The 57,153-nt window shown below is 71.8% G+C and carries 50 protein-coding genes and 1 tRNA gene (2 of these 51 running past the window's edge); 35 read left to right on the forward strand and 16 right to left on the reverse strand.

Annotated features, from left to right (window positions below):
• Together ACFYPS_RS20005 and ligD are read left to right on the forward strand one after the other, a co-directional pair.
• Positions 1-1,009: the 3' portion of an MFS transporter gene (locus ACFYPS_RS20005; RefSeq protein WP_354963820.1), read on the forward strand. 443 nt of this gene lie to the left of the window's left edge; 1,009 of the gene's 1,452 nt are visible here — the last part of the coding sequence; its start codon lies off the left edge, out of view; the stop codon is at positions 1,007-1,009.
• 31 nt (positions 1,010-1,040) lie between these two features.
• On the forward strand, positions 1,041-2,000 hold the full coding sequence (gene ligD / locus ACFYPS_RS20010) for a non-homologous end-joining DNA ligase (RefSeq protein ID WP_354963821.1): 960 nt from the start codon (positions 1,041-1,043) through the stop codon (positions 1,998-2,000).
• Positions 2,001-2,076: 76 nt separating this feature from the next.
• Here the strand turns inward: ligD and ACFYPS_RS20015 are convergent, their stop codons facing one another.
• The 5 genes from ACFYPS_RS20015 to ACFYPS_RS20035 all read right to left on the reverse strand — a co-directional run bounded on the left by ACFYPS_RS20015 (position 2,077) and on the right by ACFYPS_RS20035 (position 6,284).
• A complete protein-coding gene (locus ACFYPS_RS20015; protein ID WP_387326023.1) occupies positions 2,077-3,432 on the reverse strand; it encodes a carbohydrate-binding protein in 1,356 nt (451 codons plus the stop codon).
• Between the two features lie 271 nt (positions 3,433-3,703).
• Positions 3,704-3,778 (reverse strand) — tRNA-Arg (locus tag ACFYPS_RS20020).
• Positions 3,779-3,927: 149 nt separating this feature from the next.
• Positions 3,928-4,620: a winged helix-turn-helix domain-containing protein gene (locus ACFYPS_RS20025; RefSeq protein WP_354964011.1), complete on the reverse strand. Its 693-nt coding sequence runs from the start codon at positions 4,618-4,620 to the stop codon at positions 3,928-3,930.
• Between the two features lie 186 nt (positions 4,621-4,806).
• Positions 4,807-5,475 (reverse strand): DUF305 domain-containing protein, encoded by a 669-nt coding sequence (locus ACFYPS_RS20030; protein ID WP_354963823.1) that lies wholly within the window; start codon positions 5,473-5,475, stop codon positions 4,807-4,809.
• An 8-nt stretch (positions 5,476-5,483) separates the two neighbouring features.
• Positions 5,484-6,284: a DUF3105 domain-containing protein gene (locus ACFYPS_RS20035; RefSeq protein WP_354963824.1), complete on the reverse strand. Its 801-nt coding sequence runs from the start codon at positions 6,282-6,284 to the stop codon at positions 5,484-5,486.
• 98 nt (positions 6,285-6,382) lie between these two features.
• On the opposite strand from ACFYPS_RS20035, the gene argS reads away from it, so the two are divergent.
• The 9 genes from argS (at position 6,383) to ACFYPS_RS20080 (ending at position 24,011) form a co-directional block, all read left to right on the forward strand.
• The gene (gene argS, locus ACFYPS_RS20040) at positions 6,383-8,050 is read left to right on the forward strand and encodes an arginine--tRNA ligase (protein ID WP_354963825.1); all 1,668 of its coding nucleotides are present in this window, start codon (positions 6,383-6,385) and stop codon (positions 8,048-8,050) included.
• A 6-nt stretch (positions 8,051-8,056) separates the two neighbouring features.
• Positions 8,057-9,442 (forward strand): diaminopimelate decarboxylase, encoded by a 1,386-nt coding sequence (gene lysA, locus ACFYPS_RS20045; protein WP_354963826.1) that lies wholly within the window; start codon positions 8,057-8,059, stop codon positions 9,440-9,442.
• 8 nt (positions 9,443-9,450) lie between these two features.
• A complete protein-coding gene (locus tag ACFYPS_RS20050; protein ID WP_354964012.1) occupies positions 9,451-10,761 on the forward strand; it encodes a homoserine dehydrogenase in 1,311 nt (436 codons plus the stop codon).
• A 139-nt stretch (positions 10,762-10,900) separates the two neighbouring features.
• Positions 10,901-11,950 carry a threonine synthase gene (gene thrC / locus ACFYPS_RS20055; RefSeq protein ID WP_354963827.1) on the forward strand — a complete coding sequence of 350 codons (1,050 nt, stop codon included), beginning with the start codon at positions 10,901-10,903 and terminating at the stop codon, positions 11,948-11,950.
• A 150-nt stretch (positions 11,951-12,100) separates the two neighbouring features.
• Positions 12,101-15,391, forward strand: coding sequence for an efflux RND transporter permease subunit (locus tag ACFYPS_RS20060; protein WP_354963828.1), 3,291 nt, complete (start codon positions 12,101-12,103; stop codon positions 15,389-15,391).
• Positions 15,392-15,544: 153 nt separating this feature from the next.
• Complete coding sequence (locus tag ACFYPS_RS20065) at positions 15,545-16,789, forward strand: MFS transporter (protein ID WP_354963829.1); 1,245 nt, start codon at positions 15,545-15,547, stop codon at positions 16,787-16,789.
• A 64-nt stretch (positions 16,790-16,853) separates the two neighbouring features.
• Entirely contained in the window at positions 16,854-17,798 is a 945-nt protein-coding gene (gene thrB, locus ACFYPS_RS20070; protein WP_354963830.1) for a homoserine kinase, read from the forward strand.
• Between the two features lie 296 nt (positions 17,799-18,094).
• Entirely contained in the window at positions 18,095-20,248 is a 2,154-nt protein-coding gene (gene rho, locus ACFYPS_RS20075) for a transcription termination factor Rho (RefSeq protein WP_387326029.1), read from the forward strand.
• Positions 20,249-20,525: 277 nt separating this feature from the next.
• Positions 20,526-24,011, forward strand: coding sequence for a phosphodiester glycosidase family protein (locus ACFYPS_RS20080; protein ID WP_387326032.1), 3,486 nt, complete (start codon positions 20,526-20,528; stop codon positions 24,009-24,011).
• A 43-nt stretch (positions 24,012-24,054) separates the two neighbouring features.
• Here ACFYPS_RS20080 and ACFYPS_RS20085 read toward each other — a convergent pair whose 3' ends face one another.
• Positions 24,055-24,951: an AAA family ATPase gene (locus ACFYPS_RS20085; RefSeq protein ID WP_354963833.1), complete on the reverse strand. Its 897-nt coding sequence runs from the start codon at positions 24,949-24,951 to the stop codon at positions 24,055-24,057.
• A gap of 275 nt (positions 24,952-25,226) precedes the next feature.
• On the opposite strand from ACFYPS_RS20085, the gene rpmE reads away from it, so the two are divergent.
• Positions 25,227-25,451 (forward strand): 50S ribosomal protein L31, encoded by a 225-nt coding sequence (gene rpmE / locus ACFYPS_RS20090; protein ID WP_007464546.1) that lies wholly within the window; start codon positions 25,227-25,229, stop codon positions 25,449-25,451.
• Between the two features lie 132 nt (positions 25,452-25,583).
• Positions 25,584-26,672 carry a peptide chain release factor 1 gene (gene prfA, locus ACFYPS_RS20095; RefSeq protein WP_354963834.1) on the forward strand — a complete coding sequence of 363 codons (1,089 nt, stop codon included), beginning with the start codon at positions 25,584-25,586 and terminating at the stop codon, positions 26,670-26,672.
• Between the two features lie 49 nt (positions 26,673-26,721).
• On the opposite strand, the gene ACFYPS_RS20100 is transcribed toward prfA, so the two are convergent.
• Positions 26,722-28,269, reverse strand: a complete 1,548-nt coding sequence (locus tag ACFYPS_RS20100; protein WP_354963835.1) for a GGDEF domain-containing protein — start codon at positions 28,267-28,269, stop codon at positions 26,722-26,724.
• Positions 28,270-28,341: 72 nt separating this feature from the next.
• Here ACFYPS_RS20100 and prmC point away from each other — a divergent pair, with 72 nt between their 5' ends.
• The 4 genes from prmC to ACFYPS_RS20120 all read left to right on the forward strand — a co-directional run bounded on the left by prmC (position 28,342) and on the right by ACFYPS_RS20120 (position 32,769).
• A complete protein-coding gene (gene prmC, locus ACFYPS_RS20105) occupies positions 28,342-29,289 on the forward strand; it encodes a peptide chain release factor N(5)-glutamine methyltransferase (protein ID WP_354963836.1) in 948 nt (315 codons plus the stop codon).
• Positions 29,289-29,936, forward strand: a complete 648-nt coding sequence (locus tag ACFYPS_RS20110; protein ID WP_089021912.1) for an L-threonylcarbamoyladenylate synthase — start codon at positions 29,289-29,291, stop codon at positions 29,934-29,936. Before prmC ends, ACFYPS_RS20110 begins: the two co-directional genes overlap by 1 nt.
• On the forward strand, positions 29,937-30,548 hold the full coding sequence (locus tag ACFYPS_RS20115) for a phosphotyrosine protein phosphatase (protein WP_354963837.1): 612 nt from the start codon (positions 29,937-29,939) through the stop codon (positions 30,546-30,548).
• A 106-nt stretch (positions 30,549-30,654) separates the two neighbouring features.
• Positions 30,655-32,769 (forward strand): transglycosylase domain-containing protein, encoded by a 2,115-nt coding sequence (locus ACFYPS_RS20120; protein WP_354963838.1) that lies wholly within the window; start codon positions 30,655-30,657, stop codon positions 32,767-32,769.
• A gap of 24 nt (positions 32,770-32,793) precedes the next feature.
• On the opposite strand, the gene ACFYPS_RS20125 is transcribed toward ACFYPS_RS20120, so the two are convergent.
• On the reverse strand, positions 32,794-34,281 hold the full coding sequence (locus ACFYPS_RS20125) for an SDR family oxidoreductase (RefSeq protein WP_354963839.1): 1,488 nt from the start codon (positions 34,279-34,281) through the stop codon (positions 32,794-32,796).
• A gap of 35 nt (positions 34,282-34,316) precedes the next feature.
• Between ACFYPS_RS20125 and glyA the strand changes: the two genes are divergently transcribed.
• The 13 genes from glyA to ACFYPS_RS20190 all read left to right on the forward strand — a co-directional run bounded on the left by glyA (position 34,317) and on the right by ACFYPS_RS20190 (position 45,281).
• On the forward strand, positions 34,317-35,606 hold the full coding sequence (gene glyA / locus ACFYPS_RS20130) for a serine hydroxymethyltransferase (protein ID WP_354963840.1): 1,290 nt from the start codon (positions 34,317-34,319) through the stop codon (positions 35,604-35,606).
• A complete protein-coding gene (locus ACFYPS_RS20135) occupies positions 35,599-36,024 on the forward strand; it encodes a hypothetical protein (RefSeq protein WP_354963841.1) in 426 nt (141 codons plus the stop codon). Before glyA ends, ACFYPS_RS20135 begins: the two co-directional genes overlap by 8 nt.
• Positions 36,025-36,213: 189 nt before the next feature.
• A complete protein-coding gene (locus tag ACFYPS_RS20140) occupies positions 36,214-36,450 on the forward strand; it encodes an AtpZ/AtpI family protein (RefSeq protein WP_091405894.1) in 237 nt (78 codons plus the stop codon).
• Between the two features lie 11 nt (positions 36,451-36,461).
• Positions 36,462-37,259, forward strand: a complete 798-nt coding sequence (gene atpB, locus ACFYPS_RS20145) for a F0F1 ATP synthase subunit A (RefSeq protein WP_354963842.1) — start codon at positions 36,462-36,464, stop codon at positions 37,257-37,259.
• Between the two features lie 63 nt (positions 37,260-37,322).
• The gene (locus tag ACFYPS_RS20150; RefSeq protein WP_354963843.1) at positions 37,323-37,553 is read left to right on the forward strand and encodes an ATP synthase F0 subunit C; all 231 of its coding nucleotides are present in this window, start codon (positions 37,323-37,325) and stop codon (positions 37,551-37,553) included.
• A gap of 26 nt (positions 37,554-37,579) precedes the next feature.
• Complete coding sequence (locus tag ACFYPS_RS20155) at positions 37,580-38,119, forward strand: F0F1 ATP synthase subunit B (protein WP_354963844.1); 540 nt, start codon at positions 37,580-37,582, stop codon at positions 38,117-38,119.
• Complete coding sequence (locus tag ACFYPS_RS20160; RefSeq protein WP_354963845.1) at positions 38,119-38,940, forward strand: F0F1 ATP synthase subunit delta; 822 nt, start codon at positions 38,119-38,121, stop codon at positions 38,938-38,940. Before ACFYPS_RS20155 ends, ACFYPS_RS20160 begins: the two co-directional genes overlap by 1 nt.
• Positions 38,941-39,057: 117 nt before the next feature.
• Positions 39,058-40,710 carry a F0F1 ATP synthase subunit alpha gene (gene atpA, locus ACFYPS_RS20165; protein WP_354963846.1) on the forward strand — a complete coding sequence of 551 codons (1,653 nt, stop codon included), beginning with the start codon at positions 39,058-39,060 and terminating at the stop codon, positions 40,708-40,710.
• A 4-nt stretch (positions 40,711-40,714) separates the two neighbouring features.
• A complete protein-coding gene (locus ACFYPS_RS20170) occupies positions 40,715-41,644 on the forward strand; it encodes a F0F1 ATP synthase subunit gamma (RefSeq protein ID WP_354963847.1) in 930 nt (309 codons plus the stop codon).
• Positions 41,644-43,080, forward strand: coding sequence for a F0F1 ATP synthase subunit beta (gene atpD, locus ACFYPS_RS20175; protein ID WP_354963848.1), 1,437 nt, complete (start codon positions 41,644-41,646; stop codon positions 43,078-43,080). The genes ACFYPS_RS20170 and atpD overlap by 1 nt, the downstream gene beginning before the upstream one ends.
• A gap of 219 nt (positions 43,081-43,299) precedes the next feature.
• Entirely contained in the window at positions 43,300-44,442 is a 1,143-nt protein-coding gene (locus ACFYPS_RS20180; protein WP_354963849.1) for an LCP family protein, read from the forward strand.
• A gap of 89 nt (positions 44,443-44,531) precedes the next feature.
• Positions 44,532-44,813, forward strand: a complete 282-nt coding sequence (locus tag ACFYPS_RS20185) for a F0F1 ATP synthase subunit epsilon (RefSeq protein ID WP_354963850.1) — start codon at positions 44,532-44,534, stop codon at positions 44,811-44,813.
• 12 nt (positions 44,814-44,825) lie between these two features.
• The gene (locus ACFYPS_RS20190) at positions 44,826-45,281 is read left to right on the forward strand and encodes a DUF2550 domain-containing protein (RefSeq protein ID WP_363757145.1); all 456 of its coding nucleotides are present in this window, start codon (positions 44,826-44,828) and stop codon (positions 45,279-45,281) included.
• A gap of 128 nt (positions 45,282-45,409) precedes the next feature.
• Here ACFYPS_RS20190 and ACFYPS_RS20195 read toward each other — a convergent pair whose 3' ends face one another.
• Both ACFYPS_RS20195 and ACFYPS_RS20200 read right to left on the reverse strand, forming a co-directional pair.
• The gene (locus tag ACFYPS_RS20195; protein ID WP_354963852.1) at positions 45,410-45,784 is read right to left on the reverse strand and encodes a VOC family protein; all 375 of its coding nucleotides are present in this window, start codon (positions 45,782-45,784) and stop codon (positions 45,410-45,412) included.
• Positions 45,785-45,810: 26 nt separating this feature from the next.
• Positions 45,811-46,383, reverse strand: a complete 573-nt coding sequence (locus tag ACFYPS_RS20200; RefSeq protein ID WP_210909719.1) for a cob(I)yrinic acid a,c-diamide adenosyltransferase — start codon at positions 46,381-46,383, stop codon at positions 45,811-45,813.
• Here ACFYPS_RS20200 and murA point away from each other — a divergent pair.
• Both murA and ACFYPS_RS20210 read left to right on the forward strand, forming a co-directional pair.
• Positions 46,382-47,824 (forward strand): UDP-N-acetylglucosamine 1-carboxyvinyltransferase, encoded by a 1,443-nt coding sequence (gene murA / locus ACFYPS_RS20205; RefSeq protein WP_354963853.1) that lies wholly within the window; start codon positions 46,382-46,384, stop codon positions 47,822-47,824. The two genes, ACFYPS_RS20200 and murA, sit on opposite strands and share 2 nt — an antisense overlap.
• A gap of 110 nt (positions 47,825-47,934) precedes the next feature.
• Complete coding sequence (locus ACFYPS_RS20210; RefSeq protein ID WP_354963854.1) at positions 47,935-48,783, forward strand: 3-hydroxyacyl-CoA dehydrogenase family protein; 849 nt, start codon at positions 47,935-47,937, stop codon at positions 48,781-48,783.
• Positions 48,784-48,960: 177 nt separating this feature from the next.
• Here the strand turns inward: ACFYPS_RS20210 and ACFYPS_RS20215 are convergent, their stop codons facing one another.
• The 3 genes from ACFYPS_RS20215 to ACFYPS_RS20225 all read right to left on the reverse strand — a co-directional run bounded on the left by ACFYPS_RS20215 (position 48,961) and on the right by ACFYPS_RS20225 (position 51,443).
• Positions 48,961-49,665, reverse strand: a complete 705-nt coding sequence (locus ACFYPS_RS20215; protein WP_354963855.1) for an alpha/beta hydrolase-fold protein — start codon at positions 49,663-49,665, stop codon at positions 48,961-48,963.
• An 84-nt stretch (positions 49,666-49,749) separates the two neighbouring features.
• Positions 49,750-50,595 (reverse strand): ABC transporter permease, encoded by an 846-nt coding sequence (locus ACFYPS_RS20220; protein ID WP_354963856.1) that lies wholly within the window; start codon positions 50,593-50,595, stop codon positions 49,750-49,752.
• Positions 50,592-51,443 (reverse strand): ABC transporter ATP-binding protein, encoded by an 852-nt coding sequence (locus tag ACFYPS_RS20225; RefSeq protein ID WP_354963857.1) that lies wholly within the window; start codon positions 51,441-51,443, stop codon positions 50,592-50,594. The genes ACFYPS_RS20220 and ACFYPS_RS20225 overlap by 4 nt, the downstream gene beginning before the upstream one ends.
• A gap of 151 nt (positions 51,444-51,594) precedes the next feature.
• Between ACFYPS_RS20225 and ACFYPS_RS20230 the strand changes: the two genes are divergently transcribed.
• Positions 51,595-53,601, forward strand: a complete 2,007-nt coding sequence (locus tag ACFYPS_RS20230) for a protein meaA (RefSeq protein WP_354963858.1) — start codon at positions 51,595-51,597, stop codon at positions 53,599-53,601.
• A 19-nt stretch (positions 53,602-53,620) separates the two neighbouring features.
• Here the strand turns inward: ACFYPS_RS20230 and ACFYPS_RS20235 are convergent, their stop codons facing one another.
• Positions 53,621-53,917 (reverse strand): DUF1540 domain-containing protein, encoded by a 297-nt coding sequence (locus ACFYPS_RS20235; protein ID WP_354963859.1) that lies wholly within the window; start codon positions 53,915-53,917, stop codon positions 53,621-53,623.
• A gap of 1,154 nt (positions 53,918-55,071) precedes the next feature.
• On the opposite strand from ACFYPS_RS20235, the gene ACFYPS_RS20240 reads away from it, so the two are divergent.
• Positions 55,072-55,629 (forward strand): hypothetical protein, encoded by a 558-nt coding sequence (locus tag ACFYPS_RS20240; RefSeq protein WP_387326051.1) that lies wholly within the window; start codon positions 55,072-55,074, stop codon positions 55,627-55,629.
• Positions 55,630-55,740: 111 nt separating this feature from the next.
• Here the strand turns inward: ACFYPS_RS20240 and ACFYPS_RS20245 are convergent, their stop codons facing one another.
• Positions 55,741-56,358, reverse strand: a complete 618-nt coding sequence (locus ACFYPS_RS20245; RefSeq protein WP_354964013.1) for a DUF4126 domain-containing protein — start codon at positions 56,356-56,358, stop codon at positions 55,741-55,743.
• 71 nt (positions 56,359-56,429) lie between these two features.
• On the opposite strand from ACFYPS_RS20245, the gene nucS reads away from it, so the two are divergent.
• The gene (gene nucS / locus ACFYPS_RS20250; protein ID WP_354963861.1) at positions 56,430-57,089 is read left to right on the forward strand and encodes an endonuclease NucS; all 660 of its coding nucleotides are present in this window, start codon (positions 56,430-56,432) and stop codon (positions 57,087-57,089) included.
• 5 nt (positions 57,090-57,094) lie between these two features.
• On the opposite strand, the gene ACFYPS_RS20255 is transcribed toward nucS, so the two are convergent.
• Positions 57,095-57,153, reverse strand: the final stretch of a protein-coding gene (locus ACFYPS_RS20255) for a class I SAM-dependent methyltransferase (protein ID WP_354963862.1). 601 nt of this gene lie beyond the right edge of the window; the window shows 59 of its 660 coding nt (coding positions 602-660); the start codon falls outside the window, past its right edge; the stop codon is at positions 57,095-57,097.

Consider the following 57,153-nt stretch of genomic DNA (forward strand, 5'->3'; position numbering starts at 1 on the left):
GTCGGTCGGCACGGTGGCCGGTGGGGTGCTCACCGAGCTGGCCGGCTGGCGGTCGATCTTCCTGGTCAACCTGCCGATCGGGGCGGCCATCGTGCTGGCCGCCGTCCGCCGGCTCCCCGCCGAGCGGGGCATCGGCCTGCGGTCGGGCCTGGACCTGCCCGGCGCGCTGCTCGCCACCGCCGGACTGATGGCCGCCGTGCTGGGCATCGTGGGGACCGGTGAGCACGGCTGGACCAGCCCGCGGACCCTCGGCGCGGCGGCGCTCGCGGCGTTGCTGCTCAGCGGGTTCGCGGTCCGCCAGCGGGTGGCGCCCGTCCCGCTTCTGCCGGCCCGCGTGCTGCGCGTCCCCGGCCTGGTCGCGGCGAACGCCGTGCAGTTCCTCATGATCTCCGGGTACTTCGGCTTCCAGTTCCTGCTCGCCGTGGAGCTGCAACTGGTTCTCGGGCTGGACGCGGCGGCGACCGGCTGGGCCTTCCTGCCCACCCCGGTGGTGATCGCGGTGGTGTCGCTGGGCCTGGCCGGTCGGCTGATCGCCCGGTGGGGCGCCCGGGCCGTGCTGCTGGCCGGGCTCGGCCTGGCCACCGTCGGTTTCCTGCTGCTCGGTCGGCTGCCCGCCGACGGCGGCTACCTCGCCGACGTGCTTCCCGCGATGCTGATCTTCGGGGTGGCCGGTGGCCTGACCCTGCCGGCGGTCACCACGCTCGCCATGGCCGGCGCAACCGACGCGGACGCCGGGCTGGCGTCCGGGCTGGCCAACACCACCCAGCAGGTCGGCGGGGCGGTCGGGCTGGCCGCGCTGGCGACCCTGGCCGCCACGCGCACCGAGGGTCTGCGGGCCGCCGGCTGGGCCGAGGTGGCAGCACTGGCCGGCGGCTACCGGATCGCGTTCACCGTCGCCGCCGCCCTGGTGGTCGCCGCGCTGCTGGTCGCGCTGACCACGCTGCCGGGTGCCCGGCGCGCCGCGCCGCGCGCCGGAATCGAGCGGCAGCGAAGCGCCGCGTCCAGTTGACCGACGGCGTCGGGGCCGGGAGGGTGAGCGGGTGAGCGAGGCTGACGAAACCCGGGACGGGGTGGCCCTGACCAACCTCGACCAGCCGCTGTCCGACCGCGACGACGCGACCAAGCGCGACCTGGTCGACTACCTCGACGCGGTCTGGGACCGGATCCTCCCGCAGTTGCGGGACCGGCCGTTGTCGGTGATCCGGGTCCGCCCCGGCCAGCCGCCGTTCATGCAGAAGAATCTGCCCCGCTACACCCCGGACTGGGTCCGCCGGGTGCCGGTCTGGGCCGAGGCGTCACACCGGGAGGTCTCGTACGCCCTCTGCGACGACCGGCGCACCCTGCTCTGGTTCGCCAACCAGCGGGCGGTGGAGTACCACCCGACGCTGGCCACCGCGGCGGACCTGCACCGCCCGACCCACCTGGTGCTCGACCTGGACCCGCCGGAGGGGGACGGGTTCGCCGCGGCGGTCGGCGCCGCGCTGCTGGTTCGCCAGGCGCTCGCCGACGCCGGCCTGTCCGGGGCCGTCAAGACCAGTGGTGCCAAGGGTGTGCACGTCTTCGTCCCGATCTCCGACGGCCCCACGGCCGAGGAGCTGGCCGCCGCCACCCGGGCGGTGGCCGCCCGGGCCGAGCGGCTGGACCCGGCGCTGGCCACCACGGCGTTCATCCGGGAGGACCGGGGCGGCCGGGTCTTCGTGGACGCCACGCGGGCCGGTGGGGCGACCGTGGTGGCCGCGTACAGCCCGCGGCTGCGCCCCGGGATGCCGGTCTCCTTTCCGGTCGACTGGGCCGACCTGACCGAGGTGACCCCGGCCGATTTCACCATCCGGACCGTGCCGGCTCTGGTGGCCGGGGCCGACCCGTGGGCCGCGTCGATGCCGGCGCCGCAGCCGCTGCCCGCCGACCTCGTGGCCGAGGGGCGGACCATCCCGGTGGCCCGGGTGCAGGCCATGCACGAGGGGAAGCGCCGAGCCCGCGCCCGCCGCGAAGCCGGCTGACGGTACGCCCCGACGAGCCGTGGTCTCCGCGGGCGAGGGCGCTCCCGCGGAGGCCATCAGCTGGGGTGATGCGCTTTCAGCGTCCCTGCAGACGCTTCACGTTGTCGCCGAACGTCCAGCCCTTCGACCCGTCCCAGTTCGCCGACCAGGTCATCAGACCCTTGATGCCGGGTACGGAGTTCCACGCCTGCGTGACCAGCGACGTCGACATGTAGCCGCCGCCCGCACCGGTCTGCGCGGGCAGGCCCGGAACCTGCTTGTCGTACGGCACGCGGATGGTGGTGCCCTGGATGGTCAGGCCGTTGTTCAGGCACTGCGTCTGCACCGTGAAGCCCTGCACGGTGCCGGCGGGGTACGAGTCGCCCGCGCAGCCGTACATGCTGCCGTTGTAGTACTGCATGTTCAGCCACCAGAGCCGGCCGTTGTCCACGTACTTCTTGATGATCGGCAGGTACGAACCCCAGATCGAGCCATAGACCACGCTGCCGCCGGTGACGTAGGCCGTCTCCGGCGCCATGGTCAGGCCGAAGTTCGACGGCATCCGGGCCAGCACTCCGTCGATGATCCGGATCAGGTTGGCCTGCGACGTGGACAAGGTGTTGATGTTGCCGCTACCGGTCAGGCCGGTCTCGATGTCGATGTCGATGCCGTCGAAGTGGTAGGCCGTCAGGATCGGCACGATCGTCGCGATGAAGCGGTCGGCGACCGCGCTGGAGCTCAGGTCGATGCCCGCCGCAGCCCCGCCGATCGACATCAGGATGGTGGCGCCAGCGGCCTTGGCCTGGCACATCTCGGCCGGGGTGGCCACCTTCACGCCAGCGTCCATGCCGTTCTCCCAGAGCACCGTGCCGTCCGCGCGGATCACCGGGAAAGCCGCGTTGATCACGTTGGAGCCGTGCTGGCTGAGCCGGCTGTCGGTGATCGGGATCCACCCGAGGCCGGGGTGCACGCCGTTGGAGGCGCCATCCCAGTTCTCCCAGTAGCCCTGCAGCACCTTGCCGGCGGGCCGCGACTTCACCCCACAGGTCCCACCGGTCGGTGGCGGGGTGGTCGGCGGCGGCGTGGTCGGTGGCGGCGTGGTCGGTGGCGGCGTGGTCGGTGGCGGCGTGGTGGGTGGAGGTGTGGTCGGTGGCGGGGTGCCTCCCGAGCACGCGCCCAGGTCACGCCACAGCGACGGGGTCGCGGCCGGGTTCCAGCCGGCGCCGGGGTGTGCGGTGTGGGTGACCAGAGCCTGGTGGAGCCGACCGCCGTAGGTGACCTGCCCGCCCGCCGGGTAGGTGTTGCCCTCGGCCCAGGCCGGCGCGGTGCAGGCGACCAGCACGGCGGCGTCCGCCGACGACACGGCGGCCATGCTGGTGGGGACGAAGGCGACGGCGGCCGCGACGGTCATCGCCGCTCCGGCTGCCACTGCGAAAATTCGACGGCTTCTCATGGCTCACTCCCCAGGCTTCGACGACCCGCGACCTCCACATATTGACGTTCGTGAAGCTTAATATCAAGGGTTGTTAACAGATACCAGGGCGTCCCCCAGCGCCGAGCGCGCCCCGCCCGGGAGGATCGCGCTCGATCCAGGAAGCAGTGGGATCATCGACGCGGCGAGGCCACCCCTTCCCGCATCGAGCGCGATCTTGGGCTCGGCGTGCGGTCTGGCGGGCCTGGGAAGCGGCGAAGCCCGGGCCGACGGCCCGGGCTTCGGTGTTCTTTGGTGCCCCCGGCAGGATTCGAACCTGCGCCCCCGCCTCCGGAGGGCGGTGCTCTATCCCCTGAGCTACGGGGGCTCAGCGACTGGAGAAGACTAGCAAACCTCCATCACGAACGCCGAATCGGTATCCGGTGCCCCGATCGTGTCGCCGATTGCCCGATGCCCCTGGTGGTCAGGCCGCCCGGCCGCCCGAAACGGGGCCGCCCGGCCGCCCGAAACGGACGGTCAGGCCGCGACCGCCCGGCCACAGCTGGGCAGCGGGTGCAGCACGATCCGCCGGGGAGGCCGGCGCGGCCACTCGTTGCGCGGCCACGAGCCGTCCACGATCAGGTGAACGGTGCGCTGCTCCTCGCCGCTGAGTCGCAACACGAAGTCGCGAGGGAGTGGCGGGTCGACCGTCGGTGTGGTGATCATGAAGCGCACCCGGCCGCGGGACGAGACGGCGGAGATCACGTCGGCCGCCGGCATGGTGCCGCGCAGCCGCACCCGGCCGATCCAGTAGACCTCGGCGAGGTGCTCCTGGGCGGACCGGGTGATCGTCGGGTACTCGCTGCGTACCCAGCGTTCGACCGCGCTGACGCAGAGCCCGCAGGCGCGCTCGCGCGGCTCCCGCGGACCCAACCCCCAGGCCCGCAGGTACGCCCCGACCGCGCCCGCGTCCAGCGGCAGGTCGAACCGGCGCTGGATGAGCGCGGTGAGGCTCTGCCGCGTCCACAGCTCCTCGTCCAGGCCGAACTCGTCGGGGTGGACGCCCCGCAGCACGTCGATCAGTTCGAGTTCCTGTTCGCGGCTGAGCATTCCCGGCTCGCCCTGCCGCTGTCCGCGACGGACGGCTGCCACCGCCCCGTCACCGCCGATGGTGTGGCGCCGGCACCAGCTGGTGACCGAACGCCGTGCGTCTCTGAGTGCAACCCCCACGTCTTGGGCAACGAGCCCGAATCGCAACTGGTCACGATATGTGTGGAGAAAACTCTCTAAGCAACGTAATCGGTTGGACCGACCAAAGCGCCCAAAAGGGACGACAGGGGGCAAGGGGCATCAGTAGGGCCCGCGCCCCGCCGGTTTCACGGCGATGACGCGGGCCCGGTGTGCCCGTACGGTGGATCAGCCCTTGGCCTGCGCCTGGAGCTGCCGGAGGTTGTTCAGCTCGTTCTGTTGGGTGGCCTTCATGGTGCGCGCCACCCGAAGCACCTCGGCGTTGTCGGTCTCGCCGAGCACCGCGTCGATCATGTGGATGCCGCCGAGGTGATGGTTGATCATCAGGGTCAGGAACTGGCGGTCGACCTCGACGCCCTGGGCGTCGCGCAGCCCGGCCATCTCCTGCGGGGTCGCCATCCCCGGCATCAGCCCGTTCTTCACGGTCGCCCCGTCGGACATCCACGACATCGGAGGCTGCGACCCGGTCGGGCTCAGCTCCCACTCCCGCAGCCAGGTCTGCATGGCGCCGATCTCGCCCTGCTGCCCGGTGGCGATGTCCACGGCCATCTGCCGTACCCCGGGCAGCGTCGCCGACCGGTAGGCGGTCAGGCTCATCTCCACCGCCTGGGTGTGGTGCGTCGTCATGTCCCGAGCGAAGCCCGCCTCGACCGAGGTGTCACCGGGCCGGGTGAGGCCCGGGGTGAGCAGGCCGCCGGCGTACCCGAGGAGCAGGCCCACCACCAGCATGGCGGCCAGGGCCAGTACGCCGTAGCGCCGCGCCGCGGGGCGGTCGCCCCGATCCGGGGCGACCGGAGCCTCGTCGTGCTCGCTGTCGGTCGTGGCGGGAGCAGTCATCGCCGTCCTTACTGGGTGGGCATCTGGGCGTCGAGGTCACGCGGCGTGGTGCCGGTGGCGGTGACACCCTGGTTGCAGAGTGCGGTCGGGCCCTCGACGGAGGCGTTCACGCGCAGGTCCTTGATGAACTCGTCGATCCGCTTGTCGTCGGCGTTGTCGACCTTGAGCTGGAAGCCCCAGGCCTGGAGCGAGATCGGCTTGTCCAGGCCCTCGTACGGGCTCATCATCGTCTTCTCGACGCCACGCACCTTGCCGGCGAGCTTGTCGACCTGGTCCTTCGGCAGGTCCGGGCGGTAGGTGATCCACACCGCGCCGTGCTCCAGGCTGTGCACCGCGTGCTCGTTGGCGATCGGGGCGTCGTACACCTCGCCCATGCAGTTCTGCCAGGCGGCGTTGTGCACCCCACCCACCGGCGGCGAGACCTTCCAGGTCAGCGGGCCGGACTTGTGCGACTCGTACTTCAGGCTTTCCGGGTCCGACTTGCGGATGTTGACGATGCCGTCGATGGCGTTCGCCCGCTTGTCCCACGGCTTGGCGCCCTGGAACGACGCCCAGGCGCCGTAGCCGATGATGCCGGCCGCGAGCACGCCCACGGCGACGAAGAGAGCGATCGGGCCCCAGGCCCGGCCCTGGCTCACCTTGACCGGGGCGATCGGCTTGCGGGGACCCTTGCCACCTGCCCGCGGAGTGCCCGCCGGCTTGCCGGAGCCGGCCTTGGCGCCGGACGCCGGCCGGCCCGCGGCCGGCTTCTTGCCGGTGCTGACCACGGTCGGGCGGCGCTCAGGGCCACCCGGGGTGCTGATGCTCATCGTGCCTCGTCAGGTCGGTTGGTCAGGGGAGGTGGCGGGCCGGATGACGCGCAGGGTCGCCGCCGAGTGCCCGAGTCTACCCCCGATAACATGGTTCGGTGACTCCTGCAGAACTAGCCTCGGTCGTCCTCACCGCTGCCCACGCCGTCTTCGCCGAGCGTGGCCTCGACCACGCCGCGCTGCCGGAGCGTACGGCGGTGGAGCGACCCCGCAACCCCGAGCACGGCGACTACGCCTCCACGCTCGCCCTGCAGCTGAGCAAGAAGGTGGGTGTGCCGCCGCGCGAGCTGGCCGCCGCCCTGGCCGATGAGCTGGGCCGGGCGCCCGGGGTCAAGTCGGTGGAGATCGCCGGGCCAGGCTTCCTGAACATCCGGCTGGACGCGGCCGCCGCCGGCCAGCTCGCCCGGGTGATCGTCGAGGCCGGCGCGGAGTATGGCCGCAGCGACCGGCTCGCCGGCGAGAAGATCAACCTGGAGTTCGTCTCGGCCAACCCGACCGGCCCGGTGCACATCGGTGGGGTCCGCTGGGCGGCCGTCGGTGACGCGCTCAGCCGGCTGCTGCGGGCCACCGGCGCCGAGGTGGGCACGGAGTACTACTTCAACGACGCCGGCTCGCAGATCGACCGGTTCGCCCGTTCGCTGCTCGCCGCCGCGAAGGGCCAGCCCGCGCCGGAGGACGGGTACGGCGGGGCGTACATCTCCGAGATCACCGCTGAGGTGCAGGCCCGCCGGCCCGACGTGCTGACCATGGACGACACCGCCGCCCAGGAGGTGTTCCGGGTCGAGGGCGTCGCGCTGATGTTCGACGAGATCCGCTCCTCGCTGCGCGACTTCGGGGTGGAGTTCGACACCTACTTCAACGAGAAGGACCTGCACGACCGGGGTGAGCTGGACCTCGCCCTGGCCCGGCTGCGCGAGCAGGGTCAGGTCTACGAGTCCGCCGGCGCCACCTGGCTGCGCACCACCGACTTCGGTGACGACAAGGACCGGGTGCTGCGCAAGTCCGACGGCGAGTGGACGTACTTCGCCGCGGACTGCGCCTACTACCTGGACAAGCGGGAGCGCGGCTTCGAGCGGGTCGTGATCATGCTGGGCGCCGACCACCACGGCTACATCGGCCGGATGAAGGCGATGGCCGCGTGCTTCGGGGACGACCCGGAGCGCAACCTGGAGATCCTCATCGGCCAGCTGGTCAGCCTGCTGCGCGACGGCGCCCCGATGCGGATGAGCAAGCGGGCCGGCACGGTGATCACCCTGGAGGACCTGGTCGACGCGATCGGGGTGGACGCCTCCCGGTACGCGCTGGCTCGCTACTCCAGCGACTCGCCGATCGACATCGACATCGAGCTGTGGACCCGGGCGACCCGCGACAACCCGGTCTACTACGTGCAGTACGTGGCGGCCCGGACGGCGGGTGTGGCCCGCAACGCCGCCGAGGTGGGGCTGCTCCAAGGCGACGCCGACGCGTTCCGCCCCGAGCTGCTCGGGCACGAGAAGGAGAACGAGCTGCTCAAGGCGCTCGCCGAGTTCCCGGCGGTGGTGGCCACCGCCGCCGAGCTGCGGGAGCCGCACCGGGTGGCCCGCTACCTGGAGGAGAGCGTCGCCGCCTCCTTCCACCGGTTCTACGACAACTGCCGGGTGCTGCCGTTGGGCGACGAGGAGGTCACCGACCTGCACCGGGCACGGCTCTGGCTCAACAACGCCACCCGCACGGTGATCGCCAACGGCCTGCACCTGCTCGGCGTCTCCGCTCCCGAGAGGATGTAGTACCTGATGCGTGCTCACGAGGCTGGTGCGCTGCACGGCGACATCGGCAGCCGAGGGCCGGCCTGGCTGCGTACCCCGGACGACGTCAACGCCCTGATGCCGGGGCTGTGGCCGCGCACCGTGACGCGCGGCGCCGACGGCGCGCTCGCCGTCGCGGGCCTGAGCGTCCGCGACCTCGCGGCCGAGTTCGGCACCCCGATGTACGTGCTGGACGAGGACGACGTGCGGTCGCGCTGCCGGGACTTCCGGTCCGCCTTCCCGACCGAGGACGTCTACTACGCCGGCAAGGCGTTCCTGTGCCGGGCTGTGGTCCGGATGATCGCCGAGGAGGGGTTGCACCTCGACGTCTGCACCGGCGGTGAGCTGGCCACCGCCCTCGCGGCCGGGATGCCGCCGGAGCGGATCGGCTTCCACGGCAACAACAAGTCGGTGACCGAGCTGGCCCGGGCGCTGGACGCCGGTGTCGGGCGGATCATCCTCGACTCGTTCATCGAGATCGACCGGCTCACCGCTCTGGCCCGCGAGCGGGGCGTCCGCCCCCGGGTCCTGGTCCGGGTCACCGTCGGGGTCGAGGCGCACACCCACGAGTTCATCGCCACCGCCCACGAGGACCAGAAGTTCGGCTTCTCCCTGGCCGGTGGCGCGGCCGCGGCGGCCGCGTTCAAGGTCCTCGACGAGGGCGTGCTGGAGCTGCGCGGCCTGCACTCGCACATCGGCTCGCAGATCTTCGACGCCAGCGGTTTCGAGGTCTCCGCCCGTCGGGTGCTCGCCCTGCAGGCCCAGATCCGCGACGCGCGCGGGGTGGAGCTGCCCGAGCTGGACCTGGGCGGCGGTTTCGGCATCGCGTACACCACCCAGGACGACCCGGCCACTCCACAGGACCTGGCCAAGCGGCTCCGCAAGATCGTCGACTCGGAGTGCGCCGCCGAGCGGCTCGCCGTGCCGCGGCTCTCCATCGAGCCGGGGCGGGCCATCGTCGGGCCGTCCGTGTTCACCCTCTACGAGGTCGGCACGGTCAAGGATCTCGACGGCATCCGGACGTACGTCAGCGTGGACGGCGGGATGAGCGACAACATCCGGACCGCGCTCTACGACGCCTCGTACTCGGCGACGTTGGCCTCTCGGGCGTCGACGGCGCAGCCGATGCTCGCCCGCGTGGTGGGAAAGCACTGTGAGTCCGGGGACATCGTGGTGAAGGATGAATTCCTGCCCGCCGACGTGCAGCCCGGCGATCTTGTCGCGGTGCCCGGCACGGGCGCCTACTGCCGCAGCATGGCCAGCAACTACAACCACGTACCGCGGCCACCGGTGGTCGCGGTACGCGACGGCCAGGCGCGTCTGATCGTCCGGCGGGAAACCGAAGAGGACCTGCTCGCATTGGATGTTGGATGACGTCACCTGTGCGCTTGGCGCTGCTCGGCTGTGGCACGGTCGGCCAGGAGGTGGTCCGGCTGCTGCACGAGCAGGGCATCGACCTGGCCGCCCGGATCGGCGCACCGCTGGAGATCGCCGGCATCGCCGTCCGTCGGCTCGGCCGGGACCGCGGTGACCTGCCGATCGACCCGACCCTGTTCACCACCGACGCGCTCGGCCTGATCAAGCGCGACGACGTGGACGTCGTGATCGAGGTGGTCGGCGGTATCGAGCCGGCCCGGAGCTGGCTGGTCGAGGCGCTGCGCGCCGGCAAGAGCGTGGTCACCGCCAACAAGGCGCTGCTCGCCGAGGACGGCGTGGCGCTGCACGACGCGGCGGCCGAGGGCGGTGGCGACCTCTACTACGAGGCGTCCGTGGCCGGGGCCATCCCGCTGCTGCGCCCGCTGCGCGAGTCGCTGCACGGCGACCGGATCAACCGGGTCACCGGCATCGTCAACGGCACCACCAACTTCATCCTCTCCGCCATGGACGCCACCGGCGCCGGCTTCGCCGAGGCCCTCGAAGAAGCCACCGAGCTGGGGTACGCGGAGGCCGACCCCACCGCCGACGTGGAGGGCTTCGACGCGGCGGCCAAGGCGGCGATCCTCGCCTCACTGGCGTTCCACACCCGGGTCGGCGCCGCCGACGTGCACCGGGAGGGGATCACCGAGGTGACCGCCGCGGACGTGGCCAGCGCGCAGGCGATGGGCTGCACGATCAAGCTGCTCTGCATCGCGGCCCGGGGTGTCGACCCGGCCGGCCGGGACACGGTCAGCGTCCGGGTGCACCCGGCGATGATCCCGCGCAGCCACCCGCTGGCAAGCGTCGGCGACGCGTTCAACGCGGTCTTCGTGGAGGCGGACGCGGCCGGGGAGCTGATGTTCTACGGCCGGGGCGCGGGTGGCGCGCCGACCGCCAGCGCGGTGCTCGGCGACGTGGTGGCGGTGGCCCGCAACCGGCTCGCCGGGGTGCGCGCGGCCAGCGAGAGCGCGTACGCCGACCTGGCGGTCCGGCCGATGGGCGAGGCGCTGACCCGCTACCACGTCAGCCTGGACGTGGCCGACCGTCCGGGTGTGCTGGCCGCGGTGGCCGGCGTGTTCGCCCGGCACGACGTGTCGATCGCGACCGTGCGGCAGGGTTCGGCCGGCGGCTCGCCCGGCCGGGACGGCGACGCCGAGCTGGTGATCGTCACCCACGTGGCGCCGGACGCCGCGCTCGCCGCGACCGTGGGCGAGCTGCGCGGCCTGGACATCGTCCGGTCGGTGACCAGCGTGCTGCGGGTCGAGGGCGGGGTGTGAGTCGTTGACCCGGTGGTGGGACGGGCACGCTCGTCCCGCCAGGTGGGTAACCCGGGGTCTGCCGCCGGTCGCTCCGGCAGGCTGGTCCAGGGTGGCCTGAACCTCAGGTCGACGCGACGGTAGAGGCGAGGAGAACGACATGTGGCGGGGTCTGATCGAGGCGTACCGGGACCGGCTGCCGGTCACCGCGGCCACGCCCGTCGTCACGCTGCACGAGGGGAACACCCCGCTGCTGCCCGCGCCGGTGCTCTCCGCCCGGATCGGGTGCGACGTGCACCTCAAGGTGGAGGGCGCCAACCCGACCGGCTCGTTCAAGGACCGCGGAATGACCGTCGCGGTCTCCAAGGCGGTCGAGGCCGGCAACAAGGCCATCATCTGCGCCTCCACCGGCAACACCAGTGCCTCCGCCGCGGCGTACGCGGCACGGGCCGGGCTGACCTGCGCGGTGCTGGTCCCGCAGGGCAAGATCGCGTTGGGCAAGCTGGCCCAGGCGCTGGTGCACGGCGCGAAGCTGCTCCAGGTGAGCGGCAACTTCGACGACTGCCTGGCGACGGCCGCCAAGCTCGCACAGGACTACCCGGTCGCGCTGGTCAACTCGGTCAACATCGACCGGCTGCACGGGCAGAAGACCGCCGCCTTCGAGATCGTCGAGGCGCTCGGTGACGCGCCCGACATCCACTGCCTGCCGGTCGGCAACGCCGGCAACATCTCGGCCTACTGGATGGGGTACTCGGAGGAGCACGCCGCCGGCGCCACCACCCGGGCGCCGAAGATGTACGGCTTCCAGGCCGCCGGGGCGGCGCCGATCGTCACCGGACAGGTGGTGGCGGAGCCGTCGACCATCGCCACCGCGATCCGGATCGGCAACCCGGCGAGCTGGACCAAGGCCCTGGACGCCCGGGACGCCTCGGGTGGCCTGATCGCGGCGGTGACCGACCGGGAGATCCTGTCCGCGTACCGGCTGCTCGCCCGCGAGGTGGGGGTCTTCGTCGAGCTGGGCAGCGCGGCCAGCGTGGCCGGTCTGCTCCAGCAGGCCGCGGTGGGCGCGATCCCGGCCGGTTCGACGGTGGTCTGCACGGTGACCGGTCACGGCCTGAAGGACCCGGAATGGGCGATCTCCACCGCGCCCGCCCCGATGACCATCGCGAACGATCCGCTGGCCGCGGCCCGCGCCCTCGATCTGGCCTGAGCGGCCACCGCTCCCGACCGTCGGGGCCCGGCCGACCGTGGAACGCGGCGGCGTTGGGGCGGCAGGGGTCCGGCGGGGGGCGGGGTGATCGAGTCAGGCACACTTTCGGGTATCCCCGCCCGCCTTCTCGTTCAGGAGTGAGCCAGGCCGATGTCGCTGCTCGCCAGATTCAGCCTCGCCAACCGAGGGCTGGTCGCCCTCATCGCGGTGGTGACCACGGCGTTCGGAGCGTTCGCCGTGCCGTCGCTGAAGCAGCAACTGCTGCCGTCGCTCGAATTCCCGGCCGCGTTCATCGTGGCCGCCTATCCCGGCGCCGGACCCGAGATCGTCGAGTCGCAGGTGACCGAGCCGATCGAGAACGCGCTCCAGGGCATTCCCGGGCTGGACCAGGTCACGTCGACCTCCCGCGAGGGGGCGGCGACCGTCCAGGTGCTGTACGAGTTCGGCACCGACCTGGACGACGTGGTCAACAAGATGCAGACCGCGCTGAGCCGGATCGACGCCCAGCTGCCGGAGAGCGTCGACCCGCAGGTCATCGCGGGCAGCACCGACGACCTGCCGGCGGTGGTGCTGGCGGCGACCGGCGCGGCGGACGAGCGGGCGCTCGCCGAGAAGCTGCGCGCGACGGTGGTGCCGGAGCTGGAGGGCATCGAGGGGGTCCGTACGGTCGAGGTGACCGGCACCCGCGACGACGTCGTGGTGGTCACCCCGGACCCGGCCAAGCTGGCCGCGGCGAAGCTCCAGCCGACCGCGATCGGCGCCGCGCTGAAGACCAACGGCGTGTCGGTGCCGGCCGGCGCGGTGACCGACGGTGGCCTGGCCCTCCCGGTGCAGGTCGGCACGCCGGTCGCCACCCTGGCCGATCTGCGCGGCATCGTGGTCGCCCCCGGGGCCGCCCCGGTGCGTCTCGGTGACGTGGCGACCGTCGAGCAGCAGCTCGCCCCGGCCACCGCGATCACCCGGACCAACGGCAAGGACAGCCTCGGCATCGCGGTCACGGCGTCGCCGGACGGCAACGCCGTGGAGATCTCGCACGAGATCCGGGACCGGCTGGCCGACCTGAAGGACGCGTCCGGCGCCGAGCTGACCGTGGTCTTCGACCAGGCGCCGTTCGTCGAGAAGTCGATCGAGTCGCTGACCACCGAGGGCCTGCTGGGCCTGCTGATGGCGGTCATCGTCATCCTGGTCTTCCTGCTGTCGGTGCGGTCGACCGTGGTCACCGCGGTCTCCATCCCGCTCTCCGTGCTGGTCGCCCTGATCGCGCTGTGGATCGGCGACTACTCGCTCAACCTGCTCACCCTCGGCGCGCTGACCATCGCGGTAGGCCGGGTGGTGGACGACTCGATCGTGGTTCTGGAGAACATCAAACGACACCTGGAGTACGGCGAGGAGAAGCGGCACGCCATCATCACCGGCGTCCGCGAGGTGGCTGGCGCGGTGACCGCGTCCACCCTCACCACGGTCGCGGTGTTCGCGCCCATCGCGCTGGTCGGCGGGTTCGTCGGGCAGCTCTTCGCGCCGTTCGCGATCACCGTGACGGTGGCGCTGCTCGCGTCGCTGCTGGTGTCACTGAGCGTGATCCCGGTGCTGGCGTACTGGTTCCTCAAGCCGCGCGGCGGCACCCCGGACGACGACGCGGTGCGCCGCGGCGCGGAGGAGAAGGAGCTGCGCAGCCCGTTGCAGCGGGCGTACCTCCCGGTGATCGGGTTCGCCACCCGAAAGCGGTCCACCCGCTGGATCACCGTCGGGCTGGGCCTGCTGGTGCTCTTCGGCACCTTCGGCCTGGCCCAGAAGCTGGAGACCAACTTCCTGGACGACTCCGGTCAGGACACGCTCAGCTTCCGGCAGGAACTGCCGGCGGGTAGCGGCCTGGCCGCCACCGACGCGGCGGCCAAGCAGGTCGAGACGGTGCTCGGGCGTACCGACGGGGTCGAGACGTACCAGGTGACCGCCGGCGGCGGGGACAACCCGTGGGCCGGCGGCGGTGGCAACAACGTCGCGAGCTGGTCCGTGGCGCTCGACGGGGACACCGACGCGAAGCAGATGCGTGAGGTGCTGCGCAAGGAGTTCGACACGCTCGGCACCGGGTTGGGCGAGATCAGCTTCGGCGGCGGGCAGGACGCCTCGACCAGCCAGCTGGAGGTGATCGTCCAGGCCAGTGACCCGGAGGTGTTGACCAGGGCCGCCGAGGCGGCCCGGACGGCGATGGCCGGGGTCCCGGACGTCGAGGACGTCACCACCAGCCTGGCCGACCGGGTGCCGCGCGTCGACGTGACCGTCGACCGGGTCGCTGCCGGCCGGGTCGGCCTCACCGAGGCCGCGGTGGGTCAGCTCGTCTCGCAGACGTTCCGCGGGGCGCCGTTGGGCCAGGTCACGCTCGACGGTCAGCAGCAGAACGTGGTGCTGCGGCTGGGCGCGCAGCCGCCGGTGTCGGTGCAGGAGCTGCGGGCGCTGCCGGTGGGTCCGGTCAAGCTGGGCGACATCGCGGCCGTGACCCAGGGCGAGGGGCCGCAGCAGGTCAGCCGGATCGATGGTGAGCGCAGCGTTTCGGTCACCGGCACGGCGACCGGCTCGAACCTGGGCGCGACCAGCCAGGAGCTGCAGAAGCGGCTGGACGCCATCGACGTGCCGGGGGCGAGCCTGACCATCGGCGGGGTCAGCGCGGACCAGGCGGACGCCTTCGGCGACCTGGGCCTGGCGGTGCTGGCCGCGATCGCGATCGTGTTCCTGATCATGGTGGCCACGTTCCGCAGCCTCACCCAGGCGCTCATCCTGTTGATCTCCATCCCGTTCGCGGCGACCGGCGCGATCGGCCTGCTGCTGGTCACCGGGACGCCGCTGGGCGTGCCGGCGTTGATCGGCGTGCTGATGCTGGTCGGCATCGTGGTCACCAACGCGATCGTGCTGCTGGACCTGATCAACCAGTACCGGGCCCAGGGCATGGGGGTCCGGGACGCGGTGGTCGAGGGCGGACGGCGCCGGCTGCGCCCGATCCTGATGACGGCGGTCGCGACCATCTTCGCGCTGCTGCCGATGGCGCTCGGGTTGACCGGCGAGGGCGGCTTCATCTCCCAGCCGCTGGCTGTCGTGGTGATCGGCGGCCTGCTCAGCTCCACGCTGCTGACGCTGATCCTGGTGCCGACGCTGTACACGATGGTGGAACACACCAAGGAATCGTTGCGGGAGCGGCGCCGCCGGCGGCGCTCCGGCGACCCGGCGGTGACCGGGCCGACCGACCCGGAGACCGCCGAGCCGGCCAGCCCGAACAAGGTGGCCGTGCCCTCCGGTGCGCCGGCGGCGACGCACGCCGAGGGCTCGCAGGCGGCGGCGGGGCGACCCGCGCCGTCGGGCGCGCTGGTGGACGGCACGGACCAGTTCGAGGTGCTACGGCTGCCCCGCAGCCGCACCTCGCCGCTGCCCCCCACGGAGCCGACCGAGTAGTCGGACCGGCACCTCGGAACGCCCCCGGCGGGTTCACCTGCCGGGGGCGTTCCGGCTCTCTGCGCGCCGACCGGTTCCGAGCGGAACCGAGGGGCCGGTCGGTGCTGCTCGCGGAGGGTATCGAGTGCGATCGACCGGGTAGCGTCGCGCTACGTGGCGTCCACCCTCTCCGTCCTGACCGGCAACCGGAGCTTTCGCAATCTCTTCCTCGCCGAGCTGGTCGTCTTCGGCGCCGACTGGTTCGTCATGGTGCCGCTGCTGGTGCTGCTGCCCCAGTTGACCGGCAGCGGGGTCTGGGGCGCGCTGGTGCTGGCGGTGGACACCGGCATCGTGGCACTGCTGCTGCCGTACACGGGCACGGTGGCCGACCGGTTCGACCGACGCAAGGTCATGATCGCCGCGAACGTGGCGGCGCTGGCGGGCGTGCTGCTGCTGCTCGGCGTCCGGAGCGCCGGGACCGCGTGGCTGGCGCTGGTGGCGATCGGCGTGGTCGCGGTCGCCAAGGCGTTCTACTCGCCGGCCGCCCAGGCCGCGCTGCCCAACGTTCTGGAGCCGCACGAGCTGGCCGCCGGCAACGCCGTTGCCGGTTCGGCCTGGGGCACCATGACGGTGGTCGGCGCCTCGCTCGGTGGCGTGCTCAGCTCGGCCGTCGGCCCGTACGCCTGCTTCTGGGTGGCGGCGGTGGGCCTGGCGCTGGCCGCGGGCCTCGCCGGGCGGATCCGGCGGCCGTTGCAGGCGCCACGGGACGTCGACCAGCCGGCCCAGCGGACCTGGCCGGCGGTCCGCGAGGCGCTCGTCTACATCGGGCACCGGCCGCGGGTCCTGGCGCTGGTCACGGTGAAGTCGGCGGTCGGCCTGGGCAACGGTGTGCTGACGGTGTTTCCGCTGCTCGCCAGCGTGTACGGGGTCGGCTCGCTGGGCGCCGGCCTGCTCTTCGCGGTACGCGGGGCGGGGGCCCTGGTGGGGCCCATCCTGATGCGCCGGGTGCTGACCAACCGGTCCTGGCTGCTGCCGGGGCTGGCGCTGTCCATGTCGCTCTACGGCCTGTCCTACCTGGGCGCGTCGGTGGTCCGCTGGTTTCCGCTGGTGCTGCTGCTGGTCTTCGTGGCGCACTTCGCGGGCGGCAGCAACTGGGTGATGTCGAACTTCGCCCTCCAAGGCGAGGTGCCGGACCGGTTGCGCGGTCGGGTCTTCGCCACCGACATGATGCTCGCGACGCTGGCCATCTCGGTGAGCCAGCTGGCGGTGGCCCTGGTGGTGGACGTGGTGGACGAGCGCGTGGTGCTGGCCGGCTGCGGGCTGGTCACCCTCGTGTACGCGGTCGGCTGGCGGATCGCCACCCGCCGGCTCTCGCTCACCGACCCGGTCGCCGAACCGGTTCCGAACCCGGCCGGCTGAGCTCGCCGGTCCCACGCTGCGGGCGTCGGACCGGATCGTCGGTGCCGACCCCTAGCATGAGCGCGTGCCGATGAACTTCAGCCCCGGGCCGGTCCGGGTTCGGGTCCCCGCGACCAGCGCCAACCTGGGCCCGGGCTTCGACGCGCTGGGCCTCGCCCTCGGGCTCTACGACGACCTGGCGGCCGAGGTCGCGCCGGGTGGGGTCCGGGTGACGGTGACCGGGCAGGGTGCGGGTGAGCTGCCCGACGACGACCGGCATCTGGTGGTGCGGGCCATGCGGGCCGCCTTCGACGTGCTCGGTGGGCAGCCCGCGGGGCTGATCGTGGAGTGCGTCAACCGGATCCCGCAGGCCCGTGGGCTGGGCTCCTCGTCCGCCGCGATCATCGCCGGGGTGTTGTTGGCCCGCGCCCTGGTCGCCGACGGGGAGCACCGGCTGGACCCGGCGGCCGTGCTCCGGCTGGCCGCCGAGATCGAGGGCCATCCCGACAATGTCGCGCCGTGCCTGCTCGGCGGCTTCACGCTGGCCTGGTCCGAGCCGACCGGCGCTCGCGCGGTGTCCCTGGCCGTCGCCGACGGGGTGCGGCCGACAATTTTCGTGCCTTCGGAGCGGGGGCTGACCGCGACCGCGCGGGCCGCGTTGCCGGCCACCGTGCCGCATGGCGACGCCGCGTTGACCGCCGGGCGGGCGGCGCTGCTGGTGCACGCGCTGACCGCGGACCCGTCGCTGCTGCTGCCCGCCACCGTCGACCGGCTCCACCAGGCCTACCGCGCACCGGGGATGCCGGGCACATCGGCCCTGGTCAACGCGTTGCGAGCGGCCGGTGTGGCGGCTGTTGTCAGTGGGGCCGGGCCGACTGTGCTGGCGCTCAGCGAGCCGCCGCCAAGCCTCCCGGTGGGAACAGATTGGCAGATCTGGCAGTTACCGATAGACGTCAGCGGTGCGCGGGTTGCTCGGGGTAGACTTGGACACGCCGAGCGGGACCCTGTTGCCGCAGGTCGGAAGAGTTGATTACGCTCTAGACCTAGCACAGCCGCGAAGCACGCGATCTCCTGCGGGGCGGCGCACCCCCGAAGCTCTCGGCGGTCAGCCCGTCACCCCTGCCAAGGCCCACGCCGCGCCGCAGTTTCCACAGGTCGCCGCAGACGGCGAGACCTGCTCACCGATGTTTGGTGAGTCGGGAAACCGACCGGCTGCTGTGTCACAGACTCCCGCGACGCGTCCTTGCGAGGCGGGTGCACCGAGGCCGCCCGGCCACCTGAGTCCGACTCCGGGCAGTCACGGCCTTTACCGAGGGAAGGAATCCATTGAGCGACACCACCGACGTGACGTCGGATGTTTCCAACGTCGCTGGCGATGCCACCACCGCCGCTCCCGCCCGTCGTCGGCGTAGCGGCACCGGTCTGTCGGCGATGCTGCTGCCAGAGCTGCAGAGCCTGGCCGCGTCGCTCGGCATCTCCGGCACGGCTCGCATGCGTAAGGGCGAGCTGATCGCCGCGATCTCCGAGCGGCAGGGCGGCAACGCCGCCGGTACCCCTCGACCGCGGGCCGAGGTCGCGGCTGCGGCCGCTCCGACCCGCGAGGAGGTGCGGGAGACCGTGGACCGTCCGGCGGCGGAGGGACGCACCGACCAGGCGCCGGCCGAGCCGGCCGCCGAGACCGAGAGCCGGGGCCGTACCCGGCGGAGCCGGACCGCCGCGGCGGAGGCGCGTACCACTGAGGCGCGCACCACCGAGGCGCGCACCGATGAGGCGGAGGCCGGCGAACGGACCGAGAACCGCCGGGACCGGGCCGAACGCCCGGAGCGGGCCGAGCGCCCGGAGCGCACCGAGCGTGCCGAGCGCCCGGAGCGCACCGAGCGGGCCGAGCGGGCCGAGCGGGCCGAGCGCACTGAGCGTGCCGACCGCACCGAGCGGGGCGAGCGTGCCGAGCGGGGCGAGCGTGCCGAGCGGGGCGAGCGTGCCGAGCGGGGTGAGCGCACCGAGCGCGGCGAGCGTGCCGAGCGTGCCGAGCGGGGCGAGCGCAACGACCGGGGCGAGCGTGCCGAGCGAGGCGAGCGTAACGATCGGCCGGAGCGTGCCGACCGGGGCGAGCGTGCCGAGCGCAACGAGCGTGGTGACCGCAACGACCGCAACGATCGGGGCGACCGCAACGACCGTGGTCAGCGCGCCGAGCGCGACAACGACGGCGACGGCGACGACGAGGGTGGCGGCCGGCGCGGCCGGCGTAGCCGCTTCCGGGACCGTCGGCGGGGCCGGGGCGACCGCCCAGAGACCGGTGGCGACACCGGAGGGCGCGAGCCGCAGGTCGGCGAGGACGACGTGCTCGTCCCGGTGGCCGGCATCATCGACGTGCTCGACAACTACGCCTTCGTGCGGACGACCGGCTACCTGGCCGGCCCGAACGACGTGTACGTGTCGATGTCCCAGATCAAGAAGTACGGCCTGCGTCGCGGTGACGCGATCACCGGTGCGGTGCGTGCGGCCCGCGAGGGCGGCAACAGCGGCGATCAGCGGCGGGACAAGTACAACCCGCTGATGCGGCTGGACACGATCAACGGGATGGAGCCGGAGGAGGCGCGGCGCCGGCCGGAGTTCTACAAGCTCACGCCGCTCTACCCGCAGGAGCGTCTGCGGCTGGAGACCGAGCCGCACATCCTCACCACCCGGGTGATCGACCTGGTCATGCCGATCGGCAAGGGCCAGCGGGCGCTCATCCAGTCTCCGCCCAAGGCGGGTAAGACGATGGTGCTCCAGGCGATCGCGAACGCGATCACCCGGAACAACCCGGAGTGCCACCTGATGGTGGTGCTGGTGGACGAGCGGCCCGAAGAGGTCACCGACATGCAGCGGTCGATCAAGGGCGAGGTCATCGCGGCCACGTTCGACCGGCCGCCGCAGGACCACACGACGGTGGCGGAGCTGGCGATCGAGCGGGCGAAGCGTCTGGTCGAGCTGGGGCACGACGTTGTCGTGCTGCTCGACTCGGTGACCCGGCTCGGTCGGTCGTACAACCTGGCGGCGCCGGCCAGCGGCCGGATCATGTCGGGTGGTATCGACTCCACCGCGCTCTACCCGCCGAAGCGCTTCCTCGGCGCGGCTCGCAACATCGAGAACGGCGGCTCGCTGACCATCATCGCCACCGCGCTGGTGGAGACCGGGTCCATGGCGGACACGGTCATCTTCGAGGAGTTCAAGGGCACCGGCAACGCGGAGCTGAAGCTGGACCGGAAGATCGCTGACAAGCGCACCTTCCCGGCCATCGACGTCAACCCGTCCGGTACCCGTAAGGAAGAGGTCCTGTTCGCGCCCGAGGAACTGGCCATCATCCACAAGCTCCGGAAGGTGCTGCACTCGCTGGACTCGCAGGCCGCCATGGACCTGCTGCTGGACCGGCTCAAGAAGTCCCGCACCAACATCGAGTTCCTGATGCAGATCGCGAAGTCGACGCCGGGGGAGTAACCACCCTCGGTTGACCAAACGAAGGGGCACGGCCACAGCGGCCGTGCCCCTTCGTCATGTCCATTCGACCCCTTTGCTCTGCTTACACCCGCGCAACAGTTCGGGCCTCTCCGCGTTGCGTCCGTTGAAGCAGAGCAAAGGGCGGAGGCAAGGCCGGCCCGGCGGCACGGCCCGGCGGCACGGCCCGACGCGGGGAGAGCCGACGAGGGTGGAGTTTTCCTTCGGTTCAGTCGATGCATCTTGAAACTTCTATTCAGGATCGGGTTGACTGTCGTCCATGCGTACCCGCAGACGATCCGCCCGTCGCATCGGCGTCCTGCTGCTGACGCCGATGCTCACCCTGGCTGCTCCGGTGCCGGCGACAGCCGCACCGCCGGCCGCGCCCATCGCCGCCCCCGTGGCTCCGTCCACCGTCGCCGAGGACGCGCCGCCCGCGTCGTCCCGGTCGGCCGGCTGGGTCAGTCTGGCCGCCGACCCGGCCACCGCGACCGCCCCGACCGCCGCCGTCGACGGCGTCGAGCCGGCCGGCGGCCTGGAGACCACCAAGGCCACCCGGCCAGTTGCGCCGGGCGTGCAGCTCACCTCCTTCGACCGGTACGACGCCGAGGGCTGGCTGCGTGCCGACGCCCTCACCACGGACCTCGGCGGCGGGGCCACCGTCGACTACGTCAACTCCGGAGCCGTCAGCCAGGCCGAGCCGCTGCGGGGACCGGTGGACCGCTCGCGTGCCGTCGCCGCGGTCAACGGTGACTTCTTCGACATCAACAACTCCGGCGCCGCCCAGGGCGTCGGCATCCGCGACGGTGAGCTGATCCAGTCGGCGGTCAGCGGGCACCGCAACGCGGTGGCGGTCACCGCGGACGGGCTCGGCCGGGTGATCGAGGTGAACTTCGACGGCACCGCCACCCTGCCCACCGGGCCGGTGCCGTTGACGCAGTTCAACAACATCGTGCAGGCCGACGGCATCGGCGCGTTCACCGAACTGTGGGGGACGTACCCCCGGGAGCGGGCGGTCGCGGGCGCGGCCCGGGTCGTCGAGGTCGTCGTGGCCGGCGGCCGCGTGGCCACGGTGACCACCGCGGCCGGCAGCGGCCCGATCGTCGCCGGCAGCACCGTGCTGCTCGGCCGCGACGCCGGCGCGGACGCGCTGGCCGGGCTCCGCCCCGGTGACCCGGTGACGGTCGCCTGGCAACCGAAGTCGTCCGACGGCAGCACTCTGCACGCGGCGGTCGGTGGTGGCAGCGTCCTGGTCCGCGACGGCGTCGTGCAGAGCATCGCCGACCCGTCGCTGGCGCCGCGCACGGCGGTCGGCTTCACCGCCGACGGTCGGAAAATGATCATGTTGACGGTGGACGGTCGGCAGGTCGACAGCCGCGGCGTGACCCAGACCGAGATGGGCCGGATGATGGCCGAACTGGGTGCCCACCACGCGCTCAACCTGGACGGCGGCGGCTCGTCCACGCTGCTGGCCCGGGAGCCGGGCGCCCCGGCCGTGCAGGTCGAGAACACCCCTTCCGACGGCAGCGAGCGGGCGGTGCCCAACGGCCTGGCCATCTACGCGCCGAAGGGCAGCGGCCGGCTCACCGGCTACTGGGTGGAGACCGCCAGTGACCCCACCGCCGCTCCCGGCATCTCACCGGTGCGCGGCGGCCGGCCCGACCGCGTCTTCCCCGGCCTCACCCGCACCCTCACCGCGGCCGGCTACGACGAGACGTACGGCCCGGCGGCCGGCGCGCCGACCTGGCGCGTGACCCCGGCGGTACGCGGCCGAATCGACCGCGACGGGGTGTTCCACGCCGGCGTGCCGGGGGCCAGCACGGTCACCGCGGCGCGCGGCGGGGCAACCGGCTCGCTGGGCCTCACGGTGCTCGGCCCGCTGGCCCGGGTCAGCTCCACAGTAGAACGCGTCGGGCTGACCGGCCGGGACGGCGACGCCCTGGTCGGTGTGGTCGGCCAGGACGCCGAGGGCAACACCGCACCGATCGAGCCGGCCGACCTGACCCTCGACTACGACCGGGACCTGCTGCGGATCACCTCCACCCACGACGGCAACCTCGCCGTCACCGCGCTGCGCGAGACCGGCTCCGGGCTCGTCACCGTCCACGTCGGACGACACAGCACCGTTCTCCCGGTCACCGTCGGACTGACCGACGTCCCGGTGGCCGGCTTCGACGACGCCGCGTCCTGGCGGTTCAGCCAGGCCCGGGCCAGCGGCTCGGTCGCCCCGGCGCCGGGGCACACCGGCACCGGCCTGCGGATGTCGTACGACTTCAGCCAGTCCACCGGCACCCGGGCCGCGTACGCCGACCCGCCGGCCTGGATCGAGGTGCCCGGCCAGCCGCAGGCCTTCGGCATGTGGATCCACGGCAACGGCACCGGTGAGTGGCCCAGCCTGCACCTGCACGACGCACAGGACACCCAGCACGTGCTGCGTGGCCCGCTGATCACCTGGACCGGCTGGCGGTACGTGGAGTTCGCGGTGCCGGCGGGGGTGCAGTATCCGGTGCGCGTCCGTCGGTTCTACGTGGCCGAGACCAACGCCGCCGCGCAGTACAGCAGCGAGGTGATCATCGACGACCTGGTGGCGAAGGTGCCGCCCACGGTCGACATGCCGCCGGTGGCGCCGCGTACCGATCGGGTGGTGGTCCGCGACGGCACCGTGGACGGCGCACCCTGGCGGTTCGCGGTGCTCTCCGACGCCCAGTTCGTCGCCGCCGACCCGGACAGCGACCTGGTCGCCCAGGCTCGACGGACGCTGCGCGAGGTGAAGGCGGCCCGGCCGGACTTCCTGCTGATCAACGGAGACTTCGTGGACACCGCCTACCCGGCCGACTTCGCGTTGGCCAAGCGGATCCTCGACGAGGAGTTGGGCGACGCGCTGCCCTGGTACTACGTGCCCGGCAACCACGAGATCATGGGCGCCCCGATCAGCAACTTCCAGGCCGCGTTCGGCGCCACCGCACGGGTCTTCGACCATGCCGGCACCCGGTTCGTCACCCTGAACTCGTCCACCGGGACGCTGCGCGGCGGCGGCTTCGACCAGGTGCGGATGCTGCGCGAGACGCTGGACGCGGCAGCCGCCGACCGGCGCGTCGGCTCGGTCGTCGTCCTGCACCACCACCCGCCGCGCGACCCCAGCCCGGCGCAGGCCAGCCAACTCGGTGACCGCAAGGAGGCGGCGCTGCTGGAGCAGTGGCTGGCCGACTTCCAGCACCGCACCGGCAAGGGCGCGCTGTTCGTGGGCGGGCACGTCGGCACGTTCCACGCCGACCGGGTGGACGGAGTGCCGTACGTGATCAACGGGAACGCGGGCAAGACGCCATCCACCCCGGCGGACCAGGGCGGTTTCACCGGCTGGACGGAGTTCGGCGTGGACCCGGTCAGCCCGGCCGAGGCCGACCGGGCCCGGCGCGACCCGCTCGCCGAGGGGCCCCGCTGGGTGGACGCGGAGTTCCACGCACACGTGGACCGGCTCGCGGTGAGCGCCCCGGCCAGCGTCGCGGTCGGCGTCCCGGCGCAGGTCACCGCCACGCTGACCCAGCCGGGTGGGCGTGCCGTCCCGGTGGCCGCCCCGGTCAGCGCGGACTGGTCCGCCTCGCCGGGGGTGCACATCGGCTCGGCGGCCGGGGTGCGACCGTGGCACACCGCGCGCTTCGACCCGGCCACCGGCACTCTGACCGCGCTGCGCCCCGGCGCCCCCATCCGCCTCAGCGTCACCGTCAACGGCCTCGTCGCCAACGCCACCAGCACCGTCACGCGGTGAGACTCCCGGAAGGGCCCCTCCGCGGAGGGGCCCTTCCGCACCCTCAGAAGTCGCCGTCGGCCACCTGGAAGACGGTGAGGCCGAGGGAGCGCCACATCCGGACCACCTGGACGCGGTCGTCGAAGACGCCGACCACCCGGTAGCGGTCCCGGACCTCCCGGTCGTAGATCTCCCGCTTGACGATCGCGTCCTTGCGGGAGTCGCCGACGGCGCGCAGGTGCAGGCCGAGGTAGGGAACCCGGACGTGCCGGGCCAGCCACGCCTCGGTGGCCGCCCGCGCCGAGGCGTCCCGCCCGGAGCAGAAGACGACCCCGTACCCGGCGGCGTGCATCGCCCGGACCGCCGCGATCACCGCCGGGTTCGGCTGGTCCTCGCTCACCCGGGTCATGTCGTACGGGCTGCGCGAGACGGCCAGCGCGACCGTGCCGTCGATGTCCACCAGGACGATCTCCGGTGGCTCGGTCGACGGCGGGTGCACGGCGGCGGGTCGTCCGGTGCGGGCCTGCGGCACGGGCAACGGCAGCGCCCGCCCCTCCAGGTAGCGCTCGTGCAGCCGGCAGATCACGTCCGCGCCGACGCGGTCGGACTCCGGGCGGGCGGCGTCGCGGCGCAGGCACTCGGCCAGCGGCACGTCGGTGAAGTCGTGCACCTCGAACTCCGCGCCGTACCGGGCGGCCAGTTCGGCCCAGTCCCGCAGGGTCCGCGAGCGCAGGTTGGTGTCGTCCACGCACACGTCCGCCCGGGTCCGCAGCAGCGCCTCGACCTGGGCCCGCTGCACGGTCGTCACCTGCGCCTCCGCCCACTGGGTGAAGAGCCGCTCGCCGTGCAGCATCCGGCGCAGGTCGTCACGGTTGACCCGGACCACGGACGGCTGGAGGGTCCGGGCGAAGGTGGTCTTGCCGGATGCCGGCAGGCCCCGGGTGGCGATCAGGCGGGTCATCGGCTCCCCTCCGGCTCGGCGGGCGTACCCCCGACGGGGTGCCGGGCGGCGGCCCGCCGGGTGGGTGAATGCCCGGCCGGGCGGCGGGAATGCGGACGGGAAGGCACGTGTTGACGATGCCGGACGAGGTGTGCGGCCCGATTACCGGGTCGGCTCAGGCCCATGGCACACTGGTCAATCGGCCACCGGTTCCGGTTCACGCCCGAGCCCGTCGCGCACGGCGCGACGGGCGGTGACGGCGACCCGGCGACCACCAACGAGAGGACCGAGGCGAGATGAAGGCAAACATCCACCCGGAGTACGTGACCACCGAGGTCAGCTGCTCCTGTGGCAACACGTTCACGACCCGCAGCACCGCCAAGGGCGGGGCGATCCACGTCGAGACCTGCAGCGCCTGCCACCCGTTCTACACCGGTAAGCAGCGCGTTCTCGACACCGCCGGCCGGGTCGCGAAGTTCCAGCAGAAGTACGCCAAGGTTCAGGCCAAGAAGGCCAAGTAGCTCCTCGTTCGGCGCCCGCGTCCGGTTTTCCACCGGACGCGGGCGCCGTCCGCGTTCCGCCCTTTTTCCGGCCGGCGACCGGCACTCGGTCCGGCCCGGCCGGCGCCGCACCCTCGAAGGAGCATCCGCAGCATGAGCAGCGAGCGTCTGGCCGGCCTCCTCGACGAGTACGCGCAGCTGGAGAAGCGGCTGGCCGATCCGGCGATCCACGCCGACCAGTCCACCGCGCGGCGGGTCGGCCGCCGGTACGCCGAGCTCGTGCCACTGCACAAGGCTGCCGGCGAGCTGGAGCAGGCGCGCGCCGACTTGGTCGCGGCCCGCGAGCTGGCGGCCGAGGATCCCTCCTTCGCTGCCGAGACCGAGGCGATCGCGGCGTCCCTGCCGGTCCTGGAGGAGCGTCTCGCCGAGCTGCTCATCCCGCGTGACCCGCACGACGCCAAGGACGTGATCGTCGAGATCAAGGCCGGTGAGGGCGGCGAGGAGTCGGCGTTGTTCGCCGGTGACCTGCTGCGGATGTACACCCGGTACGCCGAGCGCCACGGCTGGATCACCGAGGTGATCGACGCACAGGACTCCGACCTGGGCGGGGTCAAGGACGTCTCGCTGTCGATCAAGACCAAGGGCGTCCCCGAGGGCGGCAACGGCGTCTGGTCGCGGCTCAAGTGGGAGGGCGGCGTGCACCGGGTGCAGCGCGTTCCGGTCACCGAGTCGCAGGGTCGGATCCACACCAGCGCCGCCGGGGTGCTGGTGCTGCCGGAGGCCGAGGACGTCGACGTCAGCATCGACCAGAACGACCTGCGGATCGACGTGTTCCGCTCGTCCGGCCCGGGCGGCCAGTCGGTGAACACCACCGACTCGGCGGTGCGGATCACCCACCTGCCGACCGGCATCGTCGTCTCCTGCCAGAACGAGAAGTCCCAGTTGCAGAACCGGGAGCAGGCCATGCGGATCCTGCGGGCCCGGCTGCTCGCCGCCGCTCAGGAGCAGGCCGACGCGGCCGCCTCGGACGCCCGCAAGGCGCAGGTGCGCACGGTGGACCGCTCGGAGCGGATCCGCACCTACAACTTCCCGCAGAACCGGATCACCGACCACCGGATCGGCTACACGGCGTACAACCTGGATCTGGCACTGGCCGGCGAGCTGGACGGGGTGCTGGACGCCCTGACCGAGGCCGACCGCGCCGCCCGGCTGGCCGGCGACACCGAGCTGACCCGCCGCTGACCGCGGCGCCGCGGGGGCGCGGGGGCGCCGCCCGGCGGGCACCCGGCGGTCAGCTCGCGCGCGGACGGCTCTTGGCTCGCAGCATCTCCCGGTCGGCCTCCTCGAAGGCGACGCTGAGCGCGTCCCGCAGCCCACTTCCGACGGAGACCTCGGCGAAGCCGATGCTCACCCCGACCGGCGTCCCCGGCACCAGCGACTCCCAGTCCTCGGCGCGGACCGCCGCTTCGATCCGGCGGGCCACCTCGGCGGCCTCGGTCATGCCGGTGTCCGGCAGCACCACCACGAACTCGTCACCGCCGTAGCGGGCCACGAAGTCGCCCCGCCGCATCACCCGGTTGATCACCCCGGCGATGCGTTGCAGCACCAGGTCGCCGGAGTGGTGCCCGTGCCGGGTGTTGACCGCCTTGAAGCCGTCCAGGTCGCAGACGCCGATCACCACCCGCTCGCCGCGGGTGACCACGGCGGTGATGTACCGCTCCAGCCGCCGCCGGTTGGGCAGCCCGGTGAGCGGGTCGGTCAGCGCCTCGCCCTCGAACCGCGCCGCCTCGCGGCGCATCTCCTCGTGGTCGATCCGGGCGGCGATGCCGTCGATGTAGACGTCGCGCAACCGGTCGTTGCGCTGCGCGGCGAGCCGGAACGCGAGCCGGTCAGCCCGGTGCGCCGCCACGTGGTCCCCGGCCCGGGCCAGCGCGATGCTGCGCAGCCGGGCCGGCTCGGCCGCGCCGAGCGTCTCCGTGGACACCCGGATGGAGTCCAGCCGGGTGACCGCCTCGATCGGCCGCCCGGCGGCGACGGCCAGGCAGACCTGACCGAGTTGACGCATGTCGCGCGCCCGGGCGCTGTCCCCGCCGTGGCCGAGCAGCCGGGACGGATCGCCGTCTCCGCCGGACTCCACCCGGTCGCCGAGCGCGGCCTGCCGGGCGGCCGCGTAGCCGTACGCGGCGAGGCTGCTGGGACGCAGCCGGCCGGCCCGCCCGGCGTTCATGAACCGGGCCAGGTCGGCGGCGACGTCCCGCAGCACGCGCAGGCAGCCGTCGCTGTCGCCGTTGTGGTCCAGCGCCACGGCGTTGCGCAGCCGGATGCCGGGCGCGGCGAACGTCTCCTCCGGGATCCCGGCGGTCAGCCCCAGCTGCCGGGCCCGTTCGATCGCCCCGAGGGCGTACCCGTGGAAGCTGAGGTAGCTGTACGCCATCGCGAGGTCGTGCCAGCCCCAGGCGGTGTCCCGGTCCGGGTCCTCCACGGCGCCCAGCGCCCGGGCGGCCTTGACCAGGTGGGTGACGCAGCGGTCCAGTGCGCCCTGGTGGTGCGCGGCGAGCGCGGCCAGCGCGTTGAGGTGCCCGTGCAGATAGGGCTCGGCGAGGTCGCGGACCGCCGCCGAGGCCTCCTCGATGGCCCGGGTGAACTCCGCCGTGCGTCCGAGATTGATCAGCGCGGAGAGTCGCTGCACCATGGCGTCCGCTCGCGCCGCCGGGTCCGTCGTGCTGCGGATCACCCGCTCCAGCAGCGCGTACGACTCTGCGGAACGACTGGCCTCCTGCAACGCCCGGGCGTGCTTGAGGGCGTCAACCTGGTCATCGACCCGGTCGAGCCAGCCCACTCGCGACCTCCCGTCGTGTGCGCCTCGACGCACCCGTTCGTGGCGTCGCCTGCGACGCTTCATGATTATCGCGTGACTACTCTGCCGCAACACCCCCCCGAAGGGACAGGCCGGCTCCGTCCGTCCGCCGCGGTGGCCCGGGCGGCCCGGTTGCTCGCCGCCGCCGGGGTGGGCCCGGCACGGGTGGAGGCCGAGCTGCTGGCGGCGTACGTGCTGGGGGTGCCCCGGGGTCGGCTGGCGCTCGCCGACGACCTGACCGACGAGCATCGGGCCCGGCTCGACGAGTTGGTGCGCCGCCGCGCCGCCCGGGAGCCGTTGCAGCACCTGACCGGTCGCGCCGGGTTCCGGCACCTGGAGCTGGCGGTCGGCCCGGGCGTCTTCGTGCCCCGGCCGGAGACCGAGCTGCTGGCCGGCTGGGGCCTCGAACAGGGCCAGCGCCGGCCCGACCCGCTGGTGGTGGACCTGTGCAGCGGTTCCGGTGCGATCGCGCTGGCGGTCGCTCAGGAGCTGCCGGGGGCGCGGGTGGTGGCGGTGGAGCGGTCCCCGGCGGCGCTGGCCTGGCTGCGCCGCAACGCGGCGGAGCGCGCCGAGGCGGGGGACCGCCCGATCGAGGTGGTCGAGGCCGATGTCACCGCGCCGGACCTGCTGGCCGACCTGGTCGGCCGGGTGGACGTGCTGCTCTGCAACCCCCCGTACGTGCCGGTCGAGGTGGTGGTGCCGCCGGAGGTGGCCGGGCACGACCCGGCGGAGGCGGTCTTCGGCGGCGTGGACGGTCTGGCGGTGATCCGGCCGGTGATCATCCGGGCGGCGGCGCTGCTGCGCGCGGGCGGCGTGATCGGGGTCGAGCACGACGACACGCACGGTTCGGCGGTGCCCGAGCTGCTCGCCGCGGACGGCCGGTTTACCGCGATCACGGAGCATCCGGACCTCACCGGCCGTCCTCGCTACGCCACCGCATCCCGACGGGCGGACGGCCGGCACGCCCCGGGCGGGACGGCGTGGCAGACTGACTCCTCGTGATGCTCTACGACTGCCGGTCGCCCGCCGATCGGGACCGCGGCATCGCTGCGGCCATCGAGGCGGTCAAGAACGGCGAGCTGGTCGTCCTGCCGACGGACACCGTCTACGGCATCGGCGCGGACGCGTTCACCCCGTACGCGGTCAAGGCGCTGCTGGATGCGAAGGGCCGGGGGCGGCAGATGCCGCCACCGGTGCTGATCGGCTCGCGGCAGACCCTGGACGGGTTGGTCTTCTCGCTGCCCAGCGCCGCGCGGGACCTGGTGGAGGCGTTCTGGCCGGGTGCGTTGACGATCGTTGTCGAGCACTCACCGAGCCTGCAGTGGGATCTCGGCGACAAGTCGGGCACGGTGGCGGTGCGGATGCCGCTGCACCCGGTGGCGCTGGAGGTGCTGCGCGAGACCGGCCCGATGGCGGTCTCCTCGGCGAACAAGACCGGCCAGCCGGCCGCGGTCACCGCGGAGGAGGCGCGCGACCAGCTCAGCTACTCCGTGCGGGCGTACCTGGAGGCCGGGCCCTGCCCGGACCCGGTGCCCAGCACGATCGTGGACCTGACCGGTGAGGTGCCGCAGCTGCTGCGGGCCGGCGCGATCCCGCTGGAGAAGCTGCGCGACGTGGTGCCGGATCTCGTCGACGGCCGGGGGGTCTGAGTGCCCCCGTTCACCGTGCTGCACGTCTGCATGGGCAACATCTGCCGCTCGCCGATGGCCGAGCGGCTGGTGGCCCTGGCGGTGCGGGAGCGGTTGGCGCGGCGCGAGCAGGATCCGGCCCGGGCCGAGGAGCTGCTGCACAGCCACAGCGCCGGCACGGGCGGTTGGCACGCCGGCGAGGAGATGAACCCGCCGGCGGCCCGGCAGGTCGTCGGCCGGGGCGGGGACGTCGAGGGTTTCGCGGCGCGCAAGCTGCGCTCGGAGCACATCGACGCCGCCGACCTGGTCCTGACCGCGACCGCGGATCAGCAGGAGTACGTGGTGGCGCTTCGTCCGGACGCGGCGGCCCGCACCTTCGTGCTGGGTGAGTTCGGCCGCCTGCTGGCCGCGGTGGACGCCGCCGCGCTGCCGTCGGCCGAGGCGACCCCGGAGGCGGTGTACGCCCGGGGCGTGGCTCTGGTGGCGGCGGCTCACGACGCCCGGTTGGGCGCCTCGCTGCTGCCGAGCGACGATCTCGACGACCCGTGGGGTCGCGGCGACCAGTGCTTCAGCCGGGTGGCCGACGAGATCGAGGAGACGGTCCACCCGCTGGCCGCCGCGCTGCTTCCCTGAGCGGCGTGCGAGTTTCCTCCGGGTTTGGGGAAAACCCGGGGCGAAAGGGGCGTTCCGGGTCATTCTGAACGGGTCCTAGCGTGACCGGCTCCTGCGGGGAGAGCTGATGATCCGGGCCCATCTCGACAAACTGCTGACCGTGGTGATCGCCGGTGTGCTGGCCGGCCTGGTGCTGGCAGCGGCCGCCCTGCCGGTGGCCCTGGTCTTCGGGATCGGCTTCAGCGCACTGTCCACGCCCTACTCGGAGCTGCCGAACACGCTGCGCACGCCACCCACCGCCCAGCGCTCCAACCTGTACGCCAACGACGGCACCACCCTGATCACCTCCTTCTACCAGGAGGACCGGGTGGACGTGCCGCTGCAGGAGGTCGCGCCGGTGATGCGCCAGGCCATCGTGGCCGCCGAGGACGTCCGGTTCTTCCAGCACAGCGGGGTGGACCTGCGCGGTGTGGTGCGCGCGTTCACCGTGAACAAGCGCGACGGTCAGACCCGACAGGGCGCCTCCACGCTGACCATGCAGTACGTCCGCAACGTCCTCAGCAGCGATCCCCGGCTGACCGAGAGCCAGCGCAGGGCGGCCACCGAGGTCACCACCGCCCGCAAGATCCAGGAAATGCGGTACGCGCTGGCGCTGGAGCGGGAGCTGAGCAAGGACGAGATCCTCACCCGCTACCTCAACATCGCCTATTTCGGCGCCGGGGCGTACGGCATCGCGGCGGCCAGCAAGCGCTACTTCTCCCGGTCCCCGGCCGAGCTGACAGTGGCGCAGGCCGCGCTGCTGGCCGGGCTGGTCCAGTCACCGGACAGCGACGACCCGATCAACGGCGACGCCGACAGCGCCCTGCGCCGGCGGGCGTACGTGCTGAACCAGTTGGTGGAGTCGAGCCACGTGTCGGCGGACGCGGCGGCGGCGGCGCGGGACGAGCCGCTGGACCTGCGGCCCAGCGAGACCCCGAACGACTGCGCGGCCGTGCCGGACGGGCACAACGACTGGGGATTCTTCTGCGACTGGTTCACCCGCTGGTGGAGCGACCAGTCGGCGTTCGGGTCGACCGCCGACGAGCGGCAGCGCACACTGCGCCGGGGTGGGTTCTCCATCGTCTCCTCGCTCGACCCGGCGGTGCAGCGGGCCACCACCGAGCAGGTGCTGCGGATCTACCAGCCGACCGAGGCCCGGGCGGTGCCGACCGCGGTGGTGCAACCCGGCACCGGTCGGGTGCTGGCGATGGCGGTGAACCGCAGCTACAGCGTGGCGGACAACCCGGCCGGGCAGAAGAACCACCCGAACACGGTGAATCAGCTGGTGGCCGGCGGCGGGGCGATCGAGGGGTACCAGGGCGGGTCGACGTTCAAGCTCTTCACCATGCTGGCCGCGCTGGAGTCCGGGCTGCCGCTGTCGACCGAGTTCACCGCCCCGACCCGGCTGGTCACGAAGTTCCCGGTGACCGGGGAGGCGAGCTGTGACGGCCGCTGGTGTCCGGTGAACGCCACCCCCTCGTCGATGGACGGCCCGCGCACCATGTGGACCGCGTTCGGGCGTTCGGTGAACACGTACTTCGCCTGGCTCACCGAGCGGGTCGGCGCCGACCGGGTGGTGGAGATGGCCGAGCGGCTCGGCATCGTGCTGCGCGCCGACTCGGACGCCCGGCTGGCCCGGTACGGGGCGAAGAACTGGGGCCCGTTCACCCTGGGCGTGGCCGCGACGACCCCGCTCGACCTGGCCACGGCGTACGCCACGGTGGCGGCCGAGGGGACCTGGTGCGCCCCGCTGCCGGTGGTCTCGATCAGCGACTCGGCCGGCCACCCGGTCGACGCCGCGAAACCGGACTGCCGGCAGGTGCTCGACCCCGATGTGGCCCGGGCGGCCGCCGACGCGGCCCGCTGCCCGGTCGGCGACCAGTCGATGTACGGGCGTTGCGACGGCGCCACGGCACCCGGGCTGCGGTCCGGCCTCGGCCGCCCGGTCGCCGGCAAGACCGGCAGCTCGGAGCGGTACGAGACGGAGACGGTGGTGGCGTTCACGCCGCAGCTCGCGGTGGCCTCGATGGCGGCGAACCCGGACGACCCCCGCGACGCGGTGGGTGAGGCGGTGCAGGCCCGGATGGTGGACGCGGTCGGCAAGGTGCTCACCTTCGCCCTGCGCGACCAGCCGGTGCGGGATTTCGTCCCGCCGAGTGAGCGGGTGGCCTTCCAGGTCACCGGCGCCCGTACGGGCAACTGAGTCGCGCGGTTCCGGTCGGCGGGGTCAGCCGGTGTGCGGGGCGGGACGGTCGGGGGCCTGCTCGGCGCCGCGGGCGATGTTGCGGGCCATCCCGCCGAAGACCATCGCGTGGAACGGGGCCACCGACCCCCAGTAGGCGTGCCCGGCCAGCCCGCGCGGCAGGAAGACCGCGCGTTGCTGGTAGCGGCTGCGGCCGTTGTCGGCGGGCAGCACCCGCATCTCCAGCCAGGCCCGGCCGGGCAGCCGCATCTCGGCGCGCAGCCGCAGCAGTTCGCCCGGGACGATCTCCTCCACCCGCCAGAAGTCCAGGGCCTCACCGACCTGAAGGCGGTGCGGGTCGCGCCGGCCCCGGCGCAGCCCGACGCCACCGATCAGTCGGTCCAGCCAGCCGCGGATCGACCAGGCGAGCGGGAACGAGTACCAGCCGTGCTCGCCGCCGACACCTTCGATGACCCGCCAGAGCTCCGCCGGCGGCGCATCCACCGTCCGTTCCCGGAGGTCGGTGTAGGCGGTGCCGCCGGACCAGTCCGGGTCGGAGGGCAGTGGCTCGGCCGGGGCGTCCGGCCCGCTCGCGGTCGACCAGCGGGTCTCCACCTGGGCGTCGCGCACCCTGGCCAGCGCCAGCGCCACCGCCTGGTCGAAGCCGGTCAACCCGCCCGGGGGGTCGGGGACGTATCGGGCGATGTCGTGTTCGTGCGCGATCGCCTCGTGGACCAGGCTCTCCACCAGCGGGCGGGCGATGGCGTTCGGCACCGGGGTGACCAGGCCGACCCAGTGCGACGAGAGCGACGGGGTCAGCGGGCGGACCGGCACGATGACCCGCCGGCGCAGGCCGGCCACCCGGGCGTAGCGCTGCATCATGTCGCGGAAGCTGAGCACGTCCGGCCCGCCGATGTCGAAGCCGCGGTTGACCTCCGGCGGCAGCGTGGTGCAGCCGGCCAGGTAGCGCAGCACGTCGCGGACCGCGATCGGCTGGATCCGGTTGCTCACCCAGCGCGGGGTGACCATGGCGGGCAGCCGCTCGGTCAGGTAGCGCAGCATCTCGAACGACGCCGAGCCGGAGCCGATGATCACCGCGGCGCGGAGCACCGCCGTGGGCACGCCGCTGGCCAGCAGGATCCGGCCCACCTCGGCCCGGGACCGCAGGTGCGGCGAGGGGACCTCCTCGTCGGGCGCCGGCTCCGGGCCGCCCAGGTAGACGATCCGGCGTACGCCGGCAGCGCGGGCCGCCTCCGCGAAGTTCGTCGCCGCCGTCCGGTCGGCCGCCTCGAAGTCGGCTCGGCCCAGCGAGTGCACCAGGAAGTAGGCGACGTCCACGTCGGCGAACGCGGCGGGCAGTGTCTCCGGCCTGCTCAGGTCTCCCTCGACGATCTCGGCCGCCGAGGCCCAGGGCACGTCGCGCAGCCGCACGGCCTTGCGGGCCAGGCAGCGCACGGTGTGCCCTTCGTTGAGCAGCAGGGGCACCAGCCGCCCGCCGATGTATCCGGTGGCTCCGGTGACGAGGCATCGCACGGCTTCCAGTGTGCGGCCCCCTAGACTCGTTCGCTGTGGAGACCGAGACGAGCACCTTCTGGGGGCCGGATTTCGCGCAGCTCAGGGCAACCGATCCGGAGATCGCCGGGGTGGTCCTCGGCGAGCTGGACCGGTTGCGGGGCGGCCTGCAGCTCATCGCCAGCGAGAACCTGACCTCGCCGGCGGTGCTGGCCGCGCTCGGTTCGACGCTGACCAACAAGTACGCCGAGGGCTACCCGGGCCGGCGCTACTACGGCGGCTGCGCCGAGGTGGACCGGGCCGAGGAGATCGGCATCGCCCGGGCGAAGGAGCTCTTCGGGGCCGAGCACGCCAACCTCCAGCCGCACTCCGGGGCGAGCGCCAACCTGGCCGCGTACGCCGCGCTGGTGCAGCCGGGGGACACGGTGCTGGCGATGGACCTGCCGCACGGCGGGCACCTGACCCACGGCAGCCGGGTGAACTTCTCCGGGAAGTGGTTCGCCACGGTGGGGTACACCGTCCGTCCGGACACCGAGCTGATCGACTACGACGAGGTGCGGGACCTGGCCCGGGCGCACCGGCCCAAGATGATCATCTGCGGCGCCACCGCGTACCCCCGGCTGATCGACTTCGTCCGGTTCCGGGAGATCGCCGACGAGGTCGGCGCGTACCTGATGGTGGACGCGGCGCACTTCATCGGCCTGGTCGCCGGCCGGGCGATCCCGTCCCCGGTGCCGTACGCCGATGTCGTCTGCGCCACCACCCACAAGGTGCTGCGCGGCCCGCGCGGCGGCATGATCCTCTGCCGCGAGTCGCTGGCGCAGCGGATCGACAAGGCGGTCTTCCCGTTCACCCAGGGCGGCCCGCTGATGCACGCGGTCGCGGCCAAGGCGGTCGCGCTGCGCGAGGCCGCCCAGCCCGAATTCCAGACGTACGCCGGTCAGGTGATCAGCAACGCACAGGCGCTCGCCGCCGGGCTGGCCGCCGAGGGCATGCGCCCGGTGTCCGGGGGCACCGACACCCACCTCGCCCTGATCGACCTGCGGGAGCTGGGCGTGACCGGCACCGAGGCCGAGGCGCGCTGCGACGCCGCGTCGATCACCCTGAACAAGAACGCGATCCCGTACGACCCGCAGCCGCCGATGGTGGCCTCCGGCATCCGGGTGGGCACGCCCAGCGTCACCACCCAGGGTATGCGGGAGGGGGAGCTGCGCCAGGTGGCCGCCCTGATCGCGCGGGCGGTACGCGCCGATCCCGGGGCACCGGGCGGCACAGACGAGCTGTCCCGGGTCGGTGCCGAAGTGGCCGAGCTGGTCGCCGCGTTTCCGGCGTACCCCCGTGGCTGAGCCCGAGGTTGTCGCGGCCGACACCAACCGGCGCTGGCGGCTGCGGCACCTGCCGGTGCTCCTGGCCGCGTCGGTGGCGCTGGCCGCGGTCGCCGCGGTGGTCGCTGGCGCGACCGGCGGCATGACGGCCGCGCTCGGCGCGGCGGCCGGGGTCGGTGTCACGGTGCTCAGCTACACCCTCACCACCGTGGTGCTGGCCTGGGCCGACGAGATCAACCCGCAGCTGGTGCTGCCCCTCGGGCTGGGCCTGTACGCGCTGAAGTTCACCCTGCTGGGTGTGGTGCTGGTGGCCGTGGCGTCGGCCGATTGGCCCGGGTTGATCCCGCTCTGCTTCGGCATCGTCGCCGGGGTGGCAGTGTGGACAGCGGTGCACCTCTGGTGGCTGACCACGGTGCACGCCCGCCGGCCGCGGGGCTGACCTGGCCGTCGGCCGGTCGTCCCACCCAGCGGACGCGCCACAATGTGTCGGCCTCCGGTCATTTTCCGACGGGCGGAAGGGGAGTAGCGTGCCCACAGACGACGCGGCCCCCGAGATGCCCACACAACGACGGTTGTGCGGGGGGTGAGGCACAGCCTCGTCTTCCCGGCTGATATCGTTCGCCCCGTCATGGCTGGTGACCAAACCCCCCGTCCCGCCGGTGAACCGGACGACTATCCGTCCGGCGCCGGTCAGGGTTGGACCGCGCTCAGCTACCTCATCGGAGGCATGCTCGTGTGGGGTTTCATCGGCTGGCTGGTCGACCAGTGGCTCGACACCGGTGGCGTCGCCACCGGGATCGGCGTCGTGCTCGGCGTGACCGGGGGGATCATCCTCGTCGTCCGCCGGCTCGGCACGCCTACTTAGGAAGGGACACGGTGCTCGGACAGGCGAACGTTCTGGCAGCAGGCCAGGCGGCATTCCCACCCAGTGTGGACGACTTCTACCTGCCCGCCATCGTGCCCTGGGGTGTGGAAAACGCTCCTTGGTTCACCAAGTTCACGGCGATGATCTGGATCGCGGTCGGCGTCCTGATCATCTTCTTCCTGGCGACCTACCGGAAGCCGCAGCTGGTGCCGACCAAGAAGCAGTGGTTCGCCGAGTCGATCTACGGCTTCGTCCGGAACAACATTGCGGTCGACATGATCGGGCACCAGGGCGTGCGGTTCGCGCCGTACTTCACCACGCTGTTCTGCTTCGTGCTGCTGGCGAACGCGTTCGCGATCATCCCGTTCTTCCAGATCTCGCCGAACTCGCACATCGCCTTCCCGGCGATCCTCGCGGTGCTCAGCTACGTGCTGTTCAACTACATCGGCATCCGGCACCACGGCTTCGTCAAATACTTCAAGCACGCCCTGATCCCGCCGGCACCGTGGTACATCCTGCCGCTGCTGATCCCGATCGAGGCGTTCTCGACCTTCATCATCCGGCCGTTCTCGTTGGCCGTCCGTCTCTTCGCGAACATGTTCGCCGGCCACATGCTCCTGCTGGTCTTCACGCTCGGCGGCTTCGCGATGCTCAATGCCAACGCCTGGCTGGCACCGATCTCGGTGGTGTCCTGGGTGATGACCGTGGCGCTGACCCTTCTCGAGGCGCTGGTCATCGTCCTGCAGGCCTACGTCTTCACCGTGCTGAGCGCCAGCTACATCCAGGGCGCGCTCGCCGAAGCGCACTGATCCACGCACCAACCGTTGTCGTCCCGCGTGAGAGTCACGCGTGATAACCAGGAGGAACCACTAATGGACGTTATCGCCGCGGTAGAGGGCAGCACCGCCGCCATCGGCTACGGCCTCGCGGCCATCGGCCCGGGCATCGGCGTTGGCCTGGTGTTCGCCGCCTACATCCAGTCGACCGCCCGGCAGCCCGAGTCGTCCCGCATGACCCTGCCGTACGTCTGGATCGGCTTCGCCGTCATCGAGGCGCTGGCGCTGTTCGGCATCGCCTTCGGCTTCATCTGGGCCGGCAACTGATCCCGCCCTTAGACCGGGAGGTAACCATGTATTTCCTCGCCGCTGAGGGTGGTGAGTCGACCCACAACCCGATCATCCCGATTTGGCAGGAGATCGTGGTCGGCACGGTCGCCTTCGCCGTGCTCTGCTTCGTGCTGATGAAGTTCGTCTTCCCCCGCATGGAGCAGACGTTCCAGGCTCGGGTCGACGCGATCGAGGGCGGCATCAAGCGCGCCGAGGCCGCCCAGGCCGAGGCGAACCAGCTGCTCGAGCAGTACCGTGCCCAGCTCGCCGAGGCCCGCACCGACGCCGCGAAGATCCGCGACGACGCCCGGGCCGACGCCGAGGGGATCCGGCAGGACGTCCTCGCCAAGGCGCGGGAAGAGTCCGACCGGATCATCGCGGCCGGCAAGGACCAGCTCGCCGCCGAGCGGGCCACCATCGTGCGCGAGCTGCGCACCGAGGTCGGCACGATCGCGGTGGACCTGGCCAGCAAGATCGTCGGTGAGTCGCTGGCCGACGAGGCGCGGCGCAAGGGCACCGTCGACCGGTTCCTGAGCGGTCTCGAGAGCACGGGGGCCCGCTGATGCAGGCCGCCAGCCGGGAGTCGTACAAGGTCGCGGCCGAGCGCCTCGACGCGTACGTCCGCGGCGCGGAGCCGTCGGCGGTGGCCTCCACCGCTGACGCCGTCCTCTCCGTCGCCGCCCTGCTGCGGCGTGAGCCGCGGCTGCGCCGGGCGCTGTCCGAGCCGGCCCGCTCCGGCGAGGACCGGGGCGCTCTGCTCGGCAACATGCTGGGTGGTCGGATCGGCGCAGACGCGCTCGACCTGCTCGTGTCGCTGGTCTCCGGCCGCTGGTCGGCACCGTCGGAGTTGCTCGACGGCACCGAGCGGCTGGGCGTGGAGGCGCTGCTGGCCAGCGCCGACAAGGCCGGCGACCTGGGCGAGGTCGAGGACGAGCTGTTCCGCTTCGGCCAGGTCGTCACGGGTCAGTCGGCGCTGAGCAACGCGCTGGCCGACCCGGTCGCTCCAATCGAGAAGCGGGTCGCCCTGGCCCGTGATCTGCTCGCCGACAAGGCGCGCCCGGTCACCGTCCGCCTCGTCGAGGTGGCGTTGAGTGGGTTCGGTGGACGCTCCTTCATCGGGGCGCTCACCCGGCTGGTGGAGCTCGCCGCCGAGCGACGCGACCGGCAGGTGGCGTACGTGACCGTCGCGGCCCCGTTGAGTGACGAGGACGAGCGGCGGCTGGGTGCGAGCCTCACCGCGATATACGGTCGAGAGGTCTCCATCAAGCAGACGGTCGACCCCGACGTCCTGGGTGGCGTGAGCGTGCGGGTCGGCTCCGACCTGTACGACGGCACGATCCTGCGCCGCCTCAACGAGACCCGCAACGCGCTCGCGAAGCGCTGAGCGGCTCCGCCGCCCAGCGTTGCGGCGGCTTCGCCGCGCAGCGCCCGGAATGACAGACGCCATTCGGACCGGTCGGTACTAGGTATCCCGGGCCCCTGAATTTTAAGGAAGCAGAGGATGGCCGAGCTGACCATCTCGACGGAGGAGATCCGCGGCGCCCTTGAGCGCTACGTCTCCTCCTACTCGACCGACGTCTCCCGCGAGGAGGTCGGCACCGTCGCCGACACCGGTGACGGCATCGCCCACGTCGAGGGCCTGCCCTCGACCAAGACCAACGAGCTGCTGGAGTTCGAGGACGGCACGCTCGGCGTGGCGCTGAACCTCGACGTCCGGGAAATCGGTGTCGTCGTTCTCGGTGACGCCGCCAAGCTCGCGGAGGGGCAGCGCGTCAAGCGCACCGACCGGGTGCTCTCCGTGCCGGTCGGCGACGCCTTCCTCGGCCGCGTGGTCAACGCGCTCGGCCAGCCGATCGACGGCCTCGGCGACATCGCCGACGAGGGCTACCGCGAGCTGGAGCTGCAGGCTCCGAACGTGATGTCCCGGCAGTCGGTGTTCGAGCCGCTGCAGACCGGCATCAAGGCGATCGACGCGATGACGCCGATCGGCCGGGGCCAGCGGCAGCTGATCATCGGTGACCGGAAGACCGGCAAGACCACGGTCGCCCTGGACGCCATCCTCAACCAGCGGGACAACTGGCGCACCGGCGACCCGAAGAAGCAGGTCCGCTGCATCTACGTCGCCATCGGCCAGAAGGCCTCCACGATCGCCTCCATCAAGGGCCAGCTGGAGGAGGCGGGCGCGATGGAGTACACCACCATCGTCGCCTCCCCGGCGTCCGACCCGGCCGGCTTCAAGTACATCGCCCCGTACACCGGCTCGTCCATCGGGCAGCACTGGATGTACGGCGGCAAGCACGTCCTGATCGTCTTCGACGACCTGAGCAAGCAGGCCGAGGCGTACCGGGCCGTGTCGCTGCTGCTGCGCCGCCCGCCGGGCCGCGAGGCGTACCCGGGTGACGTCTTCTACCTGCACTCCCGCCTGCTGGAGCGCTGCGCGAAGCTCTCCGACGAGCTGGGTGGCGGCTCGATGACCGGTCTGCCGATCATCGAGACGAAGGCCAACGACATCTCGGCCTTCATCCCGACCAACGTCATCTCGATCACCGACGGCCAGATCTTCCTGGAGACCGACCTGTTCAACCAGGGCGTCCGTCCGGCGATCAACGTCGGGACCTCGGTCTCCCGGGTCGGTGGCGCCGCGCAGGTGAAGCCGATGCGTAAGGTTGCCGGTTCGCTGCGCCTCAACCTGGCCCAGTACCGCGAGCTGGAGGCGTTCGCCGCCTTCGCCTCCGACCTGGACAAGGCCTCCCGGGCCCAGCTGGACCGCGGTGTCCGGCTGGTCGAGCTGCTCAAGCAGCCGAACTACTCGCCGTACCCGGTGCAGGAAGAGGTCGTCACGGTCTGGGCCGGCACAGAGGGCAAGCTGGACGACATCCCGGTGGGTGAGATCCGGCGCTTCGAGTCCGAGTTCCTGCAGTACCTGCGGCACAAGCACGCGGGTGTGCTGGCCGGGATCGCCGACAACCAGTGGAGCGACGAGATCATCGGCTCCCTGGACAACGCGATCAGCGAGTTCAAGCAGGTCTTCCTTGGCAAGGCCGACGAGCGTCGGGTCAACGACGCGCCGGCCGCGCCGCTGGAGGGCGACGAGAACCGCGAGACGGTGACCCGCTTCCGCGACAGCGCGACCGACCGCCCGGCCGAGAGCTGATCCCATGGCGGCCCAGGTACGCGTTCTTCGTCAACGGATCCGCTCGGCGAAGTCGATGAAGAAGATCACCAAGGCGATGGAGCTCGTGGCGACGAGCCGGATCGCCAAGGCCCAGGCCCGGGTGCAGGCGTCCCTGCCGTACGCCCAGGCCATCACCGGCGTGCTCACGGCGCTGGCGTCCAACGCGCGGATCGACCACCCGCTGCTCACCCCGCGCGAGCGGGTGCGGCGGGCGGGCGTCCTGCTGGTCACCAGCGACCGTGGCCTGGCCGGCGGCTACAGCGCCAGCGCGATCAAGACGGCGGAGTCGCTCATCGCGCGGCTCCGGGCGGACGGCAAGGAGCCGGTGCTCTACGTCATCGGGCGTAAGGGCGTCGGGTTCTACCGGTTCCGCAACCGGCCGATCGAGGCGAACTGGACGGGGTTCAGCGAGCAGCCGTCGTTCGAGGACGCCCGCACGGTGGGTGAGACGCTGATCAAGGCGTTCACGGCCGGTGCGGACGACGTCGACGGCGGTGCCGGTGCGGACGGGGTGCTCGGCGTCGACGAGCTGCACATCGTCTACACCGAGTTCCACTCGCTGATGACGCAGACTCCGGTCGCCAAGATCATCGGTCCGATGCAGGTGGAGGACCGGCCGCGCTCCGAGGGGCTGCTGCCGGCGTACGAGTTCGAGCCGGAGGCGGAGGCGCTGCTCGACGCGCTCCTGCCGAGGTACATCAACACGCGGATCTACGCGGCGTTGATCGAGTCGGCGGCGAGTGAGTCGGCGGCACGGCGGCGGGCGATGAAGAGCGCCACCGACAACGCCGAAGAGATGATCGAGAAGTACACGCGTGAGATGAACTCGGCTCGCCAGGCCGGGATCACCCAGGAGATCAGCGAGATCGTCGGCGGCGCCAACGCGCTGGCCGCGTCGGGAAGTGAAGTGTGATGACTGCACCAGTAGAGACCAAGACGGCCACGGGTCGCGTGGTCCGGGTCATCGGCCCGGTCGTCGACGCCGAGTTCCCGCGCGACGCCATGCCGGCCCTGTTCAACGCCCTGAACGTTGACGTGAACCTGTCCGGCGGTGAGAAGACGCTGACCCTGGAGGTCGCCCAGCACCTGGGTGACAACCTGGTCCGTGCCATCTCGATGCAGCCGACGGACGGCCTGGTCCGCGGCGCGGAGGTGCGTGACCGCGGCAAGCCGATCACCGTGCCGGTGGGCGACGCGGTCAAGGGCCACGTGTTCAACGCGATCGGCGAGGTGCTCAACCTCACCGAGGGCGAGACCCTGACCCCGGACGACCACTGGGGTATCCACCGCAAGGCCCCGGCCTTCGCGGACCTGGAGCCGAAGACCGAGATGCTGGAGACCGGCATCAAGGTCATCGACCTGCTCGCCCCGTACGTCAAGGGCGGCAAGATCGGCCTGTTCGGCGGCGCGGGTGTGGGCAAGACGGTGCTCATCCAGGAGATGATCACCCGTGTGGCCCGCAACTTCGGTGGTACCTCGGTCTTCGCCGGCGTGGGTGAGCGCACCCGTGAGGGCAACGACCTCATCGCCGAGATGACCGAGTCCGGTGTCATCGAGAAGACCGCGCTGGTCTACGGCCAGATGGACGAGCCGCCGGGCACCCGGCTGCGGGTGGCGCTCTCCGCGCTGACCATGGCCGAGTACTTCCGCGACGTCAAGAAGCAGGAGGTGCTGCTCTTCATCGACAACATCTTCCGCTTCACCCAGGCCGGCTCGGAGGTCTCCACCCTGCTCGGCCGTATGCCGAGCGCGGTGGGCTACCAGCCGACCCTGGCCGACGAGATGGGCGAGCTCCAGGAGCGGATCACCTCCGTCCGGGGCCAGGCCATCACCTCCATGCAGGCGATCTACGTGCCGGCGGACGACTACACCGACCCCGCCCCGGCCACCACGTTCGCCCACCTGGACGCGACCACCAACCTGGAGCGGTCGATCTCCGACAAGGGCATCTACCCGGCCGTGGACCCGCTGGCGTCCTCGTCCCGGATCCTCGCCCCGGAGTTCGTCGGCGCCGAGCATTTCCAGGTCGCCACCGAGGTGAAGCGGATCCTGCAGCGCTACAAGGACCTGCAGGACATCATCGCCATCCTCGGCATCGAGGAGCTCTCCGAGGAAGACAAGATCACCGTGGCCCGGGCCCGGCGGATCGAGCGCTTCCTGTCGCAGAACACCTACGCTGCGGAGCAGTTCACCGGCGTGGCGGGCTCGACGGTCCCGATCAAGGAGACCATCGAGGCGTTCCGCAAGATCAGCGAGGGCGAGTACGACCACTTCCCCGAGCAGGCGTTCTTCATGTGCGGCGGTCTCGAGGACCTGGAGCGCAAGGCTGAGGAGCTGATGAAGGGCTGACAGCCCGATCAGATCTGTAACAAAAAGACTGCCCCGGCCATGCCGGGGCAGTCTTTTGTTCATTTTCACGCCTTATCATCGCCGCGGTCCGTTACTCGTGGTCGTCGGTTCCGTACCACCCGAGATACGGTCGGTCGGCGCTCACGTGAACGAGCGTTGATCTTTGCAACCTTTCGGCTACGTGCGCCCGTCTCCTCTTCGTGGGCGTAACGAACGGAGATGCTCGTGGGTAAGGCCGTCAAGAGTGGCCGTAAGCCGTCCATCTGGCGGGGCGTGCCGCGCTGGGCCAGGGTCTGCACGGTGTTCGGCACCGTGCTGACCATGCTCAGCGGGGCGGTGCTGGTCGGCACCGAGGTGCTGATGGCCCGCTACGAGGGCGCGGTCGGCAAGGCCGACCTCTTCGGCGACCAGGCGGCCGGTGCCCAGGCGAAGAAGACCGACATCAAGGGCCCGCTCAACATCCTGCTGGTCGGCATCGACCCGCGTACGCCGACAGCGGCGCCACTGGCCGACTCGATCATGGTGTTGCACGTGCCCGCGTCGATGGACCGGGCCTATCTGTTCTCGCTGCCGCGGGACCTCTACGTGCACATCCCCTCGTTCAAGAAGGCCGAGTTCGCCGGCGAGACCACGAAGATCAACGCCGCCATGTCGTTCGGCAGCCGGGTGCCGGGAGGGAACCCCGACGCGGCGCGGGGCTTCGAGCTGCTGGCCACCACTGTGCAGAACGTGACCGGCATCAAGCGGTTCGACGCGGGCGCGATCATCAACTTCACCGGCTTCCAGAAGATCGTCGACGCGATGGGCGGCGTCGACATGTACGTCGAGCGGGAAGTGCGCTCCGAGCACAAGCAGCCGGACGGCAAGCCGCGGCCGGGCAACACGCGCGGCGAGGGCTACGTCGGCCCGCAGGCGGTCTACGAGAAGGGCAACCAGCACCTCAGCGGGTGGCAGGCGCTGGACTACGTCCGGCAGCGCTACCCGAAGAACGGTGTCCCGGACTCTGACTACGGCCGGCAGCGTCACCAGCAGCAGTTCGTCAAGGCCATGGTCGGTCAGGCGTTCAGCGCCGACGTGGTGTCCAACCCGATCAAGCTGGACAAGGTGCTCCGCGCCGCGGGCCAGTCGCTGATCTTCAACGGCCGTGGCAACAGCGTGATCGACTTCGGGCTCGCCCTGAAGAGCATCCGCCCGAACACCATTCAGATGATCAAGCTCCCGGGTGGCGGGGTCTTCGACGGTAAGAAGTACAAGGGTGAGCAGTTCAAGCCCGGCGTGTCGGACTTCTTCACCGCCCTGCACAATGAACAACTGGACCCGTTCCTGCTGGAGCACCCGGAATTCCAGAACAAGACCAAGTAGCCGTGGCGCAGCTCTCCCCACCCGCCTTGGGGGCGGGTCAGCGTCAGGACTAGACTTTCGGCAATCCGCCGCCGCAGCAAGGAGACAGCGTGGCACAGCAGCTTCACGTCGAGCTCGTCGCCGTCGAGGAGAAGGTCTGGTCCGGTGACGCCGAGATGGTCGTCGCCCGGACGACCGAGGGTGAGCTCGGTGTCCTGCCGGGGCACGCGCCGCTGCTCGGCCAGCTCGCCGAGCCCGGCCAGGTGCGCATCAAGCTGGCTGGCGGTGAGCAGGTCTCCTACGACGTGGCCGGCGGCTTCCTCTCGGTGAGCGCCGACGGTGTCATCGTCCTGGCCGAGAGCGCGACCCCGGTCTCCGCGCAGAGCCACTGAGCCGTACCGGGGATGGAGATCGTCGAGGGAATCGGGATCGGCGTCGCCGTCATCCTCGGTGCGCTCCTCATCCTCTTCGTCCGGCGGGCCCTGGTCACCCGCAGCGGTGGCATCATCCGGCTCAGCGTCCGGGTCTCCACCATGCTCGACGGCCGCGGATGGTCGCCCGGCTTCGGCCGGTTCGCCGGTGACGAGCTGCGCTGGTACCGGATGTTCAGCTTCGCCCTGCGGCCCAAGCGGGTGCTCTCCCGCAAGGGGCTCGCGGTGGAGCGCCGCCGGTTGCCGGAGGGTCAGGAACGTCTCTCCATGCCGGCCGACTGGGTGATCCTCCGCTGTACCAGTCACCATGCACCGGTGGAGATCGCCATGGCGCGGTCTACAGTGACCGGTTTCCTCTCCTGGCTCGAGGCCGCCCCTCCGGGGGCGGTCTCGCCGCGTATGGCCTCCCAAGATTGGCCCGCTGCCTAGTTCCCTCTCACCGTTGGGGGTTTCCGGGGAGCCCGCCCGGCTGCGGGCGGTCAGGCTTGATCCCTCCGCCGGGCGGGCTCCCCGGATACCCTGCCGGGGCACTGTGCGTCGTTCGGGCGCGCTATCTATCAACTGCCGTTACTGGTGGCGACTAGTTCTGCCTCGTAGCCGTGGTTGTCGGTGAGGTAGGCGGCGTAGGTGTCGGGGCCGCCGGCGTGCGGATGGCGGTCCGGGAAGAGCAGCGTCCAGCCGTACGCCGGGGCTGTCGTCACGAGCCGGTCCACGGCGGCCGGCGGGCCGGCGTGGAAGGCCAGGTGGTTCAGCCCCGGAGCCAGCCGATCGTGCCGGGGCCCGGAGAGCGCTGACGACTGCTCCAGCACGATGTAGGTGGGGCCGAGGCGCCACGAGCGGCCGGCCGGCCAGTCCTGGTGCAGCGACCAGCCCAGCTCGCCCAGGAGCCAGCCCCAGCTACGCGTGGCGGCCGCGAGATCGGGAACCCACACCTCGACGTGGTGCAGCCCGCCGACGCTCAGCGCTTACCGCCCGGCACCCATAGCACATCTCCCGCCGGATTTGCCGTTCTTGACAGGATAAAGAGCAGATCGGAGAGCCGGTTGAGATACTTTGCCGGGAGCGGGCTGGTCCGTTCCGGATCGTGGCTGACCAGCGCCCACGCTGCTCGTTCGGCACGCCGGGCGATGGTCCGCGCCACGTGCAGCAGCGCCGCGCCTGCGGTGCCGCCGGGGAGGATGAAGGAGTCGAGCTTGCTCAGGCGTGCGTTGTACTCGTCGCACCAGCCCTCGAGGCGCTCGACGTACTCCTCGGTCACTCGCAGCGGCGGATACTTCGGCTCCGGCTCCACCGGCGTGGACAGGTCGGCGCCCACGTCGAACAGGTCGTTCTGGATCGACGCCAGCACGGCCCGCAGTTCCTCGTCGAGCTGGCCCAGGGCGAGCGCGACGCCGATCGCCGCGTTGCACTCGTCGACATCCGCGTACGCGGCGATCCGTGGATCGGTCTTCGGCACCTGCTCGTTGTTGCTCAGCCTGGTCATGCCGGCGTCGCCGGCCTTGGTGTAGATGCGCGTGAGGTGGACGGCCATGACGCACAGCCTACGGATACCGGACCTGACGATCCCGGCGCGGCCGGACACCACCGCCGGCTGGCCGGCGGTGGTGGGCCCCGGGGACGCGGGCGATCCGGCGGTCAACGATGTCGACGTCATCCGGGTACGCGGTGACGCCCGGCTGGCCGGCACCGTGCACGTGGTGGGTGCCAAGAACTCGGCGTTGAAGTTGATGGCAGCCGCGCTGCTCGCTCCGGGCCGGAGCGTGATCACCAACGTCCCGCGGATCACCGACATCGCGATCATGGGGGAGGTGCTGCGCCGGCTGGGGTGCGACGTGCGGTTCGACGCGGACGACCCGGTGGATCCGATGGTCGCGCGGGGCGGGGTGGCCCGGTCGCGCTCGGTGACCATCGATGTACCCGAACAGCCGGGCGCCGACGCGGACTACGACCTGGTCCGCCGGCTGCGTGCGTCGATCTGCGTGCTCGGCCCGTTGCTGGCCCGCCGGGGGTACGTGCGGGTGGCTCACCCGGGCGGCGACGCGATCGGCTCGCGCGGGCTGGACATGCACGTCTCCGGGCTGACCCGGATGGGCGCGGACATCTCCGGTGAGCACGGCTTCGTCATCGCTACCGCACCGCACGGGCTCCGCGGCGCGGACATCGTGCTGGACTTCCCCAGTGTGGGCGCCACCGAGAACCTGGTGATGGCGGCGGTGCTGGCCCAGGGCACCACGACGATCGACAACGCGGCTCGGGAGCCGGAGATCGTTGACATCTGCACCATGCTCAACCAGATGGGCGCGCGGATCTCCGGCGCCGGAACGTCCACCCTGCGGATCACCGGCGTACCCGGGCTGCGCCCGGTGCGGCACGCCACCGTGGGGGACCGGATCGTGGCCGGCACCTGGGCCTTCGGCGCGGCGATGACCCGAGGCGACGTGACCGTGACCGGGCTCGACCCGGCCTTCCTGGAGGTCGCGCTGGACAAGGTGGTGGCGGCCGGCGGCCTGGTGGAGACCCGGGGAGACGGCTTCCGGGTGCGGATGGACGACCGGCCCCGCGCGGTCGACGTGGTGACGCTGCCGTACCCGGGCTTCGCCACCGACCTGCTGCCGATGGCGATCGGCCTGGCCGCGGTCAGTGACGGTGCCTCGTTGATCACCGAGAACATCTTCGACGGCCGGTTCATGTTCGCCAACGAGATGATGCGCCTCGGCGCGGACATCAAGACCGACGGCCACCACGCGGTGGTCCGGGGCCGGAGCCGACTCTCCGGAGCGCCGGTGCGGGCCACGGACATTCGCGCCGGGGCCGGCCTGATCATCGCCGGGCTCTGCGCGGACGGGGCCACCGAGGTCTCCCACGTGCACCACGTCGACCGGGGCTACCCGGACTTCGTGGCTGACCTGCGCGCGCTCGGAGTGGCTGTCGAGCGCGGGACGACGCCGGAGGAGCCGGAGCTGGAAATCTGACGCAGACCGGGTCCAGGGGGTTGTCGGGTCTCCCGACAGCCCCTTAGCCGTCGTTCAGGCTCGCCGACTAGGGTGCAGGCAGGCACTCAATCGCAGCGAGGGAGAAGCAGATGGCGGGTCGACTCGCGGTCGTCGGGGCCGGGCTGATGGGCTCCGGCATCGCCCAGGTGGCGGCGCAGGCGGGCTGGCAGGTGACGCTGCGCGACCTGGACGACGCGGCCACCAAGCGAGGGCTCGGCGGCATTCGGAAGTCGCTGGAGAAGTTCGCCGAGAAGGGCAAGATCGAGGCGTCGGACGTCGAGGCGACGCTCGCCCGGATCACCCCGACCACCGACTTGGAGGCGGCGGCGGACGCGGACATCGTGGTCGAGGCGGTCTTCGAGCGTCTGGAGATCAAGCACGAGGTGTTTCGCGCCCTGGACAAGATCTGCAAGGCCGACGCGGTGCTCGCCACCAACACCTCGGCCATCCCGGTGACCCAGATCGCCGCGGTCACCGAGCGGCCCGAGGCGGTCGTCGGCACCCACTTCTTCTCCCCGGTGCCGATGATGCAGCTCTGCGAGCTGGTCCGCGGCTACAAGACCAGCGACGCCACGCTGGCCACCGTCCGGGCCTTCGCCGAGGAGATCGGCAAGACGGTGGTGGTGGTCAACCGGGACATCGCCGGCTTCGTGACCACCCGCCTGATCTCCGCCCTGGTGGTGGAGGCGGTCAAGCTCGTCGAGTCCGGCGTGGTGTCGGCGGAGGACCTGGACACCGCCTGTCGGCTGGGCTTCGGGCACGCCATGGGCCCGCTGGCCACCACCGACCTGACCGGCGTGGATGTGCTGCTGCACGCCTCGAAGAACATCTACACCGACACGGCGGACGAGAAGTTCTTCCCACCGGAGCTGCTCCAGCGCATGGTCACCGCCGGCGACCTGGGCCGCAAGACCGGCAAGGGCTTCTACACGTACTGAGAACACGCAGCTACGGGCCCGCAGTGGCGATCACTCGCTACCGCGGGCCCGGGGCGGTGCTCATCCCGGACTGGAAGCCGGGTCGGGGTCTGCCAGCGCTGCCGCGACGAAGTCGAAGGCGTCTGGGATGACCCGACCCCAGTAGCCGAAGTCGTGTCGGCCGTCGGCGTACTCCACCTAGGCGGCCGGCTCTGGAAGAGCACGCTCCAGCGCTTGCACGTCGGCGAGGAAGTCGTCCTGCCGACCGCACCAGATGCCCAGCCGAGTGCCGCGCAGCCGATCGACGCTGGCGAAGACGGCGTCGCCAGGTGCGACGGCGGGGGAGAAGGCCGCCACCGCCCGGAGGAACCCCGGCCAGGTCCCGGCGAGCAACAGCGAGCCGAAGCCCCCCATCGACCAGCCCCAGGCCGCCAGTCGGGCGGAATCGAAGCCCCGCTCGGCGCACCAGGCCGGTAGTTCCTCGCGCACCATCCGTTGCGGGTCGTCCCGCCCGGACGGACGCCAGGAGAGTCGGTCGCCGGTTGCCCCAGCGAGCACGAACGGCGGAGCGCCCCGGCGTACCGCGTCGGTCAGGAAACGGCCCAGGCCGAGCCCGGGGAAGTCCCGCGCGGTGGTGGAAGCGCCGTGCAGCACGAGGCAGACCGGCAGTCCCCGCCCGTCGCCGTACCCGTCCGGGACGGCCGTGTAGAAGTCGACCGTGCGGCCCCGCGCGGCGGACGGGCGGCTGGTGAGCCGTTCGTCGCCGGCCGGTGCCTTCGGAGGCACCGGCCGTGCCGGCGCGGGCCGGATCAGGTCGCGCGCCGTCCAGCCGATGCCGACGGCCAGTGCACCCGCCCCCGCCCCCGCGAGCAGGAGACCACGCCGGGTCGGTCGAGCCGCCATGGTCCGAGTGTCGCAGCCCTTGGCGGAACCCGGTGTCCCGTCGTGCGGTCGAAAAAAGCCGACGGGGAACTGTCTGCTTACCGGTCAGCCGTCGCGCTTGGTCGTCCAGCCGAAGGTGGTCAGGCAGAGCACCAGGCCGATCACGCACCACAGGGCCAGCACCAGCGCGACGCGGCCCAGCTCGAACGAGCCCCCGGGCTCCTGCGCGCCGAAGCTCGACGGCAGGAAGACCGCCCGTAGCCCCTGGCACATCCACTTGAGCGGGAACAGCGCGGCCACCTGCTGCATCCAGGTGGGCAGGTCGGTGAAGACGAAGAACACTCCGGAGATGAACTGGAGCACCAGGGCGACCGGGGTGACCACCGCCGAGCCGCTGCGCGCGGTGCGGGCCAGCGACGAGATGGCGATCCCGCAGAGCGTGCAGGCGGTCACCCCGAGCACGGAGACCCAACCGAAGGTGAACCACTTCCCGGCGGTACCCGGCAGGTCGAGGTCGAACAGCGCCACCGCGACCGCCAGCAGCAGCGCGGTCTCGGCGATGCCGATCGCCACCACCATGATCACCTTGCCGGCGAACCAGACCCACTTCGGCATCGGCGTGCCCCGGTAGCGCTTGAGCACGCCCCGGTCCCGCTCGATCGGGATCCAGATGCCGAGGTTCTGGAAGCTCACCGTCATCAGGCCGGTCGCGATCATGCCGGTGATGAAGTACTGGGTGAACTTGACCCCGCCGCCGATCGTGCCGCCGAAGATCGACGCGAAGATCAGGATCATGATGATAGGGAAGCCCATCGTGAAGACCACGGACTCCCGGCTGCGCAGGAACTGGGTGATCTCCAGCCGGCCCTGCCGCAGGGCCAGCGCGCCCGCGCCCGGCCGGCGGCCCGGGGTCGCGGCGACCGGCGTCGCCGGCTTCGTCGTGGTCGTCATCGCGCGTGTCCGATCATCGTGAGGTAGACGTCCTCCAGGGTCGGCCGGGTCACGGTGAGCCCGGGGACCTCGCCGCCGTAGCGCGCGGCCAGCTCGGCCACCAGGGCCGTCGGCGTCGCGCTCGGCGCGCGCTCCAGCGTCCCGTCCGGGGTACGCCAGGAGACCGTCGCCAGCGCCTCCTGCCGGTTGCCCAGCTGGTTCGGTGCGGCGACCTCCACGAGCCGGCCGCCGGCGATCACACCCACCCGGTCGGCCAGCGCCTCCGCTTCGTCCAGGTAGTGGGTGGTCAGCACGATGGTGGTGCCGGCCGCCGCGAGGTCGCGGATCAGTTCCCAGAACTCGCGGCGGGCCTCCGGGTCGAAGCCGGTGGTCGGCTCGTCGAGGAAGAGCAGCTCGGGGCGGCCGATGATGCCCAGCGCCACGTCGAGGCGGCGCTTCTGCCCACCCGAGAGGGTGTGCGTACGGGCCTTCGCCTTGCCGGCCAGCCCGACCCGCTCGATCACCTTGTCCGGGTCGTCGGCGTCCGGGTAGAAGCCGGAGAAGTGCCGGATCACCTCGGCCACGGTCAGCTCGTCGAACTCGCCGGTGCCCTGGAGCACGATGCCGACCCGGGACCGCCAGCCGGCGTCCGGGTGGGCGGGGTCGGCCCCGAGCACGGCGACCTCGCCGGCGTCCCGGCGTCGGTAGCCCTCCAGGATCTCCACGGTCGTGGTCTTGCCGGCGCCGTTCGGGCCGAGCAGGGCGAACACCTCGCCGCGGTGGACGTCGAGGTCCACGCCCGCCACGGCCACGTTGTCGCCGTACGCCTTGCGCAGCCCCCGGACGGAGATGGCCAGCTCGTCATCCATGGTGTCCAGTGTGCGTCCTGACCGGGGTGGCGTGGCGCCCGGGGTGTGGCGGTCCGGGACACTCCGGGCGCTTCGCACCCGGACGTCCGCGACATGGACCTGTGTGGTTTTCCACAACCCGTTTTACTGAACGGTAACTTAGACTCCGGCCATGGATGAGAAGGCATCTTCGGGGCGGTTGCCCGAGCGGGACCGCCCGTGGGTGATGCGCACCTACGCCGGTCACTCGTCGGCCGCCGCGACCAACGCCCTCTTCCGCCGCAACCTGGCGAAGGGGCAGACCGGTCTCTCGGTCGCCTTCGACCTGCCCACCCAGACCGGGTACGACCCCGACCACGAGCTGGCCACCGGTGAGGTCGGCCGGGTCGGCGTGCCGGTGGCCCACCTCGGCGACATGCGGGCGCTCTTCGACGGCATTCCGCTGGCCGACATGAACACCTCGATGACCATCAACGCCCCGGCGATGTGGCTGCTCGCCCTGTACGGCACCGTGGGGCTGGAGCAGAACGCCGAGCTGGCGCGCTGCGCCGGCACCACGCAGAACGACATCATCAAGGAGTACCTGTCCCGGGGGACGTACATCTTCCCGCCGGCGGCGTCGCTGCGGCTCACCGCCGACGTGGTGGCCTACACGCTGCGTGAGATGCCGCGGTGGAACCCGGTCAACATCTGCTCGTACCACCTCCAGGAGGCCGGTGCCACGCCGGTGCAGGAGGTCGGCTTCGCGCTGGCCACGGCGGTCGCCGTGCTTGACGCGGTCCGCGACTCGGGCCAGGTGCCCGCCGAGCGGATCGGTGACGTGGTGCAGCGGATCTCGTTCTTCGTCAACGCCGGGGTGCGGTTCGTGGAGGAGATCGCCAAGATGCGCGCGTTCAGCGTGCTCTGGGACGAGATCACCCGGGACCGGTATGGCGTCACCGAGGCCAGGCAGCGCCGGTTCCGCTACGGCGTTCAGGTCAACTCGCTCGGCCTGACCGAAGCGCAGCCGGAGAACAACATCCAGCGCATCGTGCTGGAGATGCTCGGCGTGACGTTGTCCCGCGACGCCCGGGCCCGCGCGGTGCAGCTGCCCGCCTGGAACGAGGCGCTCGGCCTGCCCCGCCCGTGGGACCAGCAATGGTCGCTGCGGATGCAGCAGGTCCTGGCGTACGAGTCGGACCTGCTCGAATACCCCGACCTCTTCGCCGGCTCGCACGTGATGACCGCGCTGGTCGACGAGATCGTCACCGGTGCCCGCGTCGAGCTGGACAAGGTGCTGGAGTTGGGCGGCGTGGTCGCCGCCGTGGAGACCGGTTACCTCAAGAGCGCGCTGGTCGCCTCGCTGGCCGAGCGCCGCCGCCGGATGGAGTCCGGTGCCGACGTGGTGGTCGGCGTCAACCGGTTCACTGGGACCGAGTCGTCCCCGCTGACCGCGGCCGGAGCGGAGGCGGTCGAGCAGGTCGATCCGGCGGTCGAAACCGCCGCCGCCACCGGCGTACGCCGGTGGCGGGCCGACCGGGACGCCGCGGCCGTCGAGGCGGCCCTGGCCCGGCTCAGGGCGGCCGCCGCGACCACCGCGAACCTGATGCCGGCCACCCTGGAGTGCGTGCGGGCCGGCGTGACCACCGGCGAGTGGGCCGGCGCGCTGCGCCAGGTCTTCGGCGAGTACCGGGCGCCCACCGGACTGGCCGGCGCCACCGGCACCGGCGGCGACCCGGGCCTCGCGGCCGTCCGCGCACGGGTTACCGCCACAGCCCGCGAGCTGGGCAGCGGCCGGCTGCGGCTGCTGGTCGGCAAGCCCGGCCTGGACGGGCACTCCAACGGCGCCGAGCAGATCGCGGTACGCGCCCGCGACGCCGGCTTCGAGGTCGTCTACCAGGGCATCCGGCTGACCGCCGGGCAGATCGTCGCCGCGGCCGTTGAGGAGGACGTCGACCTGGTCGGGCTCTCCGTGCTCTCCGGCTCGCACCTTGCCGCCGTGCCGGCCGTGCTCGACGGGCTGCGCGCCGCCGGTCGGGCGGACCTGCCGGTGGTGGTGGGCGGCATCATCCCCGCCGGCGACGCCGACACGCTGCGGGCGGCCGGGGTGGCTCGGGTCTTCACCCCGAAGGACTTCGCCCTCACCGGCATCATCGACGACCTGGTGACGGTCATCCGGCGCGCCAACGACCTGCCCTGACCCGGGCTGGTGTGACCGGTCAGCGGCCGGCGTAGGTCATGCAGTCGGCCATGTCGTTGTCCGGGCCGACCCTTATGGACGAGGCGTGGCACTCGAGCTGCTCATTGTGCCGACAGTCGGACCGCTGGCACGCGCCCACCTGAGCGATCAGGCTGTCCACACCGCCGCGCACCGGCGACTCGACGAAGGTGTGGCAGTGCGCGTGATCCATGCTGCCGATCGTGATCGCGAAGGCGTGGCAGTCGCCGGCGTTGTTGTACGCGCAGGCCACGACCACGCACTCCTGGACCCGGGGCATCTCCATCGCTGTAGTCATGCCGACCTCCTCTAGGCTTCTTGACCGATCGTAGGCTTTTGCCGGCTTCGTGATCCTTGCTATGCCGCGACGCTGGGTAGCTGTCTGGTTTGTCGGCCACCCGGTGCGGTGGGTCGTGGCTTTGTCGGCCGCGCGGTGTGGTGCGTTGTGGGTTTGTCGGGTGCGGCGGCGGTGGGTCGTGGGTTGTCGGGCGCGGTGCGGGTGGGTCGTGGGTTGTCGGGCGCGGTGCGGTGCGTCGTGGGCGGTGTGGGGCCCGCCGTGCCCGGCTTCGGGCGGTCAGGCTTGATCCCTACGCCGGGCACGGCGGGCCCCACACCGTCGGTGGTCGCCGTTCGTCCTGATCCCTCCGCTGCGTGACGGACCATTCCGTCTGGCGGGGTGGCGGGGTCTGATTGGTCCCTGTAGTTGGACGCGGCCGGGTGCTCCCTTCTGGGGGGCGGTCGCTGTTGTGAGCGATATACCTCGGAGGCATAAATATGCCTCCGAGGTATACCCCTCGTTGACCACCTCGCCCCGGGTTCGCTTCATCCTCGTTCGCGGTGGTCGACTCGATGTCAGCGTGTCAGCGATGTCGGCGATGTCGGCGATGTCGGCGATTTCGGGGATGTCCCGGTGTCCTGGGCGGCCGGATGGCCCGATATCGGTGATACCGAGTCGATCAACCCCAGCCGGTCGAGTTGACGCCCGCGACAGCCGGCAATTTCGTGCCGTATGTCCCGTATCGGAGGTCTCTGGCGTGTGACCGGCTGCATCCGTGGGGTGGAATCGTGGCGGGCCGGGGGTCGTTACACACCCTGACGATCGCAGCACCACCGGTCCGGCACCCCGCCCCTCTGGGGGTTGGGATGGCGGCCGGGCCCGGGTTGGAATGCCCGCGGGTGGCCGGTCGTTGCAGACCCCTGACCGACCCCCTCACTCGGGGGCCGCTGGAACGGAGCCCCCGCTCACCGGGGTGCCGATGGATGGGCCACCCCCGGAATGCCGGCGGCCCGGCGGTCGTTACATACAGTCCCGGCGCCACGAGCCCCCGCCCGTAGGCCGCCGACGATGACTTTCCCCCCTTGCAGTTGGAAGCGCCGGACGAGGTGCTCGCATCCTTGCGCCGTCCCCCTCGGGCGTGTGGGTGTCTACCCCCCTGAAGGAGCTGACCTCTCATGAACACGATTATTCGTAAGAGCATGCTGTCTGTTGCTGGTCTCGCGTTCGCCGGTGGCGTGTTCGCCGGTCCGATCGCCGCGCACGCCGCCACCCCCGTGGATGGCAAGCCGGTCGCGGTCGCGGTGCAGACGGCCAAGGTGCAGGGCGCGCAGTCGCACATCGACCTGAACGACGAGCAGACCGGCAATGTGAAGGCGATCATCGCGGCGACGAAGAAGGCTGGTCTGCCTGAGCGGGCCGCGGTGATCTCGATCGCCACGAGTCTGCAGGAGTCGAAGCTGGAGAACCTGGGTCACCTCGGCGACGCCAACGACCATGACTCGCTGGGCCTGTTCCAGCAGCGCCCGACCAGTGGTTGGGGCACGCCCGAGCAGATCACCAACCCCGAGTACTCCACCACCGCGTTCCTCAAGGGTTTGAAGCAGGTTGACGGGTGGCAGGACATGGCGTTGACCGACGCCGCGCAGACCGTGCAGGTCTCGGCCTACCCCGACGCCTACGCCCAGTGGGAGCAGCAGGCCACCGACCTGGTCGCCCAGCACTGGAACAGCTGACCCACCGCACCACCGCACGACATCGACCGCTGGCCGGCACCCCACCCCGGGGTGCCGGCCAGCGGCATGTCTGGACCGGCGGGAACGCCCTGGCCCGCGGCCCGCGGCTCGTCAGACGCGGAAGCCGGCGGCGCGTGCTGCCTCGCGTTCCCGGCGGCGTTCGGAGCGTCGGCGTAGGAACCAGTAGACGAACGCCACCAGGCCGAGCAGGAAGGCGAGCACCAGCACCGGCAGGATGATCGCCACCAGGGAGACCACCACGCTGGTGGCGTCCTCGGCGGTGCTGGCCACTGGGGCGCCGAACCCGGCGGTGGTCGCGTTGACTACCGGCCGCGCTGCGGACTTGAGCAGGTGTACGCCGAACGCGAGCAGAACGCCGGTGACCACTTGCACCCACTGGTGCGACGAGAAGAAGCTGCCCGGGTCGGTGACCGTCACCGTCTCCGACGACGATCCGGCGCCGAAGGCCAGGCCGCCGGCGGTGGGTCGGACCACGGTCTGCACCACGTCGTTGATGTGGTCGACCACCGGCACCTTGTCCGCCACCATCTCGACGGCGAGCAGCAGGGCCAGGATGGCGACGACCCAGCCGTTGCCGAGCCATGTCCAGCCGCTGGGCAGGTCGATCAGGTCGGTGTAGCGGGCGAGCAGACCGAGGGTGAGCAGGGGTATGTACGCGTTCAGGCCCGCCGAGGCGGCGAGACCGGTACCGGTGAGGACTTCGAGCACCATCTCAGCATCCCATCGACGCGCCAGTGCCGCTCGGTGGCGACCGGTGGGTGCTCGGCTACCCTCGTCGGGTGCGGTTGGTCATTGCGAAGTGCTCGGTGGACTACGTCGGACGGCTCTCGGCTCACCTGCCGCTGGCGACCCGGCTGCTGATGGTGAAGGCGGACGGGTCGGTGTCGATCCATGCCGACGACCGGGCGTACAAGCCGTTGAACTGGATGAGCCCGCCGTGTCGGCTGGAGGAGGCCCCCGGCGTGTGGCGGGTGGTCAACAAGGCTGGCGAGGAGCTGCGGATCACCCTTGAGGAGATCTTCCAGGACACCTCGTACGAGTTGGGGGTGGACCCCGGCCTGCGCAAGGACGGGGTGGAGGCGCATCTCCAGGAGTTGCTGGCGGCCAACCCGAGCGTGTTGGGCGACGGGTACACGCTGGTCCGCCGCGAGTACATGACGGCGATCGGCCCGGTCGACCTGCTCTGCCGGGACGCCAACTCCGGTGCGGTCGCGGTCGAGGTCAAGCGGCGCGGTGAGATCGACGGGGTCGAGCAGCTCACCCGCTATCTCGAACTGATGAACCGCGACCCGCTGCTCAGCCCGGTCACCGGGGTCTTCGCCGCGCAGGAGATCAAGCCGCAGGCGCGGGTGCTCGCCGCCGACCGGGGCATCCGGTGCGTGGTCGTGGACTACGACAAGCTGCGGGGCATCGAGAAGGACGAGTTGACCCTCTTCTGACCGGTTCACTCCCCGGTTCGCACCGCGATCAGCGACTTGGGTAGGCCGGCCACCCGCTCGACGA

Source organism: Micromonospora sp. NPDC005087, from assembly GCF_042872965.1.
Classification (GTDB): Bacteria; Actinomycetota; Actinomycetes; order Mycobacteriales; family Micromonosporaceae; genus Micromonospora.

What these genes read in the sequence shown, in the direction of transcription:
- ACFYPS_RS20015 (WP_387326023.1), bottom strand. Translation starts at nt 3,432, where the DNA reads ATGAGAAGCCGTCGAATTTTCGCAGTGGCAGCCGGAGCGGCGATGACC.
- ACFYPS_RS20030 (WP_354963823.1), bottom strand. Translation starts at nt 5,475, where the DNA reads ATGACTGCTCCCGCCACGACCGACAGCGAGCACGACGAGGCTCCGGTC.
- ACFYPS_RS20035 (WP_354963824.1), bottom strand. Translation starts at nt 6,284, where the DNA reads ATGAGCATCAGCACCCCGGGTGGCCCTGAGCGCCGCCCGACCGTGGTC.
- lysA (WP_354963826.1), top strand. Translation starts at nt 8,057, where the DNA reads ATGCGTGCTCACGAGGCTGGTGCGCTGCACGGCGACATCGGCAGCCGA.
- thrC (WP_354963827.1), top strand. Translation starts at nt 10,901, where the DNA reads ATGTGGCGGGGTCTGATCGAGGCGTACCGGGACCGGCTGCCGGTCACC.
- ACFYPS_RS20060 (WP_354963828.1), top strand. Translation starts at nt 12,101, where the DNA reads ATGTCGCTGCTCGCCAGATTCAGCCTCGCCAACCGAGGGCTGGTCGCC.
- ACFYPS_RS20080 (WP_387326032.1), top strand. Translation starts at nt 20,526, where the DNA reads ATGCGTACCCGCAGACGATCCGCCCGTCGCATCGGCGTCCTGCTGCTG.
- ACFYPS_RS20085 (WP_354963833.1), bottom strand. Translation starts at nt 24,951, where the DNA reads ATGACCCGCCTGATCGCCACCCGGGGCCTGCCGGCATCCGGCAAGACC.
- rpmE (WP_007464546.1), top strand. Translation starts at nt 25,227, where the DNA reads ATGAAGGCAAACATCCACCCGGAGTACGTGACCACCGAGGTCAGCTGC.
- prfA (WP_354963834.1), top strand. Translation starts at nt 25,584, where the DNA reads ATGAGCAGCGAGCGTCTGGCCGGCCTCCTCGACGAGTACGCGCAGCTG.
- ACFYPS_RS20110 (WP_089021912.1), top strand. Translation starts at nt 29,289, where the DNA reads ATGCTCTACGACTGCCGGTCGCCCGCCGATCGGGACCGCGGCATCGCT.
- ACFYPS_RS20120 (WP_354963838.1), top strand. Translation starts at nt 30,655, where the DNA reads ATGATCCGGGCCCATCTCGACAAACTGCTGACCGTGGTGATCGCCGGT.
- ACFYPS_RS20140 (WP_091405894.1), top strand. Translation starts at nt 36,214, where the DNA reads ATGGCTGGTGACCAAACCCCCCGTCCCGCCGGTGAACCGGACGACTAT.
- ACFYPS_RS20150 (WP_354963843.1), top strand. Translation starts at nt 37,323, where the DNA reads ATGGACGTTATCGCCGCGGTAGAGGGCAGCACCGCCGCCATCGGCTAC.
- ACFYPS_RS20155 (WP_354963844.1), top strand. Translation starts at nt 37,580, where the DNA reads ATGTATTTCCTCGCCGCTGAGGGTGGTGAGTCGACCCACAACCCGATC.
- ACFYPS_RS20160 (WP_354963845.1), top strand. Translation starts at nt 38,119, where the DNA reads ATGCAGGCCGCCAGCCGGGAGTCGTACAAGGTCGCGGCCGAGCGCCTC.
- atpA (WP_354963846.1), top strand. Translation starts at nt 39,058, where the DNA reads ATGGCCGAGCTGACCATCTCGACGGAGGAGATCCGCGGCGCCCTTGAG.
- ACFYPS_RS20170 (WP_354963847.1), top strand. Translation starts at nt 40,715, where the DNA reads ATGGCGGCCCAGGTACGCGTTCTTCGTCAACGGATCCGCTCGGCGAAG.
- atpD (WP_354963848.1), top strand. Translation starts at nt 41,644, where the DNA reads ATGACTGCACCAGTAGAGACCAAGACGGCCACGGGTCGCGTGGTCCGG.
- ACFYPS_RS20180 (WP_354963849.1), top strand. Translation starts at nt 43,300, where the DNA reads ATGCTCGTGGGTAAGGCCGTCAAGAGTGGCCGTAAGCCGTCCATCTGG.
- ACFYPS_RS20190 (WP_363757145.1), top strand. Translation starts at nt 44,826, where the DNA reads ATGGAGATCGTCGAGGGAATCGGGATCGGCGTCGCCGTCATCCTCGGT.
- murA (WP_354963853.1), top strand. Translation starts at nt 46,382, where the DNA reads ATGACGCACAGCCTACGGATACCGGACCTGACGATCCCGGCGCGGCCG.
- ACFYPS_RS20200 (WP_210909719.1), bottom strand. Translation starts at nt 46,383, where the DNA reads ATGGCCGTCCACCTCACGCGCATCTACACCAAGGCCGGCGACGCCGGC.
- ACFYPS_RS20210 (WP_354963854.1), top strand. Translation starts at nt 47,935, where the DNA reads ATGGCGGGTCGACTCGCGGTCGTCGGGGCCGGGCTGATGGGCTCCGGC.
- ACFYPS_RS20215 (WP_354963855.1), bottom strand. Translation starts at nt 49,665, where the DNA reads ATGGCGGCTCGACCGACCCGGCGTGGTCTCCTGCTCGCGGGGGCGGGG.
- ACFYPS_RS20220 (WP_354963856.1), bottom strand. Translation starts at nt 50,595, where the DNA reads ATGACGACCACGACGAAGCCGGCGACGCCGGTCGCCGCGACCCCGGGC.
- ACFYPS_RS20225 (WP_354963857.1), bottom strand. Translation starts at nt 51,443, where the DNA reads ATGGATGACGAGCTGGCCATCTCCGTCCGGGGGCTGCGCAAGGCGTAC.
- ACFYPS_RS20230 (WP_354963858.1), top strand. Translation starts at nt 51,595, where the DNA reads ATGGATGAGAAGGCATCTTCGGGGCGGTTGCCCGAGCGGGACCGCCCG.
- ACFYPS_RS20235 (WP_354963859.1), bottom strand. Translation starts at nt 53,917, where the DNA reads ATGACTACAGCGATGGAGATGCCCCGGGTCCAGGAGTGCGTGGTCGTG.
- ACFYPS_RS20240 (WP_387326051.1), top strand. Translation starts at nt 55,072, where the DNA reads ATGAACACGATTATTCGTAAGAGCATGCTGTCTGTTGCTGGTCTCGCG.